Origin of the sequence: Streptomyces sp. NPDC004647, from assembly GCF_040609575.1 — a bacterium.
GTDB lineage: Bacteria > Actinomycetota > Actinomycetes > Streptomycetales > Streptomycetaceae > Streptomyces.
The window spans coordinates 57,122-114,116 of record NZ_JBEXKU010000008.1 but is presented as its reverse complement, the minus strand read 5'-3'; the positions used below and the strand labels follow the sequence as shown (position 1 = coordinate 114,116).

General features: G+C 66.5%; 58 protein-coding genes and 2 pseudogenes (1 of these 60 only partly in view). 47 read left to right on the top strand and 13 right to left on the bottom strand.

Features of this window, described 5'->3' with window-relative positions:
- The first annotated feature begins 43 nt into the window (after positions 1-43).
- From ABZW18_RS05790 to ABZW18_RS05755, 8 genes are all read left to right on the top strand, one after another.
- A complete protein-coding gene (locus tag ABZW18_RS05790; RefSeq protein ID WP_356182590.1) occupies positions 44-274 on the top strand; it encodes an acyl carrier protein in 231 nt (76 codons plus the stop codon).
- A 240-nt stretch (positions 275-514) separates the two neighbouring features.
- On the top strand, positions 515-1,255 hold the full coding sequence (locus tag ABZW18_RS05785) for a phytanoyl-CoA dioxygenase family protein (protein WP_356182587.1): 741 nt from the start codon (positions 515-517) through the stop codon (positions 1,253-1,255).
- 15 nt (positions 1,256-1,270) lie between these two features.
- Positions 1,271-3,274 (top strand): carbamoyltransferase C-terminal domain-containing protein, encoded by a 2,004-nt coding sequence (locus ABZW18_RS05780; RefSeq protein WP_356182584.1) that lies wholly within the window; start codon positions 1,271-1,273, stop codon positions 3,272-3,274.
- Positions 3,271-4,164 (top strand): acetaldehyde dehydrogenase (acetylating), encoded by an 894-nt coding sequence (locus ABZW18_RS05775; RefSeq protein WP_356182581.1) that lies wholly within the window; start codon positions 3,271-3,273, stop codon positions 4,162-4,164. The genes ABZW18_RS05780 and ABZW18_RS05775 overlap by 4 nt, the downstream gene beginning before the upstream one ends.
- Positions 4,165-4,187: 23 nt before the next feature.
- Positions 4,188-5,240, top strand: coding sequence for a 4-hydroxy-2-oxovalerate aldolase (gene dmpG, locus ABZW18_RS05770; RefSeq protein WP_356182644.1), 1,053 nt, complete (start codon positions 4,188-4,190; stop codon positions 5,238-5,240).
- A gap of 78 nt (positions 5,241-5,318) precedes the next feature.
- Positions 5,319-7,364, top strand: coding sequence for an arginine--tRNA ligase (gene argS, locus ABZW18_RS05765; RefSeq protein WP_356182579.1), 2,046 nt, complete (start codon positions 5,319-5,321; stop codon positions 7,362-7,364).
- A 19-nt stretch (positions 7,365-7,383) separates the two neighbouring features.
- A complete protein-coding gene (locus ABZW18_RS05760) occupies positions 7,384-8,145 on the top strand; it encodes an SDR family oxidoreductase (protein ID WP_356182576.1) in 762 nt (253 codons plus the stop codon).
- A 17-nt stretch (positions 8,146-8,162) separates the two neighbouring features.
- Positions 8,163-9,119 (top strand): ornithine cyclodeaminase family protein, encoded by a 957-nt coding sequence (locus tag ABZW18_RS05755; protein WP_356182641.1) that lies wholly within the window; start codon positions 8,163-8,165, stop codon positions 9,117-9,119.
- 17 nt (positions 9,120-9,136) lie between these two features.
- Here ABZW18_RS05755 and ABZW18_RS05750 read toward each other — a convergent pair whose 3' ends face one another.
- The 6 genes from ABZW18_RS05750 to ABZW18_RS05725 are packed head-to-tail and all read right to left on the bottom strand — an operon-like array spanning position 9,137 to position 15,011.
- A complete protein-coding gene (locus ABZW18_RS05750) occupies positions 9,137-9,646 on the bottom strand; it encodes a MaoC family dehydratase (RefSeq protein ID WP_356182574.1) in 510 nt (169 codons plus the stop codon).
- A complete protein-coding gene (locus ABZW18_RS05745) occupies positions 9,643-10,542 on the bottom strand; it encodes an aldolase/citrate lyase family protein (RefSeq protein WP_356182572.1) in 900 nt (299 codons plus the stop codon). The genes ABZW18_RS05750 and ABZW18_RS05745 overlap by 4 nt, the downstream gene beginning before the upstream one ends.
- On the bottom strand, positions 10,539-11,792 hold the full coding sequence (locus tag ABZW18_RS05740) for an aminotransferase class I/II-fold pyridoxal phosphate-dependent enzyme (RefSeq protein WP_356182569.1): 1,254 nt from the start codon (positions 11,790-11,792) through the stop codon (positions 10,539-10,541). Before ABZW18_RS05740 ends, ABZW18_RS05745 begins: the two co-directional genes overlap by 4 nt.
- Positions 11,789-12,664, bottom strand: a complete 876-nt coding sequence (locus tag ABZW18_RS05735; RefSeq protein WP_356182566.1) for a cupin-like domain-containing protein — start codon at positions 12,662-12,664, stop codon at positions 11,789-11,791. The genes ABZW18_RS05740 and ABZW18_RS05735 overlap by 4 nt, the downstream gene beginning before the upstream one ends.
- Positions 12,661-13,935: a glycosyltransferase gene (locus tag ABZW18_RS05730; RefSeq protein ID WP_356182563.1), complete on the bottom strand. Its 1,275-nt coding sequence runs from the start codon at positions 13,933-13,935 to the stop codon at positions 12,661-12,663. Before ABZW18_RS05730 ends, ABZW18_RS05735 begins: the two co-directional genes overlap by 4 nt.
- Positions 13,932-15,011 carry a hypothetical protein gene (locus tag ABZW18_RS05725; protein ID WP_356182560.1) on the bottom strand — a complete coding sequence of 360 codons (1,080 nt, stop codon included), beginning with the start codon at positions 15,009-15,011 and terminating at the stop codon, positions 13,932-13,934. Before ABZW18_RS05725 ends, ABZW18_RS05730 begins: the two co-directional genes overlap by 4 nt.
- A 1,953-nt stretch (positions 15,012-16,964) precedes the next feature.
- Between ABZW18_RS05725 and ABZW18_RS05720 the strand changes: the two genes are divergently transcribed.
- A complete protein-coding gene (locus tag ABZW18_RS05720) occupies positions 16,965-18,197 on the top strand; it encodes an XRE family transcriptional regulator (protein ID WP_356182557.1) in 1,233 nt (410 codons plus the stop codon).
- 870 nt (positions 18,198-19,067) lie between these two features.
- Here ABZW18_RS05720 and ABZW18_RS05715 read toward each other — a convergent pair.
- The 3 genes from ABZW18_RS05715 to ABZW18_RS05705 all read right to left on the bottom strand — a co-directional run bounded on the left by ABZW18_RS05715 (position 19,068) and on the right by ABZW18_RS05705 (position 21,639).
- Positions 19,068-19,631 (bottom strand): flavoprotein, encoded by a 564-nt coding sequence (locus ABZW18_RS05715; protein ID WP_356182554.1) that lies wholly within the window; start codon positions 19,629-19,631, stop codon positions 19,068-19,070.
- On the bottom strand, positions 19,628-20,860 hold the full coding sequence (locus ABZW18_RS05710; protein WP_356182551.1) for a helix-turn-helix transcriptional regulator: 1,233 nt from the start codon (positions 20,858-20,860) through the stop codon (positions 19,628-19,630). Before ABZW18_RS05710 ends, ABZW18_RS05715 begins: the two co-directional genes overlap by 4 nt.
- Before the next feature lie 425 nt (positions 20,861-21,285).
- Positions 21,286-21,639, bottom strand: coding sequence for an HAD hydrolase-like protein (locus ABZW18_RS05705; RefSeq protein WP_356182549.1), 354 nt, complete (start codon positions 21,637-21,639; stop codon positions 21,286-21,288).
- A 129-nt stretch (positions 21,640-21,768) separates the two neighbouring features.
- Here ABZW18_RS05705 and ABZW18_RS05700 point away from each other — a divergent pair, with 129 nt between their 5' ends.
- From ABZW18_RS05700 to ABZW18_RS05660, 9 genes and pseudogenes are all read left to right on the top strand, one after another.
- A complete protein-coding gene (locus ABZW18_RS05700; protein WP_356182546.1) occupies positions 21,769-22,353 on the top strand; it encodes a DinB family protein in 585 nt (194 codons plus the stop codon).
- A gap of 66 nt (positions 22,354-22,419) precedes the next feature.
- Positions 22,420-23,225 (top strand): IS5 family transposase gene (locus ABZW18_RS05695; RefSeq protein WP_356182638.1). Its coding sequence is split into 2 segments (ribosomal slippage): positions 22,420-22,750 and positions 22,750-23,225, totalling 807 coding nucleotides; the frame shifts between segments, so codons are not numbered across the junction.
- Positions 23,226-24,089: 864 nt separating this feature from the next.
- Entirely contained in the window at positions 24,090-24,284 is a 195-nt protein-coding gene (locus ABZW18_RS05690; protein ID WP_356182543.1) for a hypothetical protein, read from the top strand.
- 205 nt (positions 24,285-24,489) lie between these two features.
- Complete coding sequence (locus tag ABZW18_RS05685; RefSeq protein WP_356182541.1) at positions 24,490-25,431, top strand: hypothetical protein; 942 nt, start codon at positions 24,490-24,492, stop codon at positions 25,429-25,431.
- Positions 25,432-25,504: 73 nt separating this feature from the next.
- The gene (locus tag ABZW18_RS05680; RefSeq protein WP_356182539.1) at positions 25,505-27,031 is read left to right on the top strand and encodes an amino acid permease; all 1,527 of its coding nucleotides are present in this window, start codon (positions 25,505-25,507) and stop codon (positions 27,029-27,031) included.
- A gap of 230 nt (positions 27,032-27,261) precedes the next feature.
- Complete coding sequence (locus ABZW18_RS05675; RefSeq protein ID WP_356182536.1) at positions 27,262-27,411, top strand: hypothetical protein; 150 nt, start codon at positions 27,262-27,264, stop codon at positions 27,409-27,411.
- Between the two features lie 27 nt (positions 27,412-27,438).
- Complete coding sequence (locus ABZW18_RS05670; RefSeq protein ID WP_356182533.1) at positions 27,439-28,500, top strand: NUDIX hydrolase; 1,062 nt, start codon at positions 27,439-27,441, stop codon at positions 28,498-28,500.
- Positions 28,501-28,539: 39 nt separating this feature from the next.
- Positions 28,540-28,827: pseudogene (locus tag ABZW18_RS05665) on the top strand (ABC transporter ATP-binding protein); the annotation flags it as partial.
- A gap of 130 nt (positions 28,828-28,957) precedes the next feature.
- Complete coding sequence (locus tag ABZW18_RS05660) at positions 28,958-29,437, top strand: GNAT family protein (RefSeq protein ID WP_356182636.1); 480 nt, start codon at positions 28,958-28,960, stop codon at positions 29,435-29,437.
- Between the two features lie 292 nt (positions 29,438-29,729).
- Here the strand turns inward: ABZW18_RS05660 and ABZW18_RS05655 are convergent, their stop codons facing one another.
- From ABZW18_RS05655 to ABZW18_RS05645, 3 genes are all read right to left on the bottom strand, one after another.
- Entirely contained in the window at positions 29,730-30,185 is a 456-nt protein-coding gene (locus ABZW18_RS05655; protein WP_356182530.1) for a hypothetical protein, read from the bottom strand.
- Between the two features lie 133 nt (positions 30,186-30,318).
- Positions 30,319-30,618: a hypothetical protein gene (locus ABZW18_RS05650; RefSeq protein ID WP_356182527.1), complete on the bottom strand. Its 300-nt coding sequence runs from the start codon at positions 30,616-30,618 to the stop codon at positions 30,319-30,321.
- A 223-nt stretch (positions 30,619-30,841) separates the two neighbouring features.
- A complete protein-coding gene (locus tag ABZW18_RS05645) occupies positions 30,842-31,492 on the bottom strand; it encodes a DUF3223 domain-containing protein (RefSeq protein WP_356182524.1) in 651 nt (216 codons plus the stop codon).
- Between the two features lie 193 nt (positions 31,493-31,685).
- Between ABZW18_RS05645 and ABZW18_RS05640 the strand changes: the two are divergent.
- The 3 genes and pseudogenes from ABZW18_RS05640 to ABZW18_RS05630 all read left to right on the top strand — a co-directional run.
- A pseudogene (locus tag ABZW18_RS05640) lies at positions 31,686-31,928 on the top strand (ABC transporter); the annotation flags it as partial.
- Between the two features lie 463 nt (positions 31,929-32,391).
- On the top strand, positions 32,392-32,721 hold the full coding sequence (locus tag ABZW18_RS05635; protein ID WP_356182521.1) for a hypothetical protein: 330 nt from the start codon (positions 32,392-32,394) through the stop codon (positions 32,719-32,721).
- Positions 32,718-33,974 carry a caspase family protein gene (locus ABZW18_RS05630; RefSeq protein ID WP_356182519.1) on the top strand — a complete coding sequence of 419 codons (1,257 nt, stop codon included), beginning with the start codon at positions 32,718-32,720 and terminating at the stop codon, positions 33,972-33,974. The genes ABZW18_RS05635 and ABZW18_RS05630 overlap by 4 nt, the downstream gene beginning before the upstream one ends.
- Positions 33,975-34,713: 739 nt before the next feature.
- On the opposite strand, the gene ABZW18_RS05625 is transcribed toward ABZW18_RS05630, so the two are convergent.
- Positions 34,714-34,926 carry a hypothetical protein gene (locus ABZW18_RS05625; protein ID WP_356182517.1) on the bottom strand — a complete coding sequence of 71 codons (213 nt, stop codon included), beginning with the start codon at positions 34,924-34,926 and terminating at the stop codon, positions 34,714-34,716.
- Positions 34,927-35,216: 290 nt separating this feature from the next.
- On the opposite strand from ABZW18_RS05625, the gene ABZW18_RS05620 reads away from it, so the two are divergent.
- From ABZW18_RS05620 to ABZW18_RS05495, 26 genes are all read left to right on the top strand, one after another.
- Positions 35,217-35,873 (top strand): hypothetical protein, encoded by a 657-nt coding sequence (locus ABZW18_RS05620; protein ID WP_356182514.1) that lies wholly within the window; start codon positions 35,217-35,219, stop codon positions 35,871-35,873.
- 184 nt (positions 35,874-36,057) lie between these two features.
- The gene (locus ABZW18_RS05615) at positions 36,058-36,432 is read left to right on the top strand and encodes a hypothetical protein (RefSeq protein WP_356182512.1); all 375 of its coding nucleotides are present in this window, start codon (positions 36,058-36,060) and stop codon (positions 36,430-36,432) included.
- The gene (locus ABZW18_RS05610; protein ID WP_356182510.1) at positions 36,422-36,853 is read left to right on the top strand and encodes a DUF6093 family protein; all 432 of its coding nucleotides are present in this window, start codon (positions 36,422-36,424) and stop codon (positions 36,851-36,853) included. Before ABZW18_RS05615 ends, ABZW18_RS05610 begins: the two co-directional genes overlap by 11 nt.
- Entirely contained in the window at positions 36,853-37,281 is a 429-nt protein-coding gene (locus ABZW18_RS05605; protein ID WP_356182507.1) for an HK97 gp10 family phage protein, read from the top strand. Before ABZW18_RS05610 ends, ABZW18_RS05605 begins: the two co-directional genes overlap by 1 nt.
- Positions 37,278-37,733, top strand: coding sequence for a hypothetical protein (locus ABZW18_RS05600; RefSeq protein ID WP_356182504.1), 456 nt, complete (start codon positions 37,278-37,280; stop codon positions 37,731-37,733). Before ABZW18_RS05605 ends, ABZW18_RS05600 begins: the two co-directional genes overlap by 4 nt.
- Positions 37,734-37,852: 119 nt before the next feature.
- Positions 37,853-38,485: a hypothetical protein gene (locus ABZW18_RS05595; protein WP_356182501.1), complete on the top strand. Its 633-nt coding sequence runs from the start codon at positions 37,853-37,855 to the stop codon at positions 38,483-38,485.
- Between the two features lie 2 nt (positions 38,486-38,487).
- Positions 38,488-39,048 (top strand): hypothetical protein, encoded by a 561-nt coding sequence (locus ABZW18_RS05590; protein WP_356182498.1) that lies wholly within the window; start codon positions 38,488-38,490, stop codon positions 39,046-39,048.
- Positions 39,049-39,080: 32 nt separating this feature from the next.
- The gene (locus ABZW18_RS05585) at positions 39,081-39,389 is read left to right on the top strand and encodes a hypothetical protein (RefSeq protein ID WP_356182495.1); all 309 of its coding nucleotides are present in this window, start codon (positions 39,081-39,083) and stop codon (positions 39,387-39,389) included.
- A gap of 34 nt (positions 39,390-39,423) precedes the next feature.
- Positions 39,424-43,695 (top strand): phage tail tape measure protein, encoded by a 4,272-nt coding sequence (locus ABZW18_RS05580; protein ID WP_356182492.1) that lies wholly within the window; start codon positions 39,424-39,426, stop codon positions 43,693-43,695.
- Positions 43,692-44,630 (top strand): hypothetical protein, encoded by a 939-nt coding sequence (locus ABZW18_RS05575; protein WP_356182490.1) that lies wholly within the window; start codon positions 43,692-43,694, stop codon positions 44,628-44,630. The genes ABZW18_RS05580 and ABZW18_RS05575 overlap by 4 nt, the downstream gene beginning before the upstream one ends.
- A gap of 11 nt (positions 44,631-44,641) precedes the next feature.
- Positions 44,642-45,571, top strand: coding sequence for a hypothetical protein (locus ABZW18_RS05570; RefSeq protein ID WP_356182487.1), 930 nt, complete (start codon positions 44,642-44,644; stop codon positions 45,569-45,571).
- Positions 45,568-46,677 carry a hypothetical protein gene (locus ABZW18_RS05565; protein WP_356182484.1) on the top strand — a complete coding sequence of 370 codons (1,110 nt, stop codon included), beginning with the start codon at positions 45,568-45,570 and terminating at the stop codon, positions 46,675-46,677. The genes ABZW18_RS05570 and ABZW18_RS05565 overlap by 4 nt, the downstream gene beginning before the upstream one ends.
- Positions 46,678-47,115: a hypothetical protein gene (locus ABZW18_RS05560; protein ID WP_356182481.1), complete on the top strand. Its 438-nt coding sequence runs from the start codon at positions 46,678-46,680 to the stop codon at positions 47,113-47,115.
- A 166-nt stretch (positions 47,116-47,281) separates the two neighbouring features.
- The gene (locus tag ABZW18_RS05555; protein ID WP_356182478.1) at positions 47,282-48,496 is read left to right on the top strand and encodes a peptidoglycan-binding protein; all 1,215 of its coding nucleotides are present in this window, start codon (positions 47,282-47,284) and stop codon (positions 48,494-48,496) included.
- A gap of 29 nt (positions 48,497-48,525) precedes the next feature.
- Complete coding sequence (locus ABZW18_RS05550; protein ID WP_356182475.1) at positions 48,526-48,771, top strand: hypothetical protein; 246 nt, start codon at positions 48,526-48,528, stop codon at positions 48,769-48,771.
- A gap of 93 nt (positions 48,772-48,864) precedes the next feature.
- Positions 48,865-49,320, top strand: coding sequence for a hypothetical protein (locus tag ABZW18_RS05545; RefSeq protein ID WP_356182472.1), 456 nt, complete (start codon positions 48,865-48,867; stop codon positions 49,318-49,320).
- Between the two features lie 182 nt (positions 49,321-49,502).
- A complete protein-coding gene (locus tag ABZW18_RS05540) occupies positions 49,503-50,072 on the top strand; it encodes a hypothetical protein (protein ID WP_356182470.1) in 570 nt (189 codons plus the stop codon).
- Between the two features lie 94 nt (positions 50,073-50,166).
- Positions 50,167-50,382 (top strand): hypothetical protein, encoded by a 216-nt coding sequence (locus ABZW18_RS05535; RefSeq protein ID WP_356182467.1) that lies wholly within the window; start codon positions 50,167-50,169, stop codon positions 50,380-50,382.
- A 103-nt stretch (positions 50,383-50,485) separates the two neighbouring features.
- Positions 50,486-50,830, top strand: coding sequence for a hypothetical protein (locus ABZW18_RS05530; protein WP_356182465.1), 345 nt, complete (start codon positions 50,486-50,488; stop codon positions 50,828-50,830).
- Between the two features lie 23 nt (positions 50,831-50,853).
- Complete coding sequence (gene bet, locus ABZW18_RS05525; protein ID WP_356182462.1) at positions 50,854-51,828, top strand: phage recombination protein Bet; 975 nt, start codon at positions 50,854-50,856, stop codon at positions 51,826-51,828.
- Between the two features lie 71 nt (positions 51,829-51,899).
- Entirely contained in the window at positions 51,900-53,033 is a 1,134-nt protein-coding gene (locus tag ABZW18_RS05520; RefSeq protein WP_356182459.1) for a PD-(D/E)XK nuclease family protein, read from the top strand.
- Positions 53,034-53,120: 87 nt separating this feature from the next.
- On the top strand, positions 53,121-54,038 hold the full coding sequence (locus ABZW18_RS05515; protein WP_356182457.1) for a helix-turn-helix domain-containing protein: 918 nt from the start codon (positions 53,121-53,123) through the stop codon (positions 54,036-54,038).
- A gap of 100 nt (positions 54,039-54,138) precedes the next feature.
- Positions 54,139-54,417 carry a hypothetical protein gene (locus ABZW18_RS05510; protein ID WP_356182454.1) on the top strand — a complete coding sequence of 93 codons (279 nt, stop codon included), beginning with the start codon at positions 54,139-54,141 and terminating at the stop codon, positions 54,415-54,417.
- Positions 54,418-54,502: 85 nt separating this feature from the next.
- On the top strand, positions 54,503-55,108 hold the full coding sequence (locus tag ABZW18_RS05505) for a hypothetical protein (protein WP_356182451.1): 606 nt from the start codon (positions 54,503-54,505) through the stop codon (positions 55,106-55,108).
- A gap of 209 nt (positions 55,109-55,317) precedes the next feature.
- A complete protein-coding gene (locus tag ABZW18_RS05500; RefSeq protein WP_356182448.1) occupies positions 55,318-56,817 on the top strand; it encodes a DNA cytosine methyltransferase in 1,500 nt (499 codons plus the stop codon).
- Positions 56,818-56,845: 28 nt separating this feature from the next.
- On the top strand, positions 56,846-56,995 hold the start of the coding sequence (locus ABZW18_RS05495; RefSeq protein WP_356182446.1) for a hypothetical protein. Its footprint extends 576 nt past the window's final position; only the first 150 of its 726 coding nucleotides appear in the window; its start codon is at positions 56,846-56,848; the stop codon falls past the right edge of the window.

The window sequence follows — 56,995 nt, the reverse complement described above, 5'->3', positions numbered from 1 at the left end:
CCACCACTTACACATCTCTCATCGTTAACTCCAGGGAGAAGCCGTGTACGACAGCCTCAAGAACATCCTGATCCATGATCTCCATCTCGCGGAGGGCGACATACGGCCAGAGGCTAGCCGCGAGGAGGCTGGGTTGGACTCACTCGCCATGGTGGAGTTGTCCATGATGGTCAGCAAGCGGCTCGGCATTGAGATCAGTGATGACGAGTTGCTCGAAGCCGCGACGGTCGCCGACCTCGCTCACTTGATAGGCCAGCGGAGCACACCGGCCTGACCAGGAGATTCGATTCTCGTATGGCGCTTTCCTACCTCACTCACTCCGCGAGCCGTTGATAGAGAACCGGCAGCTCCGGCAGCAATATCACTTGCGTGATTTGCCAAGCTCACTATCTGAGCGCAGAGTTGGGCGGCAGTAACGCCCGACCGGCCGAATCTGATCCATGGACGTCTCACTGAACGCCCTTTATGGGAAAGCCCGTTGACCGTTGGAGGGACCATCAGCACTCACAGTCGCATGACGCTCAAAGCTCTCACTGCTGATCAGATCGAGCACTTCAACCGTGACGGATACTGCATCATTCCGGCCCTCTTGAGCCCGAGCGATCTGAACTACATCAAGGACTACTACGCGCGTGCCGCGACGGTGCAGGCACCCGCTGCGAAGCAGGAAAGCACTGCCTGGGACCAGGATGAGAACTCGGCACCGGTACTCCGTAGGGCTCCAGCGCCTTTCGACAATGATTCCGGCTTCCGGGAGATATTCAGCTCCCCTCGCGTGCTCGACTACGTGGAGGATCTGATCGGACCCAGAATCTACCTCCACTCCTCGAAGCTCATCTTCAAGCCAGCGAGAAGCGGCCGCCGTAAGCCCATGCATCAGGATCTGGCCTACTGGACTGACATGTCGGCCCGCCAGGTCACACTTTGGTGCGCGATAGACCCTGCAACGCCAGAGCGCGGCGGGATCGAAATATTGCCCGGCTCGCACAGACGACTTCTACCGCACGAAGACTTGGACGATTACCAGGTGCGAGAGGAGGAGCTGGATCTGAGTCAGGTTCGCCCAGCCATCATGCAGCCCGGTGACGCGCTGTTCCTGGACGTCATGACCGTTCACGCCAGCACCCAGAATCGTTCTGACCACGACAGGCTTGCCGCCGTCGTGAACTACTACTCGCAGCCGAAAAGCACAACACAGACATCGCGCTACGGGTCGACGCTCCCTCTTCGTGCTCCTCACCACCAACTGCCCTAGGCGGTAATGCCCTCCATGGTGTCCAGCCACGTCAAAGAAGGCCCCGTCGTTCTCGGGATTTCATGCAGCCACGACGCTTCGGCCTGCCTACTGCGCGGCGGCGAGATTGTCGCTGCCATCCAGCTCGAACGCCTCACCCGAATCAAACGTGACGGCCGCCCGTTCCTCAATTCGCGCGCCGCCGCAGACTATTGTCTGGATGCGGCCGGCCTGACTCCTAATGACGTCGACTTGTTCGCGTTCAACACTCAGAACCTTGTGCCCACTCAGGTGGGATTGAACTTCCCGTTCGCCGACGAGAGTTTCGACCTCTTCGACCCAGTCGGTGAACGCTCGGTGTTCGTCTCCCATCACTTGGCCCACGCGTTCGCCACGTTCTTTTCCAGCCCCTTCGATCACTCAGCCGTGTGGGTGGTGGATGGTTCCGGGGGAAGCGTGATCGGCGCCGATGACCTTCTCCTGCGTGGTCCAGAGTTCGCCGCATACGTGAACAGACCTATGCCCGTTCCGCGGCCGCCCTATCACGTCGAGTCGGCGTATGTGTTCGACCGCTCCGGCTATCGCCTGGTCGATCGCGGCGTAGCGGCATCGTTCCATCCCATGTGCGGTTCGTCGTCCCTGGGAGAGACCTACGCGTCTGTTTCCCAGTACGTCTTCGGTGACTGGCAGGAGGGAGGAAAACTGATGGGCCTCGCCCCGTACGGCGAGGCTTCCAGGTTCGGAGAGAGTCTGCTCACACGGGACGACTCGGGAATATCCCGCTTTACGAGCGAATGGAAGCAGCAGCTAAGGCGAGCCAACCGGCGCGGCACGCCCATGGAGTATCGAGATCTTGCCGCGAGAGTGCAGGCTGATCTGGAGGTCGCGCTCGTCGAGCGTGCTTCCCGAGTCCTGGCTCTGACAAACGAGGCCGACCTTGCCTACGCCGGTGGTGTGGCGCTTAACAGCGTCGCGAACCAGCGCATCGTTCACGAGTCCGGAGTGCAACACTTCTACACGATGCCGGCCAGCCACGATGCCGGGGTTTCCATCGGTGTCGCGGCCGCGGCTCACTATCTGCTGACTGGTGACACTAAGGGGACCTCTGTCAGCCATGACTTCCTTGGCAGGTCCTACCAGGCCGAGGAGCTCGACGCGGCCCTGAACCGGTGGAGCGGCTGCCTCCGCACTGGCAGATATGACCAGCGGCAGATCGTCGAGCGTCTTATGCAGGGGCAGGTGATCGGCTGGTTCGAGGGTGGCTCGGAATTCGGGCCTCGTGCGCTGGGCCACCGCTCCATCATGGCCGCTCCCTTCGAACGAGCCATGTGGGAGCACCTCAACCGCTCCATCAAGTACCGAGAGGAGTTCCGGCCCTACGCGCCAGTCGTGCCCGTCGAAGCCGCCGACAGGTTCTTCGACATGGGACCGGACAAGGCGAGCCCCTACATGCTGAGGGTTGTGCAGGTACGTCCGGAGTGGCGTGATCGACTCGGTGCCGTGACGCACGTCGATGGATCGGCACGCGCACAGACCGTCGACCACATCCGCAATCCACGATGGCATGCCCTGCTCACTGCGTTCGGTGAGCGCACAGGGATACCGGTGCTGGTCAACACGAGCATGAACGTCCGCGGTGAACCGATCGTTGAGACGCCGTCGCAGGCGATCGACGTTTTGCTGTCCACTCAGATGGACGCGCTGGTGATCGAGGACCGTCTCGTGGTCCCAGTCAGCCCAGTGTCCGATGGTGTTGAGGCGTCTAGGCTGATCCGCGCGCCGGGCGTGGAACTGTCGGCAAGCGTGGGCGAGAACGGGCCGGAGTACCGGCTGACTAGCCGGGCCCGGAGCGGCCTGGTTAAGGACATCCCGCTACCCGTCTTCCTGCTGCTGGCGGACGCTGACGGAGCGACCTCGCTTCGTGATCTGCTCAAGCTGCACTGCTCGGAGCCAGAGCAACGGGCCGCGGCCGTGCGTATCGTCCATGATCTACTCGCGGACCGGCTGCTGCTCACCGACGATCAGGACGGCCGCTCATGACCCGGCGTGTATTGGACGTCGCCGTCCTCGGCGCCGGGGTGATCGGCATCGACCTGGTCACAAAGATCAAGCGGTCCCCATTCCTCGACTGCCGGCTGGTGGTCGGGCGCGATAATCCGGCCCGCGGCTTGCGGCTCGCGGCCAGTCTCGGCTGCCCTACCTCAGCTGACGGGATCGACGCGTTGGTCAACGCTCCCCGCCCGTTCGACATCGTCTTCGATGCCACTAATGCGATGTCGCATGCCGAGCACTGGGCCCGGCTCCAACCCCTGGGGACGATGCTTGTCGATCTCACTCCCAGCAGGGTCGGGCACATGGTCATCCCCACGGTGAACGGGGCCGACGCGCTGATGCGCGGCAACGTCAACCTGATCAGTTGCGGCGGCCAGGCATCCATCCCCATCTTGCATGCGCTCGCTCGGCGGTACGCACCGGACTACATCGAGGTGGTCACCACCGCCGCCAGCCCCAGCGTGGGCCGAGCCACCCGCCTCAACCTGGATGAGTACATCGCGACAACCCAGGACGCCGTCCGTGCCCTTACCGGCGTGCGCGACGTCAAGGCGATCGTCAACCTCAGCCCGGCCCGGCCACCGGCAACATTCAGGGTGGCCATGTCCGTGCTGGTCCCCGGGGCTGCTACCGAACCGGTCCGCGAGCTCGTTGCCGCCGCGGCTGACGAGGTCCGCACTTACGTTCCCGGATACAAGGTCACGGCCTGCACAGTGACCGACGAACGGGTTTTCATCGCGGTCGAAGTGACAGCTACAGGCGATCGAATGCCCCGATATGCCGGAAACTTGGACATCATCAACTCAGCCGCCGTCCTGATCGCCGAACAGCGCGCCGCAAACCAGGAACTGGTGAGCGCCACAAAGGAGTTGTCGTGAGCCAGGTCACGGGCAACGTCACGATTGATCCCCAGCGGGTGCTGATTCACGATCCCACTCTGCGGGACGGCCATCACGCGGTGCGCCACCAACTCGACCGTGACCAAATACGCGGCTATGCCGCGGCGGCCGACGCCGCCGGCGTCCCAGTGGTCGAGGTAGGCCACGGTAACGGTCTCGGTGCGTCCTCCCTCCAGGTCGGCCGGGCCAAGCTCAGCGACGACGAGATGCTGTCGACCGTGCGGGAAGCCATGCCGAACAGCCGGATGGCGGCCTTCATGCTGCCCGGCTGGGGGACCACCGCGGACCTGCAGAAGGCCGTGGCGCACGGCGCTGACGTAGTCCGCATCGCCGCCCACTGCACGGAGAGCAACCTCACGGAACGCCATCTGGGCTTTCTCCGCGACGCGGGCGTGGAGGCACACGGCGTACTGCTGATGAGTCACATGGCTACCCCTGAGCGACTGGCCGAGGAGTGCGCTCTTCTCGTGAAGTACGGCGCGCAAGCTGTGGGCATTCTCGACTCGTCCGGCCACTACCTTCCCCCCGACGTGACCCAGCGGATCACCGCTATCGCTGAGGCCGTGGACGTGCCCATGATCTTCCACGGGCACAACAATCTGGGCATGGCCATGGCTAACTCGGTGGCTGCGGCGCAGGCTGGGGCGAGGATCATCGACGGCTGCGCCCGGGGCTTCGGCGCTGGAGCCGGCAACACCCAGCTGGAAGTCCTGGTGCCAGTGCTGGAGCGGATGGGTTTTCCGACCGGCATCGACCTGTATGCGCTCCTGGACGCGGCCGACCTGGCTGAGCGAGAGCTCATGCCAGCGCCGCCGACAGTCGACTCTGTGAGCATAGTCAGCGGCCTGGCTGGGGTATTCTCGGGCTTCAAAAACCATGTGCTTGACATCTCTGCCCACTGGGGTGTCGATCCGCGCGATGTCTTCTTCGAGCTGGGCAGGCGGCAGGTGGTCGCCGGCCAGGAGGATCTCATCGTCGATATCGTCATGGAACTGCGGAACGACACCACGAAGCGCGAGAATGACGGGCCGCCGCGGGGAACGGCCCGGAGTTGACCAGCCCGAACTTCAGGGCGCGGCCAGACCGGGAACCCCTCCGATACCGACTATTGCCACGCTGCGAGAATCGATCACATGAACGAGTTGGCCAAGCAGAACGAAATCCGTCGTCAAGAAATGGTGGCATTGCGCGATGCCGTCGTGGAACGACGACGGAAGTCGACTCCTCCTGCCGCCGGGGAGTATCCGCTGGCCAACCTCAGGGCGCGCATCACTCAGGCGCTGCGTGACACGTCGGGGCGCGCCGAGATCTCCTGGGAGATCGACATCCTCGACCGTGCGCGGTTCGGCGCGGACGTGGCGTTGCGGCTGACCAGCCTGCTCAAGGAAGGCGGCCCCAAGCAGTACATCACCACACACGTGCCGTGGATCATCGAGGCGCTACGCTCTCCCGCGCTCAGCGATGTCGTGAGCGAGGTCAGCCACAAGGGTATCTACGTCAATGTCCGACTCACTGACAGCTGGTACCTGAGTGCCGTGCAGTCGGTCATCGACCTGGACAGCCGGTTCGGCCTGAACGACAGCCGGTCCGATCGCACGCAGATCGTTGACTACTCATCACCCAACGTGGCCAAGACACTCCACGCGGGCCACCTCCGCTCCACCATGATCGGCCACGTGCTGAGCAATCTTTACGAGGCTTGCGGGGCACTGGTCTACCGGCTCAATCACATCAATGACTTCGGCGGATTCGGCTTCATGCTGGAGGGCTATCGCCGGTTCGAACCTCTCTTCCCGGAGGGGATGCGGAACAACGACCGGCTGCTGGCGATCTACTCCATCAGGCGCACGATGGAGCGGGCCGTGGCCGCCGGAACGGATCTGGAAGGCCTGACCGAGCCAGACCGTGAGGTCATCGCCACCTACTTCCCAGGGGTCACCGAGGCTGACGAGCTCCGGAAGACGTACGAGGGCTTCGTTGCCGCCTCCGACGCACGGTTTCACCGGCTAGAGGAGGGGGACGCCGACGAGGTCGCCCTCTGGCTGCGCATGGTGGAGTGGAGCCTGGAGGACTTCCAGTCCTTCTACTCGGCGCTGGACATCGACATCGACTTCATCATCGGCGAAAGCTTCTACCTCGACGCCGGAAACACGGTGGTCGACGAGGCCGTCCGTCGCGGTACAGCCTTCGAGCTCACCAAGGAGATGGTGAACGACCAGGTCACCGAGCTCGACCGCGCCGTCGAAGAAGGGGAGATGACCCCCGAAGCGCGGGCCAAGGCCGCTGCTTCGCTGGAGAAGGACATCGGCGCGATCGTGGTCCAGTTGCCCGGGGGCGAGCGGCTGGTGACCCGCCGTTCCGACGGCCGCAGCATCTATGCCACCCGTGACCTTGGGGCGATCAAGCTGCGGCGTGACATCTTCGACCCGACCGACATCAACTACGTGGTGGGGCAGGAGCAGCGCGTCCACTTCTCGCGGCTGTTCCAGGCTGCCGAAGTCATCGGCCTGGCCGCGCCAGACGAGCTGAAGCTCAAGCACACCTACTTCGGTTTCTACGTCGATGCCGAGACCGGCAAGAAACTGTCCAGCCGAGACAGCGTCGCCGGCGTCAACGACCTGCTCGCCGAGTCCGTCAAGTACTACCGTGCGAAGACGGCCGAGAGCGGCGGCATGGCTGAAGAGGAAATCGATCAGGCTGCCCGCCAACTCGCCGTAGGCTCAGTGGTCTTCAACGACCTCAAGAGCGACATGAAGGGCACCGTCAGCATTGCCAGGGGCGAACTGACCCCCACGATTACCGCATTCGAGAAGTCGGGCGGACCCTACGTCGTCTACTCCGCCTGCCGGGCCAGGGCCATTCTGCGCAAGTACAACCAACCGCTGCCCGAAGCAGCCGACATCGCGTCCTTCGACGTCAGTGACCAGGAGTCCCTCCTGATCCTGAGGCTCATGGAGTTCCCTGAGAAGGTTGCCAAGGCAGCCGACGAGGACAACTCGGCAATCCTGGTGCGGCACCTGCTCGACCTCGCCGGAATCTACAACTCCTACTACGCCAGCTCCCCTGTACTCCAGGGTGGCCAGGCGAATAAGTTCCGACTGCTGATCACCAAGTCCGTGCAGTCGGTCCTGGTCAACGGGTTGAGCCTCTGCCACGTGGAGTGCCCGCCCAAAATCTGATGAGAGGCGGGCATAGCCCATGGGAAGACTGGCTGGGAGGCGCGCCATCGTCACCGGCGGCGCCAATGGCATCGGACGAGCGATCGCGACGGCGTTTGCTCGCGAAGGCAGCGATGTCTTCTTCACCGCGCTGAGTGATGAGGATGCGGCAGAGTCGACCCTCACCGAACTACGCGACCATGGCGTGCGGGCAGATTACATACTGTTGGACGCCGTCAACCTTGACGGCGTCCAACAGTTGATGGACGCGGCGTCCAGGGCGCTAGGGCTTCCCGACGTCCTAGTGAACAATGCGGCCACAGCCACCCGGACCGCGTTTCTGGACCTGACACCGGACGAGTACGAGCGTGTCATGGCGGTCAATCTCCGGTTCCCTTTCTTCGCCACGCAGGCGTTCGCCGCCCAACTGCGCGCCGCTGGTGTCCCAGGCAGCGTCATCAACATCAGCTCGCTGAGCGCCAGTAGCGCCGTGAGCGCCATGGCGCATTACCAGAGCAGCAAGGCTGGCCTGTCGATGTTGACCCGTGGCGCGGCCTACGAACTGGCGCCGCTGGGTATCCGTGTCAACACCATCTCCCCGGGGCTTACTGCAACCAAGGCAAACTCCAACCAGTGGCAGAACGACCCCGAGCTCTGGCAAGAGCGGGGGAAGGACATCCCGCTCGGACGGCCGGGCCGTCCTGAGGATCTGGCCGGCGCCGCAGTCTTCCTAGCGTCCACCGAGTCAGAGTGGATGACGGGCGGCGACATCGCGGTGGACGGCGGCGAGGTAGCACTGTGACCAAATGGGCGCCGTTGATGATCGACGGCTCAAAGCTCGAGCGAACCGATCTGCTTCCTGCGGTCATCGACGCGCTGGGGGAGGCATTGCTCGCGCTGAGGGCTGGACAAGCGCAGACCGCTCCGCGGACCCTGTTGCAGAGTGGACCAGCGCCGTCGGCCCAGCTGCTGGTCAGCCCTGCTACCTGGGAACAGCGCGGGGTTGCGGGCCTGAAGATCACCACCCTCACCCCGGGGAACCCGAGCCGCGGGCTCCCTCTTATTCACGGCATCGTCGCCCTGATCGACCTGGAGACAGGTCAGGTCGTTGCTCTCCTCGATGGCGCTGCACTAACGGCCGTCCGTACGGGAGCAGTCGCAGGTCTGGCTACCCGGCTCTGTTCACCGCCTGAAGCCGGAGACCTGGCCATCATCGGCGCGGGAGTACAGGCCCGCGCACTGCTGCGGGCGATGGCAGCAGTTCGCCCCATCCGCTCTGTCCGGCTGTACTCCCGGACCAGGGCTGGGGCCGAGGTGTTCGCCAGCTGGATCCGGGAGAGGCTCGGCGCGGGTGTCGGCGTCGCGGTGTGCGACGACGCGCAGACAGCCGTCCGGGACGCCGAGATCATTTGCACAGCCACATCCACCGCCAGCGACACGCCGCTGGTAAAGGCTGAATGGGTAACGTCTGGAGCCCACCTCAACGTCATTGGTGGCACCCACGAGGATGCCATCGAGGTCGCGCCTGCGCTGCTCGCGAAAGCCTTCCTGGCTGTGGAGCAGCAGGCCGACGCACTGGAGGATGCCGGCGAGATCCGGTCCGCGCTCGCCGATGGCCTCATCGACAGTAGCCACCTCCACGAGCTGGCCGCGCTGCTGGACGGTGAGGCCGCACCAGCCCCCGGGCAAACCACTCTGTTCCGCGGAGTCGGTTTGGCAATCGAGGACACGGCCGCCGCGTCTGCCCTGTACGACGCTGTACGCACTGCTGGCTAGCGCCCGGCCCGGCCGGGTCAGTCACCCGGCCGGGCCGGGCGGGCGTCTCTGGACCACGCCAGGAAAGATCTTTCGAACACGATGACGGATTCCCCGGTGGACTTCGTGCCGGTTGTTTCGACGGTCACGACCCCCTGTCCCGGACGGGACCGCGACCAGCGTTTGGAGAGGATGCGACTCCTCGCGTACAGGGTGTCGCCGACGAACACCGGATCGGCTAGCCGTACCCGGTCCCAACCCAGATTGGCCACGGCGCGGGCCGATAGCGCCTGTACCGTCATTCCGCCAACCAGAGCCAGCGTGATCGAACTGTTGACCAGGATTCGGCCATAACCGGTGCCCTCCGCGTATGCCTGGTCAAAGTGCAGCGGGTGCTGGTTCATGAGCAGCAGGGTGAGCCAGGTGTTGTCGGCTTCCGAGATCGTCCGGCCCGGCCAGTGCTTAATGACCATGTCGGGTTCGAAGTCCTCGTAGTCACCACCGTGCTCTTCGACGTACTCGTTCTCGCCAACGCGCCGCAGTGTCACGCGTGCTCCTCTTCCCGGTTCGTCTCCAGCCCTGCGGCAGGGGCGGGGCCGAACCGAGCAGCCCATGCCTCGCCCCTGGCCAAGGCCGCGCGGGCCTTCCGGACAAACGGGGGGCCGACCATTCGCCCGTCGAGCAGGGCGATGCCGTCGCCCGCCGCGCGGACCGCGTCCATCACCCTTCGGGCGGACCGCAGTTCGGCCTCGTCCGGCCGGAAGGCTCTGTTGATGGCAGCAAGTTCCTTGGGGTGGACGGTGCCCTTGCCGTGAAAGCCGAGGGACCGCGCATGCTCGATCTCCTCGTCCAGCACAGACGGGCTGGCCAACTGGAAGTTCCCGGTGTCGATACAGGCAATGCCGTGACGGGCGCAGGCGAGTGCCATGGCCTGCCGGGCGGAGAGCAGTCCGGCTTGGTTGATCTCGATGCCCAGTGTGGACGCCAGGTCCGCCGACCCGAGGATCAGCCCGTCGCTCGCCGCGGCAATCCGGTCGATCGCGTCGACCGCCTCGATGGTCTCGACGGTCACGTAGATCTGCGGGTGCCAGGAGGCCGAGGCCAACGTCTCGCGCAGCAGCACGGGCTCGGCCGGGAACCTGACCATGGTCATGAAGACAAACCCGGGCCTGGTCCGGCCCGCGGTCAGCATCGCGATGTCGTGCACCGCCTCGATCGATCCCAGAGGATTGATGCGGACAGCGAGGTTTGTGGGATCTGGTGACTGGTCGAGTGCCCGTTGGCAGATCTCCCGGGCGTCCTGCTTGGCCGGTCCGGGGACCGAGTCCTCCAGGTCGATCAGATGGACGTCGGCGTCGTACGACCAAGCCCCCACCACCCTGCCCAGAGAGAGAGCCGGGGTGTACAGGATGCTACGCAGAATGGCGTGTGCGATCTCGGTCATGCACCAGTCTCCGGCCGTACGGGGGTCGCCGACGGGGCCCCGACCTCTTCAAGGACAGCGCACAGCTCGCTAACCTGCTGGTGGGTGTGGCCGGCTCGCAGCATGACTCGCAGCCCCGCTGTGCCGCGGGCGACGATAGGGAAGAACACCGGCGAGACATAGAAGCCCGCCTCGAACACCCGCCGGCCCGCCTCTATCACTCTTGAGTCGTCCATCGGGACCAGCCGAATCGGGAAGGTATTTCCGGACTGGGAGGTTGCGATGCGGGAGTCGAAGAGCGCGATCCTGTCCTGCAACCGCCGCTGGAGCGTGATTAGTTCGTTGGTCCGGTGGATCTCCGCTGAGGCCAGGCCGGCACCTACCGCTGCAGTGTTCAACGGCTGCGAATAGCTGAGGGCGCCAGCGAAACGCTCGATGATGCGCAGCGTCTCCTTCGGGTGCCCGTTGAGGAGGATGGCCGCGCCGCTGGTGCCGAATGCCTTGTTCAGGGTCGTCACCGTGATGGTGCGGTCGTCCAACGCCGGGCTGGTCGAGCGTACGTAACCGATCCCGCGCGTTCCGTACGCCGAGACGGAATGGGAGTCGTCGTAGAACACTTGGAGGCCGTAGCGGTCCTGCAGGGCGGCCAGTTCCTTGACCGGGGCGTACCCGCCCAAGCTGTCACTGCCGTCGCAGATGTACCAGACCCTGGCGTACTCCTTGCAGCGGTCCTCGATGAAGTCCAGATCGTGGTGCCGACAGGTGACGATCTCGGTTTCGTCGGCGCACACGGGCTTGGCCTGGGCCATGGAGACATGGCAGTTCTTGTCGAAGATCATCAAGGGCCGGATGCCGTCGCCAACGTGCCCCGAGGCGATCAGCGGGAGCAAGCCGGCGCTCGCCGCGCTGGCGGAGATGGCGGAGACCGCGTCGGCTGCGAACAGTTCGCCGAGCGAGGTCTCCAGTTCCAGCAGGGCCGGTATCTGCACCCGGCTGCGCGGAATACAGTGGTCCAGCACGCCGTAGGTGCGCAGCGCGGCGACGGCGCCCTCGATCACCTTGGGATGGGAATCGAGGTCCAGGTACGAGCAGCAGCTGAAGTTGACGAACTCGTGACCCATTCCGGTCCGCAGTATGCCGTCGTCGAGTTCAGCAACAATTCCAGCCAGGCCGTTGCGTTCCGAGATTTTCCAAAAGGAATTACCGATGTCAACCGACTTTTCGTTGTTGCGGAATCGGTTGGTCGGCTGGATCATCTTCCGCCCGGTCACTTCTTGCCGCCCATGGGTGACTGCTCAGGCTGATAGTCGTAGAAACCCTTCAGTTTGCGGAACGCGGTCTTGTAGAGCGAGTCGGCCAGCATCAGAGGGTGACGGAATATCTTTGTGCTGCGCAGCCAGAAGTTTATGTTGATGTTCACTCGGTCAAGTCCGTCGACTTGGTGCCACCAGCCCATGGGGAGGTACAGCATCTGGCCCGGCTCCAGGACAATGTCTCGACGCTGCGCAAGCGCGGCCGCCAGCCGGGGAAAGCGTTTGATGTCGGGGTTGTCGACCCTGATGGCCTCTGAAGTGTTGGCGTAGCCACGAAGAACCGACCGGATGTAGTAGTTCTTGAATCCCGGCGGCATCACAATGAAACGCTTGCGCCCCTCGAGTTGGAAGTTGAAGTTCTCGAACTCATCGAAGTGGTTGCGTCCGCGAAGTCCGTCGTAATTCACCCAGATGTTAGCCGAGTTCAATGGAGCCTGATAGTCGAACATCTTTCCGGTGTCGAACCCAAGCAGATCATTGATGATTTCTGGCTGATTCTTGATGTTCGAAACGATGCGATACGTGCCGTCCGTATTCGACTTGTAGGGTTCACTCTCGAAGAAATCGCGAAGGGGGATCTTCGTGACCTCGGCGCGCGTTTCGTTTTCCTTGGTGCGATCCTTCGTGAACAGAGCCACGTTGGTGTCGCCGAGGTTCTCGATGACGGCGCTCCGGTAGAAGCCGGGCTCTGCCGGCGGGAAGACATCGATGACCGCAGGAACGTCGGCCCTAATGATGGCGTCGGGCCCCCAGGCCAGGAATTCGTCCAGACTGAGTCGAGGGAACGGAACGCTTTCGATGCCGAGGAACGCGGAAGCTGTGTCGTTCATGAGGGGATCCTCTCTGCGCTGGTGGAGGGACGGAGGGGAGCTTCAGTCTTGGAGTCCAGCCATGCCGCGTAGTCGTCATCGACGAAAGCGGCCACACGAGTGACGTCCGCCCGTTGGTCGGCGTCCAGGTCGTCTGTGGGACAGGCGCGCTGGTCGGTGCAGAAATCGAAGAGATCCTCCGGCCTCACCCCGAGACCGTGCCTGGACCGGGCGGGCCTGGACATCACCTCAGCGCGGGCGAGGGTGATTTCGGCACGCCACTCCCGGCGCTCGGCGAGGCCGTCGATCCGGTGCCGGGCCCGTTGGCCATAGTCACGGCGCAGGTCCCGCGAGCGCACCAGCTCCAGGCAGGCATCCACGCACTGCCGCGGAGTGCTGACCAGCAGAGCACTGTCGGGCGTGAGCAGGTCGCGCACCCCGCCGACCGGGAAGGCCACGCACGGCAGTCCGGCCAGCATCGCCTCTTGGAGAGCCTTCTCGCTGGTTGCGTAGGTGTACGGGTTGAGCGGGTAGCAGAAGATGTCCAGACGGTTCAGAAACGCGGCGGGGTCTGGCTGGAAGCCTAGGAAGCGCACTCGCTTGCCGAGGCCGAGCCGATCAGCTTCTGCACGGTAGGTGTCCAGTGGGCCGTCGCCAGCGAACTCGAAGTCGACCTCAGGCGCGGCTTGAATGACCCGTGCAGCGATCTCCAACATGGCGGCGTGCATCTTGATCGGCTCGACCGTGCCGAGGTAGCCGATGGTGATCCTGCTGCCATGGCCCTTGCCGACGCGGGGAGTGCCGCTCAGGGGCGTGCCTGTCCCTAGACCGGCCTCGGAGAAGACGCAGCGCGCGGGAGGAAGCCCGGCAAGCTGACGGTTCCTCTCAAACTGCGGGTTCGCTGCCGCACTCGGGGTGGTGACGGTGCACCCGTCAACGCGGGAGAGCAAACTCGCGCTGGGACACATCCGGGGTGCGTCGAAATGGCCGCGGGAGTGAAGAATGATTCTGCTGGCAGACACGTCGGTGTTGACCAGGAAGTCGTTGACGTAGGGATTGTTCCACCATTCGACCTGCACGACGTCCGCAGCCGCCGCAGCGGTGCAGGTTGCTTCTACCCCAGCGACGACCTCAACGCCTGCTCTTTCAAACGTCGCCCTGTGTTCCGGTTGAGGTCGAACCAATGAGGCCACGGCCGGAGTCACGTTGGCGGGGCCGCCGACGCACATCCGCAGCAGCCCCATGCTGGCGCCGCCGTTGGTCAGTTCCTTGATGACATGGAGCACCTTCACCGGGCTGCACCTCCGGCACGCCAGCGGTCCAGCAGAGTGGCTCGGTCGTATGGGAAGCCGCCGAACAGCTGCTCATTGATCTCCAGGGATTCCTCATCGGCGAGCAACAGGAACTGGAACAGGCGGTCGTCGAGCATCGTCTCCCATCGGTTGAGGACCGCCATGCCCTGTGCACGGCCGTCATGGTGCAGGCCGTCGAACGAGCTTCCTTGGCCGTACGCACTCACTCTGTTCAGTCCGTGATCGGAGTGCTGCAGCTCAAGGGTCTGGGAGATTCTTCGCCGCTCGCCAGCGTCGCTGAACCAGGAGTTGAAGGCGACGTACGTGTAGCCAAAGGAGCTGGTCTTGAGGTAGCCGGCATAACGTTTCCACAGGTCCAGGAGATCGCGGATGCGGTAGCGATAGGCGAAGGCAGGGTCGGACTGCGCCTGCCGGGCGATAGAGGCTGCCGTGTTGGGGAAGTCCCGGAGGACCACGACAACGTCGCAGCGGTGCGCTACATGCGCGTTGTGGTGGAGAGGGAATGTTGTCGGATCGAGATTTTCATAGCCGACTATCAGGGTGCGTTCCTGAGAGCCGATGGTCATGCGGGTGTACTTGTCGCGGTCAACGGTCAGGAGATTTCCGTTTGTCGCGAACAGGGAAATCTCGGCGCTGTTCAGGTAGCGGACTTCTGAGTCGTCGAAGTGGCCGCGCAGCCATTCCGAGATCGCGTGGTTCGCGCCGCGGCGCAAGCCGAAAATGAAGATGGCGCGGTCGAATAGAGGTTCAGGTGCCGGTGCTGAGTGGGGTGTCTGGTCGGCCGCTATGGTTGCAGCCAACTTCCGAATGTGCTCGGCGGACAGCTGTCGAGCCCTCGCATGTTCCAACGCCGTGTCTTGAAATCTTATCGCCGCTTTGAGGGGTGGCAGGTCAGTCAAGACAGTTTCGCGGTCACCAAAGCGCCGCAGTACATGTTCCAGCGCAATAGGGGAAAGGAGTAGGGTCAGTGCGCGAACGGCGCGTTCACGCTCGTCGTCCACACGGGCCCGCTCAAGTTCTGCCTGCTCGAATCGTCTATTCGGCTGAGTGAACATGTTCTCCCCTAGCGCAAGGACTGATTTGAAGGCAATTGAGATGCCGGGGCGCTTCCCTGGAGGTGCGGCTTCGACTGAGACTCGGTGTAGCCCTGTGGATCGGCGCGCTAGTGAGGCTGCTGTTCGCGACCGTTGGCGTCCTCGCCAACGTGCGGTGGCTTGTCTGCATTGCGCTACACCGTCCCAGGGGTGACTGATCGGACACACGCTGGTACAGACCGTATGCATGATCCACTGCTCGTTGAACAGGGAATGCGAAAATCTGTGCGATCTTTTCCCTCGCCCCAGCCACTCGGGCATGCGGGGTACAGGGTTGCGGGGCAACTGGCTCTGCTCCCCTCTCGGTTGGCTCCGTCCCCACATGGCCAGGAATGTGCGCTGCCGGAGCGCCCAGTGGGTTCGAGAAGCACACGGTGACAGCCAGAAGCCGTCAGGCATGAGGCCGCAAGATCATGCAGTGGATCTCCGGGGCCGTAGAACTCGTATCCAACAGCCACGCCCACAGCTGCCCAGGATCGACAAGCACGTTGGGAGGGGTGGCGTCCCCATGGCAGGGAACTCGCACCGGGTCCTGTATCGCCCTGCGAAGTGCTTGGGTACTGGCTGGCGCATGAGAGGCGAGAGCTTCGCCCAACTCGACTTGCAGCTCACTGATTTGAGTCGGCGGGTCATCAGGCCACGGGCCAGGAAGACCTAGGGAGGAAACCATCACCTCCAGCATTACTTGCATCCACCTGGCAGGGTCGCCGACCGCTGGGTCGTCGAGCCTCACGCCAGGGAGCTCCTCCAAGACCAATGTCGGTGGATTGCGGCGATGCCCCAACACGCGCGGAGCATGACCGTCCGGCATCTGCTGCAACGCGCGCCGCTCCCGCTCATACGGGCCTAGAGCGGCGCACCGCTTGACGTACCTTGCAGCCTTCGTCCCCGCGCTTCCCGCTCCTGGTACGTGCCAGAGCGAACGTCCCGACCGGTCAACATGGACGGGTATCCATCCTACGGCGCACTCTTCCTCGCTCGAGATTTCCACCGAGCCCATGTCCATAGGAAGCTCCTCGACTACGCATTTGATGCAAGAAGGAAAATTCCACGGGTGCAACAACGGCTATCCACATGGCCGTGGCGGTTCAGCCTGCTACGGCAACTTTGCTTGATCTGACGGGAGTTGGCACATCACGCCCGTGATATCACTCTGGTAATGCGTCGCACCGTGAAGGCGTACGCCAGCTTGGCGAGCCGAGGTCGGCACCGGTTCCGCAGGCCGGAGTCGCGTTAGCCCGTGGCTGCAAGACCAAGCCAGTGAGTTCGAGTGGGGCCTGTAGGCCATCGAGCATGCAGACGATCTTGTCGATGTTCGTGAGGCGACGCGCACCCGATTCCAGCATCGACAGGAACCCCTGACTCAACCCGGTTAGCGTGACCATGTCATCTTGACGGAAGTTGCCGATCTCACGTACGAGGGTGCACAGAGTTCCGAAGTCCCGAGTTGCTAGCGCCTCCTGGACGCGCACATCCGTCCATACTTCCGGCAGCACGCGAAGTGGCACCAGGGGCGAATCTCCAGGGGTCCGAAGGCATCCACTGCACCGGGCCTCACGGTTGTAGCGGCTGAGACGACAGCCGCACCGAGAGCATCGACGGTCGCGCTCGGCGATCACACCGACCCCGGCAATGCGCTCTCTCGGCACAGTCGTCATCCCCTCGTCGCTGTCAACCAGGCAGGCTTGCGTTGAGCCGGCAACGCTCGCTCCCCTGGCAGCCGCGAGCTCAGGCGGGGGACGAACGCCTCCTCTCGATCGACACTCTGTAGCCGGGCGGTTACCTTCGAAAGGGTGGACATGGGGGGCACTCTTTGTGTCCCCCTCTGTCCTCACGGTCTGCAGGTGTGGCGCGAGGCATGCGTGCAAGACTCGCTAAGGAAGGGACGTCTGACGGCTTCGTGGAGGGCGCAACATGATCGACGACCGCCCCCGCTGGGCGCAGCGCATGGAGTCCGAGCGCGCCGCTCGCGGCTGGAGCCCTCTCGACGCCGCCCGCGCCATGTGCGCCCATTCAAGCCACGAGCTGCCAGACGAACGGACACTCGCTCGATCGTGGCGCCGCTGGGAGTCCGGCGCGGTCGAGCCCCGAGACCACAAAGCTCTGATCGCGGCCGTCTTCGGCACAACCACCCACGCGTTCTTTCCGGTGGACCATCGCCGGGATGGAAACACCGAGGTGCTGGACGTCTCAGGCATGGACACCGTCGAGATCGTGGCCCGATTGCGGGCGTCGGATATCGACGAAGCCACCCTGGACGCGCTCCGCATCACGGTCGACAGGCTTTGCACGGAGTACGCCTACATGCCTGGCGATCAGCTGTTGATTGAAGGCAGAGCATGGCTCAACCGAGTCGTCAGCATGCAGCACCAGCGGCTCACACTCGGACAGCACCGTGATGTCCTGTCCCTCGCGGGAATGCTTACCTTGCTCGTGGGCTGCGTGGAGTACGACGGCGGGGGTGTGACCCGCACCCATGCGGAGGCCACCCGGCAAGCAGCCTTGATTATCGGACGCGAGGTCGGACACGCCGGTATCCAAGGGTGGGCACATGAGATGCGAGCGTGGTTCGCTCTCACGACTGGAGACATGCGCGGCGTAATATCCGCGGCCGATGCCGGTCTCGCTGTCGCGCCCGCTCAGTCCGTCGCCGTCCAGTTGCTGGCACAGAAAGCCAAGGCGTGGGCCAGGCTCGGCGACAGGCGCCAGACTGAAGTCGCGCTCGACGCCGGCCGCACCCTCCTGGAATCCATGCCATACCCGGAGAATGTACAAAACCATTTCGTAGTTGATCCCGGAAAGTGGGACTTCTACTCCATGGACTGCTATCGAAAGGTCGGCGACAACCAGATCTCCGAGACCTTGGCACGTGAAGTTCTGCGAGCCGGGGTGGACTTTGACGGGGCCGAGCGTTCGCCGATGCGCAACGCCGAAGCCCGGATCACCCTGGGCGTCGTCGCTGCCCGGGAAGGTGACCTAGAAACAGCCCTCGCCTATGGCGATCAGGCGTTGCGGGGTGACCGGCAGTCCCTTCCTTCGCTGACCATGGTCGCCAGCGACTTGGACGCAGTCCTCACCCAGCGATACGACAACGACCCTCAAGCGCGCGAGTTCATCCAACATATGCGCTCTCTGGACTCACGCTGATTAGAAGTCAACTAAGTCTCGTCGAAGCCGCCTCGGATGGAAAATGTGCTCGCTGCGCTGCCGATTGCGGAATCCTCGAGAGTCCTTCGACCCGTTTCTGGCTCGCTCCACGAGAAGTCGTACAGCGCGAAGTCGGTCACCGGACCGTACCTGACCCGTCGTCCGGGGCTTCCGGCGACATGATTGAGCGGGCAATGGGCGATGGCGAGACCCGGCTGAGTGAACGGGAGCGCCCTGTTTCCGTATCGGCCTGTGGCCGCAGTATCGGGCCAGTGAGTTCGAGGGGGACCTTCAGGCCGGCGAGAAGTTGAACAATTCTGTCTATGTTCGTGAGGCGGCGCGCGCCTGTTTCAAGCATTGACAGGAACGACTGACTCAACCCAGTCAGCGTGACCATGTCATCCTGTCGGAGACGTCCGAGGGTTCGGACCAGTGTGCAGAGTCTCCCGAAGTCTCGCTCTGCCAGGGCTAACCGGACTTCTGGCACGTCCCAGACCTGCTCGGGCACAGGGAGGGATGCCGGTGCTGTCGCCTGCCGTCCTCGGAGACAGGCGCTGCAGCAGTCCTCCTTGTTGTATCTGCTCAGTTGGCAGTCACACTCGTTGCAGCGGCGCGTGCGCATGGCAGTCACGGGTCCCTCAGCGGTGCGCAGTCCTGACACAGACATCCACTCCTCGGTGAACTGGTACCGGTGACGTACAGCGCGACGACCACAGGAGCCGGCCAGCATGTGACCGCTCCTGTTCATGGCCGTTCGCCGCCTCACCAGCGCATTCGGTAACGCACTCAGGGTGGCTCCGGCCAAAGCGAAGGACCCGGACAGTCTGTCCGGGTCCGATTTCTCGCGCTGCAAATTTTATTGACGGGGCCTCAGAACCTGGACCTTTCCAACTCGTCTAGTACAGCTCCCCACGGATACCGGCGCACCGGCATCCCAGCCCGCGGTTCGGCGAGCGGCCACACCGCATCTCCGTAGATCAACCGAACCCCCGCATCGTGCAGGGCCTCGATGTGTCCCTCCCACGCGGGGTGGCGGGCGTGCGCGGCGTTTACCCGCGGCCAGACCACAACCGGCAGATCGAGTGTCCCGATAGCCTCGTTGACTTGTGTCAACGCCTGGTTGTCCGAGATTCCTAGAGCGAGCTTCGCGACGGTGTTGGCGCTCGCGGGAGCAACCACGTAGCTGTCCACCGGAGGATGCGGGCGCGAGTCCCCGGGCAGACGCGATTCAGTCCGTACAGGTAGGTCCGTCAGCTCCTCGATCCTGGCGACCTCTCCGCTGGAACGGAGCCACTCGCCTGCTGTCGGCGTGAGCGTGACCGCCACGGTCCAGCCTCGTTCGAGGGCGGGAACCACGAGTCCCGTCCGCAGCTCCTCGACTCCGCCGGCGCCCGATCCCACAATGCCCAGCACCTTGCCCTGTATCAACCTCATTGCACCGCCCTGCACCGTTGGGCCATAGCCAGCAGCTCGGACGAGTGGCTGCCGCCAGTGACCGGGGACTGCTTCCTCAGATCACGAAGAGTCTCCCGCACCCGCGGATTGTTCCGGACGAGCTGCGGCGACGTGCGCTCGGCCTTGCGTAGCTCGCTGAAGGCGTCGTCGACGCGTCCGCTGAGGCACAGAGCACGGGCGTGGTCGATGCGGTGGGACACGGCCCGTTCCGGCGGCATGTGGTCGACATCGATGTCCCCGTGGTCGATGACGTACGGGATGTTCTCCAGGTCCAGCTCGATCGAGACGCGGTGCAGTTCGACGTTCGTCGGGCCGAAGCAGGTCTGCCAGTAGTTCTCGTCGGAGCCGAGCCGATCAGCCAGCCTCGTCGCTCGCTCAAGCAAGGAGCTGGCCGTGGACCTGTCCTGGTGACGCGCCGCGGCCACCGCCGCGCGCAGGTGAATCATGCCTAGCAGGCTCAGGGCGGCGGGATCGTCCGCGTCGACCTGGCGCGAGAGCCAAGCCGCCGCGGTGTCACCCAGCTCGAGGGCGTCCTCGTAACGTCCGTTGGCCAGGAGGGCATGAGTACCGGAGCGCGCGGCGGAGACGAGTGACAGCGGATCTTCGGACTCATCGGCAGCCCGCATGGCGCGCTCGGCCGCGAGCCATGACAGGTCGGACTCACCGATCTTGGCGAGGGTGGTTGCCGCCAGATGGTGTGTACGGGCGGAGACCGCGAGGCCGCGTCGCCGCTGATCGCCGTGTGGAAGGTCTTCAAGCTCCTGGGCCGTCCGGAGCAGACCGGGAAGCGCGGCGATGACGTCCCCGAGAACGCCTGCCTGGTAGTCACCCCAGCTGCGTTCCACGAACATCTGGGCTTGCTCCGGCCTGGGCAACTGTCTTTCTGCCGTTGGCCCGAACAGCAGCTTCGAGAGACGGCGGGGGCTCATCAACGCATCACGAACAGCCGGCACGTCGTCCATGTGCTTCTGATCGTCCTCCATGAGGAGGGGTTGCCCCATCAAGTCGCCGAGTGGGACGTGCAGCACGCGGGCGAGTTCGGCGAGCTTGTCGATCCTTGGAGCCTTCCGCACGCCTCGTTCGATCTTCGACAGCCAGTCGGTGCTATGCCCAACGAGCCCTGCGAGCACGGGCTGCGTGTACCCCCGGCGCTGGCGGTAGAACGCGATCCGCTCTCCGATGCTGAGGTGATCCCCAAGACCCCGCATGTGGGCTGCCTCCCCGGCTTTAGGTCTGCAATTCACGGTAGCGGCCGACCAGATCCCGGGATCAGGGAGTGATTCGGGCAGGTGGTGCCGGGCTCAGCATCCGCTCTCGGGTCTGAGGTGAGCCGGACACTCTGTCCGGCTTCGAGAGGCTCGGTGGATACCTGCTCGTATAGGAGACCTAGGCGCCGCTCTCGCGGACGACGAACAGGCCCTTCACGGGAATCGGCAATCACTGCCTTTGCCGAGGGTGGCCGCTGGCAGCCTCGCTGCCGTTCCCCCGAGTGGTACGACGGCGCCCCACAATCACGGGATGTCCTTCGAAACATTCATACCTTGGGCTCGCGATAGTCCGCCTGTCCGCATGGAGAGGTGCCGGTTAACCGCCCTCAACGGTAGGAGAGTTGACAGCTTAGAGCCGCTTCTCTCTACTCTCGTCGAACCGTCAGTTCCTCGATGGACGCTCGAAGTTTTGAGATGTCTTCAAGGCTGTCGAGGATGATGTCAGCGCCTGCGGCTGCAAGTTCGGCTCCCGTGGTCTTGCCCGAGGTGACGCCGATGACCGAAGCACCACCCTCAAGACCTGTGCGGACGTCCTCGAGGGAGTCTCCGATGATCACGGTGTTGGCGTGGGTGAAGACCGTTCCGTGTTTGGCTTGGGCGCGCTTCTGCGCGATGCCGACGAGCGCGGGCCGGTGGTCGTCGTCGGAGGCGAATCCGCCAATATCGGTATCGAGGTAGCCATCGAGGTTGAAGGCTGCGAGCTTAAGAGGCTGTCTCACGTGGCAAGTTCCGCGAGCTTCTTCAGTGGCTCGGGACAGTGGCCATGGCCGGGCTTCAGCACTGCCGGTCGTTGCGGTCCACGTACGGGATCTTGAGGCCACGAGTAGCCCATGGCAGGCTCATGCCGCATGATCGATGAATTCGCGAAGGGCACCCTGCACGGGCGACTGCGGCGGGACCGCAAGGCGCTGCTCTGGAAACTCGACGGCCTGTCCGAATACGACGCCCGCCGACCTTTGACAGCGACCGGGACCAACCTCCTCGGCCTGGTCAAACACGTGGCCAGCGTCGAGGCCAGGTACTTCGGCGAGGTCTTCGACCGGCCGTCCCCAGAACCGCTGCCCCGGTGGCAGGACCACGACGGCAGCGATCTGTGGGCGGCTGAGGACGAGACGCGCGATCAGATCATCGAGTCCTACCGGCGCACGTGGGAACACTCAGATGCGACGATCGACGAGCTTGCCCTCGATGCCCCGGGCCACGTGCCGTGGTGGCCGGAGCCTTTTTCCAACACGAACCTGTTCGCCATCCTGGTCCACGTCCTTGGCGAGACCAACCGGCATGCCGGGCACGCCGACATCCTGCGCGAAGGCGTGGACGGCCGAACCGGGATGCGGCCCGAACACGAGATGCAGATCGATGAGGACGCCCGCACCGCCTACTGCGCGAAGATCGAGCAGGCTGCCAGATCGGCCGCATCAGTCGAGGCATAGAAGGCTGTCCCCCCGTGACTTGATGCTTGATGTTCGAGCGGCATGATGCCGGCCGTGAGTGCTGATCTGTCGAAGCGTCTGGTTCCTGATGAGCTCTGGAGGCTGGTCGCCCCGTTACTGCCGTCGTTCGCGGCTCGACCGCAAGGTGGCGGGACCGCTCCGCGCGACCAGCGGGCCGTGTTCACCGCAGTGGTGTACGTGCTGACCAGCGGCTGTGCCTGGCGGCATCTGCCGCCGACGTTCGGCACGTCCTCCGCCACCGCGCATCGCCGCTCCATGGTATGGACCGAGGCCGGCCTGTGGCGTCGGCTGCATCGGGCGGTGCTGGACGAACTCGGGGTCCGGGGCGAAGTGGACTGGACCTCGGCGATCGTCGACGCGGCCTCCGTTCGCGCCAAAAGGGGGGATCGCTGACAGGGCCGAACCCGGTCGACCGCGGCAAGAAGGGCAGCAAGCTGCACGTGCTGTCCGATGCTCAGGGCATCCCGCTCGCCGTCGCCGTGTCAGGTGCGAACATGCACGACAGTCTCGCCCTCAAGCCGCTCATCCTCGGCATCCCCGCCGTCCGGTCCCGCCGGGGACCCCGGCGGCGCCAGCCCGTCAAACTCCGCGCGGACAAGGCGTACTTCTCCGCCGAACACCTCATCTGGCTGCACGAGCGTGGGCTCGTCGCGCGCATCGCGCGACCAGGCATCGAGTCCGGCGAACGCCTCGGTCGGCACCGCTGGAAAATCGAGCGGTCGATCGCTTGGCTCTTCGGCTACCGCCGCCTGACCATCCGATACGAACGAAAGGGCTCGCACTTCCTCGCCTTCCTCGGCCTGGCCGCTGCCCTGACCTGCTACAAGAAGCTCGCGAAACTTGCCACGTGAGACGCCCTCTAAGCATGGCGTTCGGCTTGAGGTTGCCGGTGACGGCCGTCGGCACCCAGTGCTGGTTCTCGTGTACTGCCTGGAGCGCGGCCTCCGCACCAGGCATGAGGACGCCTTGGCTGCGGAGGTCTTCTGTATGGGATGCGAGCCGATTGGGCAGCAGCTCCACCATGCGCGGCAGCAGCTCTGGGACCGTCGCCTCCGGTACTCCGTTGTCAAGGAGCAGGGAGCGGATGGCGAGGGGCATGGTCACGCCGGTTCCGCGCGCCGGCAGACGCTCGGCGGGGCGGCCGATGACTTCGGCAAAGGTCTCGCGGTATACCTGGCGGTCGATGTCTCCGACGTAGAGCAGCGTGCGGTCGATGTCCCAGAGGATGAGGGTCTGCTGCTCCTCGCTCTCGTTCAATTCGTTGCTCCCATCACGGCGGCGGCACGGTCCAGTAGCTCTTGAGCGTCCCGAGTTGTATTGGCTCAGTTGGCAGCCGCACTGTTCACAGCGTCGCGGCGGCTGCGCAAGCACCTCTTCCCCCCGGTTGAGCACGGCCCTGTTGGCTCAACTGCCCCTTGTGAACCCGTAATCACGCCAGTGATATCACCTGGGAAATGTGTGCACTGGGCGTTTTCCCGTCACTCTGGAACTCCCGCAGTGCGTGGCGTCGACGAATCGGCCGGGAACGGATCATTCGGGCGCACGCCTGTCCCTGGCGCTGCGGATGCGCAGTTGTCCCTGAACTCGTCTACCGGAGTCCAAGGTGTCCTCGGTCTTACACGTTCGGCTCACGCAGTCTCGGCCGGGCCGCCGGTGGGAGACGGCGTGGCGGCCTCTCTTGCGTTGCGGCACGATCTCCTTCGCGGGGGTGTGCTGTGGCCGATAGCATCTCCGCCGTCGTGCTGCTGGCCATCATCGCCTTCCTGCTCATCAAGAAAGGCGGACTCAACGCCGGGCACGCGATCGTCTGCATCCTTCTGGGCTTCTACCTGGCCAGCTCCTCGGTCGCGCCCACGATCTCTGGAGCCACTTCGCGCGTGATCGAAATGATCGGCGGAATCAAGTTCTAACGGTGAGTACAACCACCGACAGGGTGGCAAGTCGTCCGTTTCTTCTGACTTGACCGCTCAGTCCCTCTACATAATCGCTCGTCTGCTACGTCGAGTTTCCGCTGCGGCGGACGCATTCCGGAGGCTAGAAGGTGTTAATGGACGCCGCCATGGAGCGCGGCGAGCAAATATCCCACTCGTCTGAAGCGACGGTGGCGGGATAGTCATGAGACGTATACCGGCGTTCGACCGGCATCCGGCTCGTGATGACCTCCCGCTGCGGGCGGTGCTGGATGACGCTGCGATGGGCCGGTGGGAAGGTGCCCGCGAACTGCTGGCCGCGACCGCTGCGGACTGGGACCGACGCATCTTCCGCCTCCAAGTTCTCGCCCGCGCCGGGGTGCGGTTGACGTTCGCTGATACGTGGGCACAGGCAGAACCGCGGTCCCCCCACGCCTTGGCCCTCCTTGCGACCGTCCAAGCCTTGCGGTCGATGGCCGGCCTGCGGGGTGGGGGCAACAACGTGGCGATGGGGCGAGCGTGGGAAATCTGCGATGCCGCCTGCGAGGCCCTGCCGGCTGATCCGACACCGTACGTCGTCATGCTCGCTCTCCTCCGCTACCACTCCCCGAGCAGTGACCGGCAATGGCGGGCGACGGTGCAGACGGTGTGGAAGCAGGTGGAGGAGCGCGACCCGTGGAACAGAGAGGCGCACCACGAGCTCCTCACTTACATGTTCCCCTCCTGGCATGGCGTAGGGGGCGAAGTGTTCCACTGGGCACAGGAGCGATGCGCGCACATCCCCCGGGGGCTGCCGCTCCACACTCTCCCTTTGGTCGCTCTCGCCGAGTCCCACCGTGTACGGATGGAGAGGGAGGGGCACCGGTACGGGCTGACGGTTCATCCGTGGACGGACAACCCTTCGACGCGGCAGACATGGGAGAACTGGTGGACGTACCGGGCCCCCGGCAGCCCGCACGCCGCCTTCCATGAGGACGCAAACTACCTCGCCCATGCCCTGTCCTTCGCGAATCAGCACAGGGAAGCCGCGGAGGTATTTGATGCCATCGGCCCGTACGCCACCGACGTTCCCTGGAGCTACTGCGGGGACGCTCCGACGCTGTTCATCCGCCATCGCACCTGGGCGGTCAAGGCCTCTGCACCGTAATGCCTTTCGCAGGTAGTGGCTTCAACGCTCCCTGCGCATCTACCAGTTACGACCAACGGAAGTAGGTCTTGTCATGCCCTTGGACATACCGAGCGTCACACCGTCGGAAGAGGAACGCCTCGCAGAGCTCGGCATCACCCAGACTCTGGATCGCTCCATGTCGGGGCGCCAGAATTTTGCCGTCTCGTTCACGATCATCAGCATCCTGTCCGGCTGCCTGACCATGTACGGGTTCGGCATGAACACCGGCGGGCCCGCCGTGATCATGTGGGGGTGGGTGCTCGTCGGGCTGATGACCCTCTTCGTCGGCCTGGCCATGGCCGAGGTCTGCTCCTCCTACCCGACCTCCGCCGGTCTGTACTTCTGGGCCCACAAACTCGCCCCGCGCAAGTCCGCTCCGGCCTGGGCCTGGTTCACCGGCTGGTTCAACACGCTCGGGCAGGTCGCCGTCACCGCGGGCATCGACTTCGGCGCCGCATCGTTCCTCAACGCCTACCTGAACCTTCAGTTTGGGTACGGCGCCACCCCCGGCCACACGATCACGCTCTTCGGCCTCATCCTGCTGCTGCATGCCGCCGTGAACACCTTCCGGGTGCGCATCGTGGGCTTCTTCAACACCGTCTCCGTGTGGTGGCATCTGATCGGCGTCGTCGTGATCGTCGGCGCGCTCCTCGCGATTCCCGACAAGCACCAGTCACCTGGGTTCGTGTTCACAGAGTTCGTCAACAACACCGGCTGGGGCTCCGCCGTCTACGTGGCCCTCATCGGCCTGCTGATGGCCCAGTACACGTTCACTGGCTACGACGCGTCCGCCCACATGACCGAGGAGACGAAGAACGCGTCCGTGGAGGGACCGAGGGGCATCGTCCGGTCCATCCTCGTCTCCTGGGCGGCTGGCTTCGTCCTCCTCTTCGGCCTGACGTTCGCCATCCAGTCCTACACAGGCTCCCTCGAGTCCGAGACGGGAGTGCCGCCAGCGCAGATCTTCATGGACGCCCTCGGGGCCAGCACCGGCAAGATGATGCTCCTCATCGTCATCGGCGCCCAGCTGTTCTGCGGCATGGCATCCGTGACCGCGAACTCCCGCATGATCTACGCCTTCTCGCGCGACGGCGCGCTCCCGTTCTCCACCGTGTGGCACAGACTCCACCCGGGAACCCGCACCCCGACCAACGCCGTCTGGCTCGCAGCCGGGGGCGCGTTCCTCCTCGGCCTGCCCTATCTGTTCAACACCACCGCGTACGCCGCCGTCACCTCCATCGCAACGATCGGCCTCTACATCGCCTACGTCGTCCCCACCCTCCTGCGCCTGCGCCAAGGGGAGAACTTCAGGCGGGGCCCCTGGCACCTGGGCCGCTGGTCCAAGCCCGTCGGCGTCCTCGCGGTGATCTGGGTCGCGATCATCACCGTCCTGTTCATGCTGCCCCAAGCCAGCCCGGTGACCATCGAGACGTTCAACTACGCGTCCCTCGCCGTGGGCGTGGTGCTCGCCTTCGCCGGAACCTGGTGGCTCGCCTCCGCACGCAAGTGGTTCCTGAACCCGAACCACCCACGGAACGCCGCACCGCTCAGCCCCGTACCGCAGAAGGCGGCCCGATGACGCTCACCGAACTACGACGTGCGCGAACGGCACGATAGGACCGCCAGCGCACTCACCCGTTGGTTGAGGCGCGCCGCCTGTCCGAGTTGATCCAAGGCTGGCTCGGATTGGCTGGCGGGCCGGCCCTTGGCGTTCGCTTCGCTGTTTCAACTCGCGCTGCTGCCATCGGATTTGGGCTTCGCACCCGGCCCCCCTGCGCCATTCCGCTGCAGGGCACGGCCGCGCCGCCTATGGACGACGTTACGGTCACCGCCGCCCTCTTCCGCGCCCTGCTGACCGAAGCTGCCCGCCATCACAAGGTCACCGGCGTCGCCGAGCTCGTCCGCGTGGCCAGCCGGACGCCACGCGCCGCCCAGCCAACCCAGCTCGAACTGTCCTGACCGCCGACGACACCCGAGGAACTTCCCGTGCCCGAGCTCAACAGTCCGCCTCCTATCGCCATGCCGTCGGTGGAGGAGACGCGTGCGTACTACGCCGTACAGCCAGCTCCCCTGCTCGCCGCCACGGGCCTGGTGGTGGACACGCGCGACCGTGTGTTGATGCTCACCCCGTCACACAAAGATCATCTGGACCTTCCTGGCGGGCTGGTCAGTGACACCGAGTCGCCGGAGGAGGGGCTGGCCCGGGAGCTGAAAGAGGAGCTGGACCTGGGCGTGCCGGTCGGCCGACTCCTGGCGGTTGACTCCGGCCTGCCCTCTGAGCGAGGCCGCTCGGTGGTCATGCACCTTCATCTGGTCGGGCCATTGGACGAGGATCAGGTCGCAGCGATCTCCTTCCCGGACGGCGAGATCGCGGCGAACTGGCACGCGCCCGAGGAGGCTATCGCGCGTCTGCCGGAGCCACTCGCTGCGCGACTGCGTGCGGGCCTGGCCGCGTGGCACATCGGGTCGGTAGCCCACTTGGTCGATGGCCAGGTCCAGCCCGGCTCCCCCGCAGGGCTTGCCGCGCAACGGCGGGCCGAACTGGAACATGCGAACCTCCTTGATCCAGCTTCATGCCGGGCAGTTCGGCCAAAGGTGCTGGCCGGGTCGACCGTCCTGTTCACCGACGCAGCCGGACGGGTCCTGCTGATCCAGCCCACCTACCGCACGGATGGAGGGTGGGAGCTGCCCGGCAGCGATGTGGACAGCGATCTCGGGGAGAACCCAAGGCAGGCCGCACGCCGTGCAGTCCGCGAACAGCTCGGCCTGGACGCCCCGATGGGTCGGCTGCTGGCCACGAACTGGGCGAACAAGACCCCCCACCCTGCGCAGGTCGGGTTCACCTACAACGGCGGGGTGCTCGGCGAGGCCGACCTAGCCCGGCTCCGTACCGACACCACGGAGATCCACCAGTGGCGCATGGCCGAGTTGAGCGAGGTGGCATCCGTGGTCGCCGACCCGCTGTACCGGCGTATCGAAGCCTGCCTGTCCGCGCTGCACGAGGCCACCGGCCCGCTGGAGCTGTATGGGGGCGTCCCTTGGGCCTGACACCGCCAGCCTGCCCAGCCGGAACAGACAGGAGCATCAATGACGAAGCAAAGTTCGCGTCCCGACGATGCGTCGTCTGCGGAGCCCTCCGAGTCAGAGCATCTACTCTTCGGCGGCCCGCTGCGCTACGACCTCGGCTGGAATAGGCACCAAGATGCCTTCCTTCACCTGGGCTTACGGTCGATGGTGACGCGGCTTCCACATCTGCTCGTCACTACAGGCCAGTTGGCTTGGCAGGCGGATAAGCGCGCTTTGCGTCTGGTCGCGTGCGCGGAGATCGGTCGGGGCATCAGCCAGGCGGTCGGCCTCATCGCTGTGAACCGGGTCGAAGCTCTTCGCTCGGTCAGCCGGATGCGGGAAGATTGCTTGTGTGAGTCCTGCCCAGCTTGTGATGCCGACCGCCGCTCCGTCATTCAGGGACGTGCGCCTCCGAGCCTTTGAGGAGCGCGATGTGGGTATGCTCATGGACCTGTCGACCGATGCATACGTGCCAAAGACCGGCTCGCTACCTGGCAACGCCAGCCGCCAGGAGGCCCTCGCATACATCGAGCGGCAGATCAGCCATCTCCGCACCGGGACTGGCTACTCCTTCTGCGTGGCGGACAAGGACACCGAGGAGGCGCTCGGGACGGCCGGTCTGTACCTCGCACCCATCGCCGCAGGCCGGGCTACAGCGGGGTACTCCGTCGCGCCTCGCTACCGGGGTCGCAAGGTCGCGGGTCACGCGCTCATCGCGCTGACGCGGTTTGCCTGGTCCATACCGGAGCTATATCGAATCGAGCTCTACATAGAGCCATGGAATGTGGCTTCCGTGCGCACGGCTGAACTCGCAGGATTTGAGCGCGAGGGGCTGCTTCGAAGCCATCAGGAGATCGGCGGCAAGCGCGTGGACATGCTCGTGTATGCCGCGATCAGACCGACAACCTTGACCGAATGACAGAGCTAGCGTAGGGCTCAGGTGGCGAAGTGATCGACCGTCCGCGTAGTAGGCAGACTGGCCACCCGCCTGCGTCGGCTTCCTGGAGTACGGTCGGCAGGGCGTCGCCAAGGCCCTGACTTGGCATCAATCCGGCAAGGTGCCAGTTAGATTAGAGACGAAGTCAATGCCACCCGTCCAACACTGCGGCGGCCACCTCCGGCAGGGAGCATTCAGTGGCAGTGACAGCGAAGTCCTCGACCTGGGCGCCGTCGAGGATCTGGTCGAGCTCGCCCGATCGGTTCAGATGCCATTACAGGGCGGCGTCTTCGCCCTCGTGGCGCCGGGCGAGTCGTTGATGGACAACCGGCAGTTCAACGCGCAATCGGCACACCGTGAGGTCGACTCCGATCGCTTGTCTGTACCGGTCCAGGCCACCCCGATCCTCGACGACGCCCGCCATGACGAGCCGAACGGCCCCTGCGTCAAGGAAGTTGTGCGAGAGGCAGCGCAGATTGCGCAACTCCATTGCGGAGTTGAACCTGTCGTTCGGCGGCGTGGGCCAGCACCTGCGGAGCCAGTCGAGGTCGATGACGGCATGGGGGATCTCGCGATCGGTGAGCAGGTCGCCTACCGCATCCGCGACCGACGTCTTGCCCACCCCCACAGTCCCGCTGATCAAAAGGGCCCGCGGCGATTCACGTCCAGTGGCGTCCATGGCCGGATCGTAGAGCGCGGCGCTTTCGCCCGTGATCGTTTCTTCGGGCACGGCCCAGGTGGTGCTCGTAGGAGCAGGCCAATACGGCTGGGCATGGGGAGCGACGTAGCGGAGTACGCCGGCACCTGGCGTGCTCGCCCAGCGGCACCGGGCGGGCTTGCGGCTCCTCGTGGCTACCGGATGCCTACCTGGGCAAGGCCATCAGGCCGTGATCCTGGGCTAGCCGGACGACGACATCGGCGACGGATTCCAGAGGTAGCCCGGCGTCGACCACCGATGCCCCGAGCTCCTTCATCTGGGCCTGGAACCCAGGAGCCCATTCGATCAGTACCTTGCGGGTGTCGCCGATGCGTCCGAAGTCGTTCCCGCGAGTGGGCTGGTCCAGTCGCCGGAGCATCGTGGGGATATCGACTTCCAACAGGATCACCAGGTCGAAGCGGCCGATGAACTCCATGATGTTCTCGGCGCTACCGCAGACGAACATGGTGTTCTCCGAGGGCCTGGTCAGGAGTTCTTCCGCCTGTTCTGAGGGACGTCGGGGTCACCGGCGGCGCAGTATGGCGGCGAACTCGGCCATGTCCATGGCGAGCTCCGGATTCCGCCGGCCCCACGCCTTGACTGGCGCTCGTACTCGACGCGAGTGCGTTGAAGAGCCGGTTGGAGTCGTACGGTCGGCACCCCGAAGACGTCCTGAACCTGGGTGTCGGTCAGGCACGGGGGCGGCGCTGGTTCTCCTCCCGCGTCAGCAGGCCGAGGACGGCGTGCTCCTGGTGGTGGGCGTGCCACCGGGCCGCGAGCTCGGGGTCGTCGAACACTGCGAGCCCCCGTTCCGTGTTGGAGGTCAGTTGGAAGACCTCCCAGCCGCCGGCCTCGTCGACGAACTGAGTCGCGATGTCATGGAACCTCGGGCCGCGGTAGTACGAGACGTCAATGTCATCGCTCGCCAGCGGGATGCCGGACTCGTCCGAAACCAGGGTGTTGGCTGCCCGCCGGGACTCGAAGTAGGTGTTCACCTGCGGCTGGACTTCGGTCCGCATGGCGCGGACAACGCGCTGCGGGTGGGTCGGCGGCTTCAGACAGTCCTTGTACGAGAAAGCGACTCTGTCGCCGTTGATGTGGACCGCCTCTGGCCCCTTGTGGTTGCCCCGCGGCGTCTTGATGACGCGGAAGTGTGCGACGCCCGGACCGACCTTCTCCGCGGCCTTCGGATGCATGTCGAGCAGGTCGCGCAGTAGCAGGTCGTCCTCCTCCTGATCAACCACGGCGCCCGCGTTGTACCGGCGCAGGATGTCACGCACGGCTTCCTCTCGCGCCGCCTTCGTTGGGTAGCGGCGCGTGCCGATCACGGCCTCGGGCACGGTCGACTCTCTTCTCTCGGGGATTTCTCGGGCAATCCACGCTAGGGCACGAACGCGGACCGGCGTCCGCCGTTTGACAAGCGTTGTTTTCCAGCTACCGCACGATCTGACGCGGTCGTTCCCCGCCCCCTGACGTGCCTGAATCGACGTCACCGCGTTGGCCTGCGGGAACAGAGCGGACCCCTAGATAAAGATGGACCCGCGAGCTGAGCACCGGATCTTCACCGGGTTGCGCCGCCTCGCCGCCGACCGCGCCGTCGTATTGGTCACCCACCGGCTGACCAATGTCGCGATCGCCGACCGCATCGTCGTATTGGACAAGGGGCGCGTCATTCAGCACGGCACCTTCGCCGAGTTGGTGGCCGATCGCGATGGCCTATTCCGTGAGCTGTGGGACCTGCAGAACGAGCGCACCGGACGCATCCTCGCACTCTAGGATCCGCGACTTCGTTAGCAATGAAGGCAGTTCGTTAGCAAGGGATGAGCAAATCCGCGATCTCGTTAACAACGACTACGCTCAGTAGCGATCCCCCTCGGGTCTCCTTCGATCTTTACTGGGCATGTGCTGCCCGTGCTTCGTATCGTCCTCCTCACGGCAGTACAGAGCGCGGGCACAGCGTCCGTCGTACACGCAGTTGGTTAACTTCACGGGCGCCAGGTCGTCCCTGTCCGATGGCCGTCTCTCGCAGGCCCGGAGGCGGCCTGCCGCATCAGGGCGGGGCGGGGAAGAGTGAGCTGTCCGTCGAGGGGGGTAGTAACCCCATGCTCCCTCCATGGGTACGGAGGGAGGAAGCTAGCTTCTGGGCCTTTCGAAAGCGGGGATGGTCGTGGGGGAGGAGAGCCGGGTGGTCCTGTTCGACGTGGTTCTGGAACCGGGGCATGGTGACGGGGAGACTTCGATGGAGCAGAGCTCTGCTCAGCTCGCGCGCGAGCTGAGCAGGCTGCCTGACACGAAGGCACAGCGGCCGACCGGGCCGCCGCCGCCGGACGGAGCCCGCGCCGGGGAAGGTCTCGCAGAGGTCTTCCGGTTGTCGGTCGAGTGCGCGCCCGTCGTCGCGGTGATGTTGCAGACGGTCCAACTATTCCGCGACTGGTCATCGTTGCGGCCCGGGCGCACGGCGCGACTCAAGCGCCGAAACGGGGAGGAGATAGAGGTAGCCGGCCTGTCCGTCGAGGACCAACGACGCCTGATCGACTCGTGGCTGGGCGACCAAGACAGCCCCTCATGACGAGTAGGAGTGCCCTGCTGATCGGGTGCTCCCGCTACAAGGACACGTTCTTCGCCGAACTCGACGCCCCGTTCCACGATCTCGCGGAGCTGAGCACGGTGCTGTCGAGCCAGGAGATAGGCCGCTACGCAGTGCAGCGGCTGTACAACGTGAGTGCTACGGAAGCGAAGGTAGCTACGTCGAAGCTGTTCAAGGGCGTCAAGAAAACAGACGTCTTGTTCATCCACTTCTCCTGTCATGGCTGGCTGGACGACGCCTATCGCCTTCATCTGGTCCTACGCGACTCACAAAGTCAGCACATCGAGGCCACCGGATTCTCCGTCGAATTGCTGGCAGAGCTGCTCGAGACGTGTGCCTCAGAGCAGATCATCCTGAGCCTCGACTGTTGCTACAGCGGACGGGCCAAGCGGGTGCTCACGCACCGCGGCCCGAAGTCTGTCAATCTGGGTGCCAGTCTGGAAGGCAAAGGTTCAGGCTTCGCCATCCTCACTGCCACGACTGAGGTGCAGGCGGCCATGGAGCCGTCCGGGAAGCTGCGTAAGCTCGGTGCACCGCGCACGTCCTTGTACGTCACCGCGCTTGTCGACGGACTCAAGACCGGTGACGCGGACATGAACCGGGACGGCATCGTCTCGACCTCAGACCTGGCGGACTACCTAACCCAGCGGTTCCGCGGGCATGCGCAGCAACCGACGGCGTCCCTGTTCCTCAAGACTCCCGTGGTGGTGGCACTCAACCCGCAGTACCAAGAGCCTGATAGAGAGGCTGGTGAGCCTGCCAAGCGGCCAGAAACGGAAACGATCTGCCGCGTACTGCGCACTGCCCCCCTGCGGCTGGGCCTCGTTGCACGCCCCGGCGCCGACGATGCCGGGCTACAGAACCTGCTGAAAAAAATGAAGCAGGTGGGCCGAGAGACGATACTCGGGTACCGGGACATGGGATATACAGAGAGGCTCTTCAGCGGATTCATTCCCGTGTGGCGCAGCCACGACGGCTACCTTGTCTTCACCAACAGGTCCGTCCACCTGCCCAAGGGCGGGGGGAGCCTGACCTACGCGGAGCTCGCCGATCACCGCATCAAGGCGAGCAGCAAGTGGCACCCGGGGCATCCCCGTCAGGGCGGCAGCTACACGACCTACCACGTCACCTTGACGCATCCCTATCGGACCCTCTCCCTCGCTGTAGAGAGGGAGATCGCCGAGCCTCTGGCTGAACTGCTGACCAACCTTGCCGGGCTCGTCACGGAGGGCTGAGGCCGCGCCGCTCAGCACCCTGGGGGGAGAGAGGAGGAGCCGACGTCGTCGTGTGCGACCGCGGGAACTCCAGGGCGGAGTCCGATTCAGCCCCGTCAGATCCTTCAGCCTGCTCTTGGACGACCACGTGGGGGTGTGACGTGAACCACTGCGTGCGGGATCGATCAACGCTGAAGTCCGGTAGTGCTCGACGAGGGCGGTGTCCTGCTAGCGGCAAGTAGAGACACGGGCACGCTCTCGCTCTGGACGCCACTCAGTGTCACGAATTCGAGCGAGAAGTAATCGCTCGTTGTTAACGAATGACTGGCGTCGACACTGTCAGTTGCGCGCGGATTCCGGTGTTTCGGCAGGAGCCCCTGTCAACGGAGTCGCGGACCCTACACGCACCTGCGGACGCCACTGATGACGTGGCACCCAATCAGCACGCACTGTTCTGACCATCCACGAACAGCGAGGAGGCGCCCGTGATGGGCGAAGACAGCGTCGTAGGGGACAGGCAGGTCGACATCACACGCCCTGACTGAGGTCGGCGTGATCCTACCGACCAGGACTGGCCAGTGCTGCTCTGCCAAGACCGGCATGGCATTGGGGAGCTGCTCAGGTGGCGAGAGATTTGGGACTCCCGGTGATACGAACGTGTGTCAGGGGTGGCATGACGTTGCGTGATCCGACGTGGACGGCTGCCCTACCGCCACTATGCAGTCCCTCCCAGGTTCTGGGGGAGCTGTCCTACACGGCTTTAGCGCGAGCGTTCGTCGTGTCTGGCCTGTGCCACACCTTGAATGAACTGCGTGAGGAGGCCAGCGCATCCGCCGGCGAGGACCGCGGACACAATGCCCGCGGTTGCGATGTCGGGCGTGCTGACGGTGATCGCCATGGCGACGCCACAAGTGACGACGATCCCCAGCGGCTTGGTGGGAATGCGGTACCACCACGGCGTGCCTGCCCCCATGAGCGCCCTCCCACCAATGAGCCAACCGATCGGTGAGGCCAGCGTAGTTAGGGCGAGGGGCACGTGTCTTGCCTACCCGCTGATCATCCTTGCTCGGTACCTCACGGACTGCATGGATCACTCTGGGAGGTACGGGCCCTGCTCCTTGCTCTCCACGCGGGTGCCTGGGAAAACCGATGGCTTGCATCTTGCGACGCGCTGAGCTGGGTCTCCCGGTCGTGGCATGAAGGGCATCCCCACCATGCCGTAAGCGGGCAGACTGCTGCTGACGTCGACGAAGGGGCGGCCCGATGCCGTGGGATCCGGATACACAGTTGCAGGAGCACGCCGAGAGGTATGCGCGCGGCCATGACGGCCAGCACCCGTACACCGACGTGTGGCCGTGGGCGGAGGCCATCGTCGCGTGGCGTGAACAGTGGCTTGGCGGGACCTGGCGTCGTCGCGTCGAGCTGCAGGAAGGGGACCGGGACTTGGTCGTCGCCGGGGTCGCTGAGTCGTTGAGGCTCCTGATGGGGCGCAGTAACCGGCCGCTTGGCGATCTGGCCCTCGACATGCTCAAGGGCGAGCTTTCGGTGTGGCTCCGCTACGGCGTCGACTACCCCGTGCCCGGCGAGACGGGATGGCCAGCCCCCACGGGCCCGTACGCCGACCGCTGGGAGGCGGTGATGAACGTGGTCCGTACCGACGATGTCCGCGGCCGTCGTCTCGGACGGGCGGTGACGGAGATCCTCGCGGCGTTGCTGGCGTACGGCAGCGAGCGTCCGCACTTTCCGGCCCCGGTCTACAGCGGCGCGTTGATGGCGTACCGGCTTGACGAGTGGGGGTACGACGACGTGAGTCTTGCGGAGGTCGCCCCGGTGCTCGGCATGGCCACGGCGGTGCCCGTGATGGACAGCCGCTGGTACGAAGGCGTCATCGGCCTCACCGTTGTTGAACAGTCCGCCTGATCCCGCCGCGCGCGCCGCCCGGTGATCCCTCCTGGGAACTTACGGACTCAACACGGGACTCTCACACGATGAGAGCCACAAGACCGTTCGTAGGCGCATTGGGGCGGTACTCCGCGGGCTCCGGAGACGAGTCCTCTGTAACCGCGCGCCGATGCTGTCCGACAGCCGTTCTAGCGTGGGGTGAATGGATCAGAACAACGACGAGAACCTGCACAGTGTGCGGATCACCGCTCGCGGCGCGAAGGCCGCGATCGAGATCGACGGGCAGCGGGTGGACCCGGGTGCCCTGAGCGGATACACCGTCAGTCACCGGGAGGGAGAGCCGCCACAGGTAGTCCTCTACTCCGGGGACCACGCCGAAACCGCCTTCGAGGGCCTGGCTCGCCTCGCTGTCGGCGATGTGCCCGACCCTGGCCCGGCCGCCGCGGTGTTCCTGTCGGCGATCGATGCCGAGGAACTGGAACGGACCACGCTGGCCCGGCCCGACCTGGGCACGGGCCCGCAGTCGCTGACGCAGGCGATGCTCACCCAGCTCGTGGAGTGGGCTCGTGGCGTTTGATGTGGACGGGGCGCGGCGCGTTGTCGGGCGCATCCTGGACGACAAGCTGGAGGCGTGGCGCGGCAGCGGCGGCCGCGCGGACGACTATCTGGACGAGGCGACGGGGAAGCTGGTGCCGCCGGCGCCGGATGAGGTGCTGATCTGGGATGGGCTTGGTGCGGTGATGTCGCTGGGACGCCCGGCGATCACCAGGCCGCTGGACGGCGCTGTCGCGCAGGAGCCGCCGACCACCGACTACCAGGCCGTGCTGCCCGTGCAGGCCCCGGAATTGCGGCCCGACGACGTGATCCGCGTCGCCGGGTCCGTGCGCCCCGGTGGCCCGCGTGACCCGCAGCTGGTCGGCCGCCGCTTCCGGGTGTCGGATAGGAACGTCGGCACCTACAGCGTGGTGCGCATCGTCCGGGTGCAGGTGATCGACTGATGGCCACCGCGAATCCGCATCCGAACGCGCATCCCGACGCCACGGCGTTCCGTGACCCGATCGCGCTCGCCGCCGCGCTGGCCCGTATGGGCCCGGCCGCCCGAGCCCGTACGCGGACCATCACCCGGCATCACGCGATGCTTCTGCGCGTCCGTATCCAGCGCCACGCCTCCGGCTGGCCGGGGCCGCGGGTGATCACCGGTCAGTACCGGGCGTCGTGGGACGTACGGATGAGTACCGGCGGCGGGCAGGTGACGGCGGAGGTGTACTCCGACGCCCCGCAGGCGAGACGGCTGGAGTACGGCTTCGTCGGTGTCGATTCCCTCGGCCGTCACTACCGGCAGCCGCCGTTCCCGCACGTCGAGCCGGCCTTCCGGCAGACGCAGCCCGGCTTCATCCAGGCGCTGGCGGACGGAGTACTGCCGTGACCGCCGAACGCCTGCCTGTAACTCGGGCGCTCGCCGAGCTCATTGCGAAGGCGACCGGCCGGCCGTGCGGTATCGGTGAACTGCCGCGTGTCCGGAACTACTCCGGGGAGTGGGAGCCAGCATCCGCCCCGTACACGATCCTGGACTCGCTGCCGGGGGAGTTCAGCGGTCCGCCGCTGTGGGACTGGCACGCGGACGCGGCCTGGTCGTACCAGGTGACCTCGGTCGGCGAGCGGGACGACCAGGTGCAGTGGCTGGCCGACCGTGTACGCCATGGCGTCGTCGGCCGCTCCGACGACGAATGGGCCCATGACCTGCATGTTCCCCAAGCCCGTGTGATCGACCGGGAGTTGGATCACGACTCCGGAGGCGAGCCCTCCGTGTCGGCGGCAGGCGCTATCGTGTCCTACGTGCAGCGGTTCACGATCACCGTGACACCCGCTGCTGCATAAACGTTTCCTCACCGCGGAGGCCCGCGCGGACGCTAGGCCCCAGGCCAGGCGAACCCCCTTTGAACCTCAAGGGGCAGGGCCTCGGCACGGGACGCTGCCCCAGAAGTGGGAGCGGACCTGTGTCCCTGAAGAAGCCTGCCACCCAGACCCGATTCCTTCGGCGCGGCATCTCCAAAATCTACTGGCTCAAGCAGATCAGCGACCCGAAGTGGCCGTCGCGCAAGGAGATCAGCGAGCCCAACCGGTTCGACCTCACCAACGCCGTCTCGGACATCGAGGGCTGGGCGCTGGAGAACGACCCGATCGAGACCCCGGACATGGGCTCGACGTTCAACTCCTCGATCCCGGGAAACGACAAGGCCGAGAACAGCTCGCTCACCTTCTACGAGGACCGCCACTCGGACGAAATCGAGCAGCGCCTGCCCAAGGGGGCGAAGGGCTACGTCGTCCTGCTGCGTAAGGGTGACCTTCCCGGCTCGCGTTCGGTGGACGTCTTTCCCGTACAGGTCGCCACCCGCGCCGCGACGTACTCGACCGGCAATGAGGCGGCCAAGTTCAAGGTCGACTTCACCATCATCGACGAGCCGTCGCTGGACGCCGTGGTCCCCGAGGCGTTCCACACCCTCCCGAAGCCGTCCGAAGACTGCGACGACGACCACGACCAGGACCACGGTGACCACGACGGGGACCACGTGGACGTCACCGTCGTGGCCGCGGCCAAGGCCACGGTCCACGAGCACGGCGAGGAGTGACGGTGTCGCGCCCCGCACCGGCCAAGCGCCCGTCCCCTCCCCGCGGTGAATCGTCGGCGGAGGGGGCGTGGGCGGCCAAGATGGACCGTCTGCGCCGCCGCGCCCGGCCGCAGAACAAGCTCCGTGTCTGCGATGACGACCAGCTCAGAACTCGGGTCGAGGCCGCCGAACAGGGTGCCCAGCGTGCCAGGTTCATCGCCGAGGCCACGCCGGCCGACGAGTTGGCGGCGCAGCGCGCTGCCGAGGCGGAAGCGATCGCCGAGACGGTGCGCGCCGAGTTGGATGACGCCTCGGACTTCCTGACGTTCCTGGCGCTGCCGCGCCCGGTACTCGAGGAGCTGATCGCCGCGCATCCGCCGACCGAGCAGCAGGCGGAGGAGGGGGCGGTGTTCAACCCGGACACCTTCCCGGCCGCGCTGATCTCGGCGGCGTCTTTCGACGGGATGAGCCAGGACGAGGCGGCCGAGCTGCTCGCCAGCTGGTCGGCGCCGGACGCCAACCTCCTGTGGGAGGCGGCCTGGCAGGTCCAGCAGGAAAGTCGGGTCGACCTGGGAAAAGGCTGAGCCGTGACGCCGTTCTGAGGGCCGAGCTGGAGTTGTGCGAGAAGTACCGCATCCCGCACTCCCAGCTCCTGGGCGGCGACGGCCGGTGGACGGCGCTGGACCGGGCGAAGGCTCTGGCCTGGGCGGAGTGGCAGCGCGCGGTGTGCCCGGAGTGCCACACCCGGCTGGAGGAGTGGGACGACAAGCGCGGCGGTGACCCGCACGCCTACGTCACCGACACCCTGCGCTGCCCCGGCTGCGAGCTGATCGAGCAGGAGCGCGACCACGTCCCTGGCGACCGGTCCGGCTACGGCGTGAAGATCCAGCTTCTGCCACGCCACCAGCACCGCGACCACACCTGATCCAACCCGCACGACGTACGTAAGGAGCACGGCGGTGGCCGGGTTCACCCTGACCGTGGCGATGCGCGCCGAGGTCCGCGACCTGATCGCGGGAACTCGCGCTGCCTCGGGACAGATGCGGACCCTGGCCGACCGCACCGACGCCGCCAACCGCTCCCTCGCCCGCCTCGACGCCAACGGCGCTCGCCTCGCCTCCCAGTTCGCCGCGCTCAACCGCTCCACCCGCGCGGCCGTCGGCGAGCTGAACCGGATCTCCGCCCGCGCCGCAGCCGCACGCGCCAGCCTGCGCGCGACCGGGGACGACGGTGCCCGCTCCATGTCCCGGCTGCAACGCGCCATGGCCGGCGCTGGCAAGCGCGGCATCTCCACCACCAACATGCTCGCGGGCGGCAGTCTGCTGCTGGGCGCGGGCGAGATGGTCCAAGAGGGCAACCGCTACCAGAAGCTGATGAACCTGTTCCGGGCGGTCACCAGCGCCACTGCCGGACAGATGAAGCGCGCTTCGGTGATGGCGCAGGAGCTGGGCAACGACCTGAGCCTTCCGGGGTCGACCGCGGCGGATGCGGCCGAGGGCATGGTCGAGCTGTCGAAGGCGGGCTTCCGCGCGGACCAGTCCATCGACGCCGTCCGCGCCTCGCTCCAGCTCTCCGCAGCTGCTGACGTCAACGCCGCAACGTCGGCGAGGTACTTGGGCGACATCATGGACCAGTACGGTCTCGGTGCTGATCAGGCTTCGCGGGCCTCGGACACGCTGGCCGCGACCGCGAACAACGCCTCCGGCTCGATCACCGACATCTACTACTCGATGCGGTACGCCGGGCCGGTCGCCAACGCGCTCGGTGTCTCGCTGCAGGACACCGCCGCTGCGGTCGGCATGCTCGGCAAGAGCGGCATCCTCGGGCAGACGGCGGGCACATCGCTCAGGGGTATCTTCGCGAACCTGGCCGCGCCCACGCCGAAGATGCAGAGTGCGCTGAAGGACCTCGGCATCGACGCCTGGACCGCCCAGGGCCGGTTCCGTGGCTTGCGTGTGGTCATCGACGGGCTGTCGAAGGCCGAGCACAACCTGTCCCAGAAGGACTTCACCGCAGGCGTCACCAAGGCGTTTGGCAAGCCAGCGTTGAGTGGCGCGGCGGCGCTCGCGCACCAGGGAACCGAGTCGTTTGACGCCTTGTCGGTGGCGGTGCGCCAGACCGGGGCCGCTGCTTCCATCACCGCCTCGCGCGGCCAGGGCCTGACCGGTGCGATGACGCAGTTGCGCACCCAGGCCAAGCAAACCGGGCTGGCGCTGTACGAGGGCATGGCCCCCGGCCTTGAGTACGTCACCCGGCTGCTGACGCGCGGGATGGCAGGAGCGACGCCTTACCTGACCACCGCGCTGGAGTACGGCCGCAACCTCGCGATCCTGTACGGCCCGGAGCTGAAGGCGAAGGCGGGCTCGGGCCTGGGCGGCCTGATCGACGAGGCCCGCGGACTGCTGGGGCCGCTCAGGGAGATCGGCGAGCACAGCCTGGCCACCGGCCTGAACCTGCTGATCAACGCCGCCCGCACGCTCGGCGATGTCCTGCGCAACGCAGCCGACGGCGCGGAGCCCGTACTGGCGGCAATCTCGGGCCTGGGCAAGGACGGGGGTGCTGCGGCCGGCACGCTCGACATCATCGCCACCGTTGCGAACGCGGCCATGGACGCGGTGTCGGGTCTTTCCGCTGTCCTGGTGCCGATCGGGCACGTTGTGGGCGGGCTGGTCAGTGCCTTCGGCGCGCTGCCTGCCCCGATTCAGTCGGCGGCCCTGGCCATGCTGCTGTTCCGCAGGGCGCAGCCCGGTCTGACCAGTCTCGCAAACACGGTCACTGGTCCCGTGCGCAGTGGATTCCAGAGCATGGCCCAGCAGATGCGAGTGCAACAGACCCTCGCCGCTGCCACGGGTGCGTCTGTGAGCAGGTACGGCGCGGCGTGGGCCGCCGTTCAGGCGCGCGTCGGCTTCCTGGGGAACATGACGGCCGCGTTCCGCAGTGCGAACGGCGCGGGCACCACCTTCACCGGCACCCTCAACGGCATGAGCCGCGCGGCCGGCTCCGGCCTGCGTTCGGCGCTCGGCGGTGTGACCAACGCGCTCGGCGGCCCGTTCGGGGTCGTCATGGCGGGCGTAGCGGTCGGCCTCGGAGTGCTCGCCGCGCGGCAGCAGAAGGCGGCACAGTCGGCGGCCGAACACCAGCAGCGGATCTCCTCGCTCACCTCGGCTCTGCGTGAGTCCGGGGGGCAGATCGATAGCAACGTGCGCAACCAGGCCGCGCAGGCGCTGCTCGACACGAAGACCGACCAGGGCAAGCTCACGAAGGTCATGTCGGAAGCCGGAGTGCCGCTTGCGTCCCTGACGGACGCCTACCTCGGGCAAGGCACGTCCCTGGACGCGTTGCAGAAGAAGCTCCAGTCCACCGCGGATACCCACAAGGTGTGGAAGGACGTCGCCGGTGGCAAGGCCACCGTCCAGGACTACTCGCCCGTCGGTCAGCGGTACAAGGACGCCGCCGACGCCCTGAGCAGCGTCAAGGGCGAGATGGCCGAGTCCATCAAGAACGCCAAGGAGCTGGCCAAGGCCACCCAAGGTGCTGGCAACGGCACCTCCGCCTACGACCGGCTCAAGAGCGCCGTCGGCGGCCTGGCGGATGAGACCGCCGACGCCGACACCCGCACCCGCTCCCTCAAGAGCGCCCTCGACCTGCTCTCGGGCGGCCAGATCTCCCTCCAGGCCGCGAAGGCGAAGGTCAACAGTGCCGTCCTGGACCTGAAGGAGGGCGGCAAGAACGTCAACCAGAAGGAGGGCTACGGCGGCAAGCAGCTGGTCAACCAGGACAAGACCCTCAACACCACGACCCGCAACGGCCAGCAGCTCTACACCCAGCTCACCGCCCTGTCCGACGCGGCGGCCGACGCCTCGGTGGCCACCTACGACCTGGCGCAGCGCAACGGCGAGGCACTGCCCGACGCGCTGGCCAAGGCCCGCGGGGAGATGAGCCGGGCGCGCGCCGAGGCGATCCGGGCAGCGCGCAGTTACGGGCTGACCAAGACACAGGCCGAGGGCGTCGCCGACAGCCTCGGCCTGCTGCCCTCGAAGGTGTCGCTGCTGCTTCAGACCAAGGGCATGGACAGCACGCTCGCGAACCTGATCGCGGTCCAGGCGGAGTTCCGTCGGCTGCCGAAGCAGCGGACCATCAAGGTCGACTCGCTGAGCGATGGCGCGCAGAAGAAGCTGCGCAGTCTCGGCTTCACCGTGAAGACGGTGCCGGGCACGCGGCAGATCAAGATCACCGCTCCGACCGCAGCTGCGAGGAAGAACCTGGACGGACTGATCGACAAGCTCGGCCGCACGCCGAACTCGAAGAACGTACGGGTCTCCGCACCGACCGGGGCCGCGATCAAGAGCCTCGAAGCGGTACAGGCGAAGATCCGGGCGACGCCGGGATCGAAGTCCGTCACGGTCCGCGCACCAACAGCGCAGGCCCGCAAGGAGCTGGAGGCGCTCGGCTTCCGGATCGAGAAGGTGCCCGGCTCCAAGAACGTCAAGGTCACCGTCCCGACCGGCGGAGCACGCAAGGCGGCCGACGACATCCAGGGCCGCATCAACGCGCTGCGCGGCAGGACGATCCCGATCTTCACCTCACTGATCCGCAAGCCCTCGTCGCACGACAAGGACGCCAACGGCATCCCCGACATGATCCAGAACCCCAACTACAAGGGGTTCAACCAGGCCAACGGCGGCGTCGTGGAGTACTACGCCGACGGCGGTGTCCGGGAGGGCTCGGCCCGCCCGCGCCGGCGCGAGCAGCACGTCGCGCAGATCGCTCCGGCCGGATCGTGGCGCATATGGGGTGAGCCGGAGACTTTGGGCGAGGCATATGTACCTCTTTCCCCTGCAAAGCGCGCCCGGAGCAAGGCAGTTGTGGAGGACGTCGTCGGCCGCTTCGGCGGGCAGGTCGAGTGGTTCGCCAACGGCGGAGTCACCGGCCGCACGGGCCGCGACTACGGCCCGGTGGTGGCCAGCTCGTTCAAGCGCGCCAAGGGCGCAGCAGCCATGGCCGATGTCGTGCGCCGCTTCGACATCCGCACCGGCGGCGACAGTGCCCGCGGCCGGGTGGTCGATGCCCGCGCGGGCGAACGCGTCCAGGTCGTCGTCGTCCGCGAACAGCAGCCGCTGATCGGCACCATGCCGGTCACCGTCAGCGACAGCTCAGCAACCCCCGAGCAGATCGGCACGGAAATGATGCGCAACCTGCGCAACGCCCAACGCGGCGGGAGAGTCGGATGAGCACACCAACCCAGCACAAACACCGGATCGACCTCGCCCCGTGGCAGTTCGAGATCGGCGGCGTCGTCCTCGGCAGGGGCACCCGTATCCCCATCGGCAACATCGAAGGGCTCGGCTCGCCCGCCGTCCGCGCACAGGATGTGGATAACCCCGTCGGCGACGGCACCCACCCGGGCCAGGACTTCTACGGGCCGCGCACCGTGCGCATCGAGGCCGGTATCAAGACCCCGGGTGATCCGACCGCCGCGGCCGACCTGCTCGCCCGCCTGGAGCTGGCCGTCGATGATCCGGCCGCCCGTACCCGCCCTGAGGGACGCGCCGTGTTGCGGGGCCGCTGGCCCGGCCACGGCATACGCCGCATGTACGGGCGGCTGCGCCGCATGGAAGCCACCAGCACCGCCAACGCAGTCAACGGGTGGATCCCGCTGGACATCGAGTTCGCCGCCCTCCTCGATCCGCGCTGGTACGCCGACGACCGCTCGCGCCTGACGCTCAGCCTCGACCAGGCCGCCGACCACAAGGCCGACGACCGCAATGTGGAGGCACCACTGTGCGCGCCCGCTGACTGCGGGAGCGCCGACCCGGCCGACCGACCCGGCTGGATCACCAACCACGGCAACGTCTCGGCCTGGCCCAGCATCCGCGTCCACGGCCCCGTCGTGAACCCGCGCATCTGGAACACCGTCACCGGCCGCGTCCTCGAACTCAACCTGTCACTGCGTGCTGGGGAGTGGGTGGAGATGGAGACCCGGCCAGGCACCTGCTGGGCCCTGCGCAACGGCGTCACCAACGTGGCGAACGACCTCACCCCCGTCTCGCGCCTGGACCTGTTCGCCATACCGCGGGGCCGCTCGGAGATCGGCTGGAGCGCCGAGGACCCCACCGGCACCTGCCGACTCGACGTGTCGTGGCGGTCGGCGTACACCGCCCTGTGAATGGAGCAGCAGTGACCCTTGTCCAGCCCCCGATGATGGTGCACGGCGGCCAACGCCCCGCCCGTGCCGTGCGCCTGATGATCCGCGACCTGGCGCGCGGCCGGCAGGGCATCGCCGAAGCCGGGGACCTGAAGGTCCGGCCCCTGGAAGCCCCCGGGCCCGGCATCCGCGTCGGCGACGGCTCCGCCCTCATCCACGGTGCAGGGCCCTGGCAGGGCGCCTACACCCAGAGCAACATCGGCGACGCCGTGGTGGCCGTGCCGCCGACCGGTCCGTTCGCCCGTACGGACCTCCTGGTCCTGCGTATCGAAGATCCTGAATTCGAGGGCGAGCGGGACCCGCGCACGCAGGACATCGGCTACTTCCACCTCATCCAGGACATCGGCAACGAGGCGACCCCTGCGCCGCGTGGCATGACCGCTATCCCGCTGGCGCGGATCACCTTGCCCCGTAACACCGCGGCCGTCACCGCGGAGATGATCACGGACTTGCGGCGGATCGCCAACCCGCGCACCGAGCGGACCCTGCGCACCGTGCACCCCGACAACACCGAGAAGGTGCCCGGGAAGCATGGCCACTGGGCGACCTGGCCCAAGGACGCGGCCTGGGACGTGGACGTGCCAGTGTGGGCGACGCAGGCCACCATCGTGATCACCCTCTCCGGTCTGCGTGCGGAGGCGGGCAGCATCTACGCCGAGCTGCGCATGCGCTTGGGCGAGCGAAGCTCCAAGCCGACCGTCGTGGACGACGACGGCACGACCACGCGCCGCGCCACCGTCGTGCTTGCCGACACCTTCGCCGTGCCGCCCGCCTACCGGGGCACGCGCCAGCGCCTGGTCGTGCAGATCAACCAGATCGACAAGTACGGCGACGGTGACCTGTCGGTGGCCAAGGGCACCACGGTCACCGCCGACATCGAGTTCACGGAAAGCCCGGTGTGACGATGCCCGACTACCGCTACATCGTCGCCCGCGCCGCGACCGGAGAGGTCCTGCACTGGAACCTGCCACTGTCCGAGGTGGAGTTCGGGCCCGAGATGTCCGGGCCCGGCTCACTGAGCGCCACCCTGAGCCCGACGTTCGCCCGCCCCCTGAACGACATGCTCGACGCCGGAAACGCCGTGGTCCTCGCCGAGCGAGACTCCAAACTCCTGTGGGGCGGGCTGATCTGGCGCGCGGAACCGCAAGGGCCGAAGCTCCCCATCGAAGCCGCCGGGTTCACCAGTTACCTGCACCGTCGCTTCGACCTGCACGGCAACCTGGGCGGACGTGGCCCCTACATCGAGGCCGACCCGTGCACCGTGATCCGGGACGTGTGGGCCTACGCCCAACAGCAGCCGGACGGCGACCTCGAGGTCGCCGTGGACGACACCAAGTCGCAGGCCAAGACCGGCACCGCGAAGGACCCCTACGACATCCCCCGCTGGGATGTCCGCAACCTTGGCGAGATCGTCGACGAGATGGCCGACATCGATGACGGCCTGGAGTGGTCCGAGACCGTGGCATGGCGCGGACGCCGGGCCGAGCGGCGCATCATCCTCGGCGCACCGAAGCTCGGCCGGCGTCGCGAGGACCTGACGTTCACCACCAGCGCCAACGTCGTCGGCGAACCCCAGGTGATCAAGGACGCCGACGAGTACGCCCAGTGGGTCGTCGGCCTCGGAGCGGGCGAGGGCAAGAAGCGCAAGATCGTCATCGACGGCGTCCGCAACCAGCGGCTGCGCCTGGAACACAAGCTGGAGACCAGCGAGAAGGACGAGACCAAGCTCAAGCAGCGCACCCGCCGCGAACGCCTGGCGCGGCAGATCCTGCCCACGCTCACCGAGCTGGAGATCGTCGATCACCCGGCCGCGCCGATCTCCTCGCTGCGCATCGGCGACGACGTACGCATCCGGCTGCACGAGCCGCACACCACCTACGACGGATGGAACCGCATCATCGGCTGGACCGTACGGCCCGGCCAGGGCGAGACCCCCGAGCGCGTGACGCTGAAGCTGGAACGCACTGTGAAGCCCGCCGACAGCGCGGATGAGGCGGAGGAGAAGTAGATGCCGGACACGATCGCCACGCTCGCGCGCCGCCTGGCCCGACTGGAGCGGCGGGTGACGGTGCTGGAGCGGGCTCGGCGCGCGCCGTACCCGCCGTGGCGCGACTTGCCGCTGACCGGCGACACCGCAATTCCCGACTCCGTACAGCCGCCGCAGATGCGCGCCAACCTGTGGGACACGCTGGACTTCAGCGGCCGGATCGGCCTGCCAGGTGGACGTGCGGTGGACGAGTCACTCGTCGCTCTCCTGCCGGACGGCTACTGGCCAGCCGTGCCCCGCACCGTCCCGGTGGCCTCCGATGCGAACCGCCGTGAACTCCACCTCGACATCAGCCCCGAGGGGAGGATGACCCTGCGGGTGCAGGACGGCGGCAGCGTGAAAGCCACCTGGCTCAGCCTCGATAGCGCCTCGTGCCGCATCGACGGCGACGACGAGTAAGCGCCCACCAGCAGCAACGACGCGGCCCGCTGTATCAGCTGCTGGATACCATGACGACCGGGTGACCCTCCACCCAACGCTTCGCAGCCAACTCCCCGAGGGACCGGCCCAGACCCATGGGTCCGGCCGACCGCCATACGGCGCAGGGGAGAAAGGCGAAGCGAGCGTGGCAACCCCTTTGAGCGCGGACAAGTTCCTGTCCGTGCTGAAGCACGCGGGCCTCGGTGTCGTCGAGCACGGCAAATGGCGCACCCACAACCGCAACACCCACGGCAACTGGGGCCCCATGAACGGGGTGATGATCCACCACACCGGCCCCTACTCGTCCGAAGCCGACATGGTGGACCTGTGCCGCGTCGGCTACCAGGACCTACCCGGGCCGCTGTGCCACGGGGTGATCGACCGGTCCGGCGCGGTGCACCTGGTCGGCTACGGCCGAGCGAACCATGCGGGCATGGGCGATACGGACGTGCTGCTCGCTGTCATCGCGGAGAAGGAGAGGCTCCCGCGCGACAACGAGGAAGACACGGATGGCAACCGGCATTTCTACGGATTCGAATGCATCAACTCCGGCAACGCGAAGCAGCCCTGGCCCACGGCGCAGCTGGATGCGATGGCGCGCGCCGCGGCCGCGATCTGCCGTGCCCACGGATGGAACGAGCACAGCGTCATCGGGCACAAGGAGTGGAAGCCGTCCAAGCCCGACCCCGCCGGCATCGACATGGACGACTTCCGGGCCCGCGTCGCCCAGCACCTCAAGGACGAGGGCAAGCCGATCGGCAAGCCGAAGCCGAAGCCTGACCCGAAGCCCAAACCCGATCCGAGGCCGAAGCCGAAGCATGCCGCTTACCCGGGCAAGGACTTCTTCCGCGACGGCCGTTCCTCGCCGGTGATCGCGGCCATGGCGAAGCGGCTGGTTGCCGAGGGCTGCGACTCCTACGAGACACGGCCGTGCCCGGTCTGGGACGACGCGCACCGGCGCTCGTACGCGGCCTGGCAGATCAAGTGCGGCCATCACGGCGCCGCCGCCGACGGCATCCCCGGCCCGGAGACCTGGGCCAAGCTGCGCGTCCCGCACCAGGCCAGCGCAACCGAACCGACACCCGACCAGCACGAGCAGGAGAAGCCCGACCCCATGCCGCAAGCCCTCGCCGACGTCGCCGAACGCACCATCGCCACCTACCTCCAGTCCGTGCTGGGCCTGATGGCCGCGTCCAGCACCACCGACATGGTGTCCCTCACGGCATGGCAGGCAGCCGCCGTCTCCGCGATACCCGCGGCCCTGTCGGCGCTGAAGTCCACCATCGGGACGGTCCTCGGGCGGCCGGGCACCGCCTCATGGCTGCCGCTCAAGCGCGACCCGGCCACCCCCGCCCCCTGACCCGCGCCACGAAGGAAAGGAGAAGTGCCGTGCCGGAGGGAGAGGTCGCACTGGCCCTCGCCGAGCTGCGCAGCGCGCTGGAGGTCGGCCTGGCGAAGATTGACGGGCAGCTCGCGCTGCTGGTCCAGCGCAGTGACCAGACGGACAAGGCGGTGGAGGACCTGGAGCAGCGGGTGACGTCGTTGGAGAAAGGGCGGTGGCCGCTGCCGACTATCGCCGTCCTCGCCAGCATCACGGCCATGGGGCTGACGCTGTACGCCGTGCTCAGGGGCTGAAGGCCGAACTCTCCTGCCAGGCCGAGGGGTTGTCCGACTCTCCCAGTAGCGTTGGCGGCACCATACGTATCTTCCTGCGGCCTGGGGGTCTTCATGGATACCGAGCACCTGATCGTCACCGACTTGGAAGTGGACAGCGCACTCGCCGACCTGTCGGTCCCGCTGGCCCTACGTGCCGTCTGGCAGCTCCTGTCGGAGTCCGATGTACGTCTGGCCGAAGCGGTCGCACTGGACGTACCGGACGTCGAACTCGCTGACCGCCTCGTCGTCCTCCATGACACCAAGGACGGCGGTACGTACGAGTCGGGGATCACTGCAGCCACCGCCGCTCAGCTGACAGAACTGATCGGGTCGCGGCCAAGCGGACCGGTGTTCACCATCGAGTCGCGCCGCCTGCGCAAGGAAGAGGTTGCGGCAGGGTTCCGGCAGATCACAGGCAAGAGCGTGCACGCCCTCCGCTTCACCCGGCAGGCACGCCGACACCGCAGCACCGCGCGTCCACAGCTCGTCGCGCGCATGGCCGACGAGGAGACGGCGGCCCCCGCGTAGCGCGTGCGCGGCGGGAATCCGCAGACGAACGCGAACGGGCCCCCGCCAGAGCGGGGGCCCGTTCAGGTCCTCTTGGAAAGACCGCCGCCAACTTTATCAGCGCCCTGCGCTGAGCGGGACGGCACGGGACGCAGCTACCCTTCCCGTCGGCACGCGAGGGCGAGACAGTGAAGGACGGGGCGATGACTGCGAGCAAGCCGTACATGGTCGGGCACCAGGAGTTCGCCGCCCTGTACGGGGTGGAACCGCAGATGGTGGGGCAGTGGCTGAGCCCGAGCCGGGCCGCCCTGGACCCGGCGACGGCCATCGTCGTCTCCGGCGTCCGCTACTGGCCGCTCGGGTTCGCCTGCCGGTACGGGAACACCACACCCCGGTTCAAGCAGGTCAACGTGCGGGTCAAGGAACGGCTCATCGCAGAGCAGGGGGACGGCTGGGTGGCCGACTCCCGTGACCAACTGCCCGCGATCGTCGGACAGCAGGAGATCATCGAGCTGTTCCACCTGCCGGCACAGGGCAACCTCGCGACGGCGATTGCCACCGGGCGCTTCCCGGAGGCCGACTGGCTGCTGTCCGGATCGCGACTATGGCTGCTCGACACCGTGATCGAGGCCGTGCCCGCGCTGCGCGAGAGCGCCCGCAGCCTGCCGTGGAATCTGGACACCACGGTGGCCGACGCCCTGCGCGCAGGCACCTACGACGGCCCCGGCTCAGTCGTTCTGACCCGTGGCCGCCACGCCCGAAAGGGCCTCTGACCTGCGCAAACACTGTACGTAGACCCCGAATGCGAATAAGATATACACATACCCCTTCGGGGGTATCGATCCCTACTCGCACAAGGAGGAACCCGTGCAGATCATGCACACCCCCGGCGGTGACGTCGTCGCCGCGATGCAGGTGAAGGAACTGCTCCTGACCGAGGTTGCGTTGATGGCCTACGTCGCCGAGAACCCGGACTCCAACTTCGCGGTCCGCATGATGCAGGACCTCGTCACCGCGAACGAAGACGCCGAGCGGCGCGCGGAAGAAGCCGCCGAGAACGCCGAGGCCGCAGCGACGGCCTGATGCCGCATGCGTGAAGTCGCGCCTCCGGTAGCGGGGTTGATCATCCGGCCTCCATCCCTCAAGATAGATGACATTCTTGAAATCAGTCATCAGGGGGTGGCGTATGGCGGTCGTCCAGGACGAGATTCCGGGCCTGGTGATCCACACCGTGCGGCAGCCCGACGGTCACGAGGCGACTATCCAGGCGCAGTTCGAGGCGTTCCACCAGCTCAACCCCTGGGTCCTGCGGGCCCTGGAGAGCCTGACCGCCGACTACCTCGCCCGCGGCGCCCGGCGCGTCGGCATCGGGATGCTCTTCGAGGTCCTGCGCTGGCGCTACGCCACCGCTACCGAAGGCGACGAGTTCCGCCTCAACAACAACTACCGCTCCCGGTATGTCCGCCTGCTCATCGAGCGGCACCCGGAGTGGACCCCCGCGTTCGAGGTGCGCGCACTGCGCACCGACTGAACCGATCCTCTTGGAGTAAGACAGTGAACGACCAACAACCCACCGACACCGAGGCCGTTGAGGGCACGATCGTCCAAGCGGCCCCAAAGGCAGTAGCGGCGGCCGGGGCGAGTGCCATCGTCCTGCGCGCCGACCAGGACGAGTTTGACCACAAGCAGCTCAGCACGCTCGCGCTGATCAGCCCCGGACTGGCCCAGGCGCAGCGCGGCCACCTCGCGATGTTCTTCCACTACTGCGTCCGCACGGGGCTGGACCCGTTCGCCCGGCAGATCTACTTGATCGGGCGCAAGAACTGGAAGGCGGCCGAGGACAACAACGAACCGGCGATGACCTGGACCATCCAGACCGGCATCGACGGATTCCGCACGGTCGCCCACCGGGCTGCCGCGAAGGCCGGGGAAAGCATCTCCTACGAGGACACCGTCTTCTACGACGCAGAAGGTCGCGCCCACGACGTGTGGCTCTCGAAGGCGTACCCGGCCGCCGTCAAGGTCACCGTCCTGCGCGGGGCCGCCCGCTTCCCGTTCATCGCCAAGTGGGATGAGTTCGCCCCCACGTACTACGACGCGAAGAACAGCACCTACGTCGTGGCGAAGATGTGGCGGAACATGCCTGCCCACATGCTCCGCAAGTGTGCCGAGGCCGGGTCACTGCGCATGGCCGCGCCCCAGGACCTCTCCGGCGTGTACGCGGACGAGGAAATGGAGCACGTCGACGCCGAGGCCGTGGCCGGCGTCGCCGAGGACGCCGCCCAGCGGCTGCGGGCCGCCGCAGGGCTGGAAGACGACGGGCAGGACGGCGGCACCGCCGACGAGCCCGCCGAGGACCCGGCCGACAAGAAGGAAAGGGCGGAGCGCAAGCCCGCGCCGAAGAAGCGGACCAAGCCTCGCCAGCAACCCGAGCCCGAGCCCGACCAGGCCGAAGAGGCCCCGGCCGCGCGCCAGCGTGCCGCTCCCCGGAAGCAGACCGCGCCGGACAAGGACCGCGCCGCCTCCTGACCCCCTACCCGATCCGTACGGGTGCCGCCCGCATCGGGGCGGGCGGCCCCGCCTTCTTCTTGGAGACCTGTATGACCATCACGGCCGAGCGTCCCGTCAGCCTGTGGCCCGCAGCCCACAAGGCCGACGCACGCCGACCCCGCTCTCTGCAAACCAAGATCGGAGCCAGCGACACCGTCTGCGCCCGCCGCGCCGGATACCTCCTGCACGGCTACACGCCCACCGACGGCGGCGAGAAGCGCAAGGCGATCCTGGGCACCTGGCTGCACGCCGGAATCCTCGCAGCCGCACGCGAGGAGTTCGGGTGGATCATCGAGCGCCGCGTCGAGGACGAGACGATCCGGGGCCACATCGACGCCGTCCAGCTCGACAGCGACACCGCGGCCCGCCTGCCCCGTCGACTGCGCCCCAGCCTCCCGGCCCAGGAGACGACCGTCGAGGACGTGAAGACCAAGAGCACCTACCAGTGGGACAGCGTCCTGCGCTACGGGGCCAGCGACGCCGAGATCCGCCAAGTCCTGCTCTACGCGGACCTGCTGCGCAGCGAGGGGTTCGCCGACGTCGAGGGACAGCGACAGCTCGCCCGCCTCGGCCCGGTGAACGTCGGTCGCATCCGGTTCCGGTTCATCAACCGCGACAACGGCGACGACCATGTCCAGGAGATGGCCTACAGCGCCGAGCGCGCCAGCGGCGCGCGCTGGTGGGTCCAGCAGGTCAGGGCAGCGGCGACGCCGGAGGAACTGCCCCGCACCTTCGAGGGGCCGGGCCTGTCCGCCATTTGTGACCACTGCCCGTTCAAGACGGCCTGCTGGGGCAGCGTCGCTGCCGGCCGCCGTCCGCAGAGCATCCTCATCCACGACGACGCCGACCGCGCAGCCGCGCTGAAGGAGTACGTCGAGGTCACCGCGGAGATGAAGCCGCTCAAGGAGCGGTTGAAGTTTCTGCGGGCTAAGCTCGACGGCTCCGATGCGGGCGTCTACGGCGACAACGTGCTGACGTGGAGCGGAGGGAACCCCACCAAGGTCGATGACGTGGACGCCATGACCGCGCTGTACCAGCGGGCCGGTCTTGAGGTTCCGATGGCACCGGACGCCTCGACAATGAGGGCGCAGCTGAAGGCTGCGGGCATACCTGTGCCTGTACGGCTCGACCACGACAGGCACACGTCGGTGAGCATCAACGTCAGCCTGCGCAAGAAGCCCTGAGCCCGCGAACCGGTAGGGGCAGGACGGACATTGGCCCTGCCCCTACCCCAGTGCGGCCCGGACCGGACGCAATACGGAGAGGTGCCGGTGAGCATCCAGTTGATGGTGGTGGCGGCCTATCTGCCCAAGGAGGTGATCAACCAGACGCAGAAGTTCGTGCTGATGAAGATTGCGGACTCTGCGGACGACCAGACGCGTCTGGCGCGACCGGGGCTGGAGCGGATGATGGCGTGGGCCGGCGTGGGGGAGAAGCAGGTTATCGCGGTCGTGACGGAGCTAGTCGGGCTCGGCCTGGTCGAGCGGGTGGAAGTCGGGCGCGTCGGCCGCCGCGCCGAGTACCGGGTGTTTCCCGACGGTGTTCCTCCGATCCCCAGTACGGAGGAGCTGATCGAGCGGCGCCGCGCGGCGCAGCGTTCCCCGAAGAACCCCCGGCTGGCGCGTCAGGTCGAGCGCCGCAGGCGGCCGTCTGCGGCGGCTCGTACCCAAGATGATGTGGCCGCGCGGGAGGAAGCACGCGACGCATTGCAGGCCACTGCCGAGGGAGGGTTCCCCCAGGGGAACCCTGAAGACGGGGAGGGGAGGGTTCCCCCAGGGGAACCCAGTGGGTTCCCCGGGGGGAACCAAGAGGGTTCCCCCAGGGGAACCCCTTCTCTTCCTTCTCCTTCCTCTTTCCTTCCTATCCCCCCTACCCCCACAGCGGACGCCGCGGGGGAGCCCGCCGCGGCCGGGTACGAACAGCAGCCGGGCGGCTGCCCGAAGCACACGGAGCCGGTCGGCAACTGCCGGGGGTGCGGCACCAACCCGCGCGCCGGTCGTGAACAGGCACGGCGTGACGCGATCCAGGGCGAGCACGCCTCGCAGCAGCAGTGGCTGCGGGAGTTCTTCGCCGAGCGGGCACGGCGCGTTGCCGCGTCGGACCCGCAGGCCGAGGAGATGGCACGCAAGCGGGTGCGGGAGCTGGCCCGCATGGGGCGTGAGCGCGGGCCCAACACCGGCCGCAGGTAGGCGATTTCGAAGATCGCCAACATTGACGCCCCGGCGTATACGAATAAGATATAAGTAACCAGTTCGGAACTCACCCGGACTCAACCTCTTGGGAGAACCCATGAACACCCTGACCCTCGACCCCATCGCCTACGTCGTCGTGGCCGCAGTCGTCCACGGCCCGAACGCCGACCCCATCCTCGGCAAGGGACTGTTCTGCTCCATCGACTGCGCCGCACACGAGGTGCGCGACCTGACCGTGGCGCTCGGCCTGCAAGAGCAGGGCGCGACGCTCCTCGCCCGGCACTCGGGCCGCCCCATCGGCGTCGCCGTCACCCGTGGCGGCCGCACGTGGGCGGTGGAAGTCCACTCGACGCACGAGCTGGCCAGCAACGGCTAAACCCACCTCCTGAGATAGGAGACATTTTTCAATCGGTGGACGCCCCATGCGAGTGTCCACCCGCAAGCCCCTCTTGGAGACCGAAATGACCATCGCGGCACTGCCCGACCACAACAACCTCACCGACCCGCTGTGGCTGAAGCTGTTCCACGGCTACCGCCACGTCATCACCCCCCTGCGCCACAACGGCTGGACCACTGACGTCGATCTGGACGGCCGCATCCGGGCCAACCTCGGAGACGGCACCGAGCTGGTCATCGCCGGAGCGCACGAGCTGCCCGTCGACCCCAGCGAGGTGAACGGCTGGACAGTGGTACGCCAGGGCATCGAGAACCCCGACGTGCACACCGCCCTGTACGACTCCACCCCGGACGGCGCGCAGAGCCACCACGGAACCAGCCTCATCCCGATGTTCGCGCGCATCGACGAGCTGGACGTCCCCAAGTCCACGAAGCGGCTGATCGCCTCGGCCACCCACACTGCCCCCTACGGCGCGAACCACAACCAGAGCGCGGGCATCGAGACGCCGGGAACGGCCGTCGCTCGCTTCTTCGAGTGGTCGCGGCGGATGGTCGCTGAAGAGGGCTACCGCCACGTCTGGCAGCGCCCGGAGCCCGAGGGCTACCCGCTGGCGCTCTTCGAGCGCGTCGGCCACATCACCACCGTCCGCGTCACACGCAGCGATGACTGACCGGCCGCGCCGCGCGCGGGGCCCCCATCGGGGCCCAAGCCGGTGATCTGGCTGCTGATCGCTTGCCTTCTCGGCCTTGTGGCGTTCACCGCCCTCGGGATCGAGGACAGCCGCCACCACCGCGCGTTACGCGCCCCTGACCAACGCTGACCGCGGCTGCCCGGCCTGAGAGGGCCGGGCAGCCCCATGCCTCTTGGAGACCAACCCCCTTGCCCCGCGCCATATCCCTGCTCTGCGGAGCAGGCGGAGACGCCCGCGGCCTGCTGGAAGCCGGATTCGAACCGATCCTCGGCATCAACCACTGGCAGACCGCCATCGACACCTTCGAGCTCAACCACCCCAGCGCCAAGGCGCGTTGCGCCGACGTCCGCAACTACCCCATGAAGTGGCTGCCGAAGGCCCTGATCCTGTGGGCCAGCGTCATCTGTACCGAGATCAGCCCCGCCGGCGGGCGCAAGCGCCAGGCCGACCCCACCCAAGACGCCTTGTTCGAGGAAGAAGAGCAGTGGCGGGAGCTGCCCCAGGAAGCCTTCGAGCAGACTCGCGCCACCGCCTGGTGCGTGCTGCGCGCCGCTGAGGCCAAGCGGTACCCGGCCATCGTGGTGGAGAACGTCACCGAGTTCATCACCGACTGGATCTTGTTCCCGGAGTGGATCAGGGCCATGCGGAAGCTGGGATACCGCGTCCAGATCGTCTCGGTCTCCTCGGCGCACATCGGCTCGGAGACCAACGCGTACGCGCCCCAGTGGCGCGACAGGATTTATGTGGTTTTCACCCTGAGCGGGGTACGTCGTCCGGACCTCAGCCCGCGTCCGCTCGCGTACTGCGTCGAGTGCGGCCGGGACGTGCGAGCCCGCCAGAGCTGGCGCAACGACAAGGTCCGTGTCGGCAAGTACCAGCAGCAGTACGACTACCGGTGCCCCAACAACCGGTGCGGGCACGCGCTGGTGGAGCCGTACGTCCGCCCCGCCGCTGACGTGATCATGTGGGACGACATCGGCCAGCGCATCGGCGACCGTGCCCGGCCGCTGGTGCCGAACACGATGAAGCGGATCGCGTCCGGGCTGGAGAAGTTCCCGTACGCGCCCAGCGTCATCACCCTCACCCACGGCAAGGACGGCACCGACCGGGCGTTCGCCCCGCACGAAAGGCCGCTGCCGACCCGCACCGCGAAGCTGGGCGAAGCCCTGCTGGTGCCGGTCGGCGGGTCGTGGAACGACACCCCGACGTCGGTCGGCGCACCCATGCGCACCCGCATGACCCGCGAGAGCGAAGCCCTGGTCACGGTCGACCCGGCCCCGTTCATCGTGGAGTTCCGCAACAACTGCGACGCCGCGCCGGTGGACAACCCGCTCAGCACCCTGAGCACCGCCCGCCACCACGGCCTCGTCGTGCCCGACGGCGTGGCACGCGACCGGGCCCGCAACACCCTGGTCATCCCGTACCGCAAGAGCGCGCCGAAGACCGCGGCCCAGCCCCTGCACACCCTCGCCACCCGTGACTCGGCCGCCGTCGTGCGCAGCGCCCCGGCCATCGAGGACTGCTACTTCCGCATGCTCCAGCCCCGCGAGCAGTTGAGCGCGCAGAGGTTCCCCGAGACGTACCAGGTCGTCGGCTCCAAGGCCGCCCAGACCATGCAGGCCGGAAACGCCGTGAGCGTCAACGTCGCCCGCTGGCTGGGCGAACGCCTCAAGCCCGTTCTGGCCTGACCCCACCGAGAAGAAAGGAATCAGCACCATGACCCCCGCATCAGCGGATCACCTGGCCATCGTCAAACAGCAGCGTGAGGACCTGCACGCTCAATACAGGCGGATCGAGAAGGCGCACGCCCTGGCCGTCCTCGATCACCTGGCCGCCTACCTGCGCGACGCCTGCCCGGAGGCCGTC

Bases quoted from the DNA above. Each gene is read 5' to 3' on its own strand.
- ABZW18_RS05785 (WP_356182587.1), top strand. From the start codon at position 515: ATGACGCTCAAAGCTCTCACTGCTGATCAGATCGAGCACTTCAACCGT.
- ABZW18_RS05780 (WP_356182584.1), top strand. From the start codon at position 1,271: ATGGTGTCCAGCCACGTCAAAGAAGGCCCCGTCGTTCTCGGGATTTCA.
- ABZW18_RS05775 (WP_356182581.1), top strand. From the start codon at position 3,271: ATGACCCGGCGTGTATTGGACGTCGCCGTCCTCGGCGCCGGGGTGATC.
- argS (WP_356182579.1), top strand. From the start codon at position 5,319: ATGAACGAGTTGGCCAAGCAGAACGAAATCCGTCGTCAAGAAATGGTG.
- ABZW18_RS05760 (WP_356182576.1), top strand. From the start codon at position 7,384: ATGGGAAGACTGGCTGGGAGGCGCGCCATCGTCACCGGCGGCGCCAAT.
- ABZW18_RS05755 (WP_356182641.1), top strand. From the start codon at position 8,163: ATGATCGACGGCTCAAAGCTCGAGCGAACCGATCTGCTTCCTGCGGTC.
- ABZW18_RS05745 (WP_356182572.1), bottom strand. From the start codon at position 10,542: ATGACCGAGATCGCACACGCCATTCTGCGTAGCATCCTGTACACCCCG.
- ABZW18_RS05735 (WP_356182566.1), bottom strand. From the start codon at position 12,664: ATGAACGACACAGCTTCCGCGTTCCTCGGCATCGAAAGCGTTCCGTTC.
- ABZW18_RS05725 (WP_356182560.1), bottom strand. From the start codon at position 15,011: ATGTTCACTCAGCCGAATAGACGATTCGAGCAGGCAGAACTTGAGCGG.
- ABZW18_RS05720 (WP_356182557.1), top strand. From the start codon at position 16,965: ATGATCGACGACCGCCCCCGCTGGGCGCAGCGCATGGAGTCCGAGCGC.
- ABZW18_RS05715 (WP_356182554.1), bottom strand. From the start codon at position 19,631: ATGAGGTTGATACAGGGCAAGGTGCTGGGCATTGTGGGATCGGGCGCC.
- ABZW18_RS05710 (WP_356182551.1), bottom strand. From the start codon at position 20,860: ATGCGGGGTCTTGGGGATCACCTCAGCATCGGAGAGCGGATCGCGTTC.
- ABZW18_RS05700 (WP_356182546.1), top strand. From the start codon at position 21,769: ATGATCGATGAATTCGCGAAGGGCACCCTGCACGGGCGACTGCGGCGG.
- ABZW18_RS05685 (WP_356182541.1), top strand. From the start codon at position 24,490: ATGAGACGTATACCGGCGTTCGACCGGCATCCGGCTCGTGATGACCTC.
- ABZW18_RS05680 (WP_356182539.1), top strand. From the start codon at position 25,505: ATGCCCTTGGACATACCGAGCGTCACACCGTCGGAAGAGGAACGCCTC.
- ABZW18_RS05675 (WP_356182536.1), top strand. From the start codon at position 27,262: ATGGACGACGTTACGGTCACCGCCGCCCTCTTCCGCGCCCTGCTGACC.
- ABZW18_RS05660 (WP_356182636.1), top strand. From the start codon at position 28,958: ATGCTCATGGACCTGTCGACCGATGCATACGTGCCAAAGACCGGCTCG.
- ABZW18_RS05650 (WP_356182527.1), bottom strand. From the start codon at position 30,618: ATGTTCGTCTGCGGTAGCGCCGAGAACATCATGGAGTTCATCGGCCGC.
- ABZW18_RS05635 (WP_356182521.1), top strand. From the start codon at position 32,392: ATGGAGCAGAGCTCTGCTCAGCTCGCGCGCGAGCTGAGCAGGCTGCCT.
- ABZW18_RS05630 (WP_356182519.1), top strand. From the start codon at position 32,718: ATGACGAGTAGGAGTGCCCTGCTGATCGGGTGCTCCCGCTACAAGGAC.
- ABZW18_RS05625 (WP_356182517.1), bottom strand. From the start codon at position 34,926: ATGGGGGCAGGCACGCCGTGGTGGTACCGCATTCCCACCAAGCCGCTG.
- ABZW18_RS05620 (WP_356182514.1), top strand. From the start codon at position 35,217: ATGCCGTGGGATCCGGATACACAGTTGCAGGAGCACGCCGAGAGGTAT.
- ABZW18_RS05615 (WP_356182512.1), top strand. From the start codon at position 36,058: ATGGATCAGAACAACGACGAGAACCTGCACAGTGTGCGGATCACCGCT.
- ABZW18_RS05605 (WP_356182507.1), top strand. From the start codon at position 36,853: ATGGCCACCGCGAATCCGCATCCGAACGCGCATCCCGACGCCACGGCG.
- ABZW18_RS05575 (WP_356182490.1), top strand. From the start codon at position 43,692: ATGAGCACACCAACCCAGCACAAACACCGGATCGACCTCGCCCCGTGG.
- ABZW18_RS05560 (WP_356182481.1), top strand. From the start codon at position 46,678: ATGCCGGACACGATCGCCACGCTCGCGCGCCGCCTGGCCCGACTGGAG.
- ABZW18_RS05545 (WP_356182472.1), top strand. From the start codon at position 48,865: ATGGATACCGAGCACCTGATCGTCACCGACTTGGAAGTGGACAGCGCA.
- ABZW18_RS05540 (WP_356182470.1), top strand. From the start codon at position 49,503: ATGACTGCGAGCAAGCCGTACATGGTCGGGCACCAGGAGTTCGCCGCC.
- ABZW18_RS05530 (WP_356182465.1), top strand. From the start codon at position 50,486: ATGGCGGTCGTCCAGGACGAGATTCCGGGCCTGGTGATCCACACCGTG.
- ABZW18_RS05520 (WP_356182459.1), top strand. From the start codon at position 51,900: ATGACCATCACGGCCGAGCGTCCCGTCAGCCTGTGGCCCGCAGCCCAC.
- ABZW18_RS05510 (WP_356182454.1), top strand. From the start codon at position 54,139: ATGAACACCCTGACCCTCGACCCCATCGCCTACGTCGTCGTGGCCGCA.
- ABZW18_RS05505 (WP_356182451.1), top strand. From the start codon at position 54,503: ATGACCATCGCGGCACTGCCCGACCACAACAACCTCACCGACCCGCTG.